Origin of the sequence: Streptomyces sp. VRA16 Mangrove soil (genome assembly GCF_017377775.1) — a bacterium.
Classification (GTDB): domain Bacteria; phylum Actinomycetota; class Actinomycetes; order Streptomycetales; family Streptomycetaceae; genus Streptomyces.
In genome coordinates, this window is record NZ_JAFVLN010000003.1 from 1 (window position 1) to 57,671 (window position 57,671).

The 57,671-nt window shown below is 71.8% G+C and carries 45 protein-coding genes, 1 rRNA gene and 1 pseudogene (1 of these 47 running past the window's edge); 21 read left to right on the forward strand and 26 right to left on the reverse strand.

Annotated features, from left to right (window positions below; all coding sequences use genetic code 11):
• Positions 1-320: ribosomal RNA gene (locus tag J3486_RS09375) — 16S ribosomal RNA — on the reverse strand; the annotation flags it as partial.
• 684 nt (positions 321-1,004) lie between these two features.
• Between J3486_RS09375 and J3486_RS09380 the strand changes: the two genes are divergently transcribed.
• Positions 1,005-1,454, forward strand: coding sequence for a PTS glucose transporter subunit IIA (locus tag J3486_RS09380; protein ID WP_207819742.1), 450 nt, complete (start codon positions 1,005-1,007; stop codon positions 1,452-1,454).
• 77 nt (positions 1,455-1,531) lie between these two features.
• Positions 1,532-3,202 (forward strand): phosphoenolpyruvate--protein phosphotransferase, encoded by a 1,671-nt coding sequence (gene ptsP / locus J3486_RS09385; RefSeq protein ID WP_207819743.1) that lies wholly within the window; start codon positions 1,532-1,534, stop codon positions 3,200-3,202.
• 71 nt (positions 3,203-3,273) lie between these two features.
• On the opposite strand, the gene J3486_RS09390 is transcribed toward ptsP, so the two are convergent.
• Together J3486_RS09390 and J3486_RS09395 are read right to left on the reverse strand one after the other, a co-directional pair.
• Positions 3,274-4,176 carry a hypothetical protein gene (locus J3486_RS09390; RefSeq protein WP_207819744.1) on the reverse strand — a complete coding sequence of 301 codons (903 nt, stop codon included), beginning with the start codon at positions 4,174-4,176 and terminating at the stop codon, positions 3,274-3,276.
• A gap of 102 nt (positions 4,177-4,278) precedes the next feature.
• On the reverse strand, positions 4,279-6,252 hold the full coding sequence (locus tag J3486_RS09395) for an acetoacetate--CoA ligase (RefSeq protein WP_207819745.1): 1,974 nt from the start codon (positions 6,250-6,252) through the stop codon (positions 4,279-4,281).
• Between the two features lie 214 nt (positions 6,253-6,466).
• Here J3486_RS09395 and J3486_RS09400 point away from each other — a divergent pair, with 214 nt between their 5' ends.
• Positions 6,467-8,818, forward strand: coding sequence for a glycoside hydrolase family 31 protein (locus J3486_RS09400; protein WP_207819746.1), 2,352 nt, complete (start codon positions 6,467-6,469; stop codon positions 8,816-8,818).
• 33 nt (positions 8,819-8,851) lie between these two features.
• Here the strand turns inward: J3486_RS09400 and J3486_RS09405 are convergent, their stop codons facing one another.
• Positions 8,852-9,367, reverse strand: a complete 516-nt coding sequence (locus J3486_RS09405) for an NUDIX domain-containing protein (protein WP_207820259.1) — start codon at positions 9,365-9,367, stop codon at positions 8,852-8,854.
• A gap of 93 nt (positions 9,368-9,460) precedes the next feature.
• On the opposite strand from J3486_RS09405, the gene J3486_RS09410 reads away from it, so the two are divergent.
• The 6 genes from J3486_RS09410 (at position 9,461) to glpK (ending at position 16,589) form a co-directional block, all read left to right on the forward strand.
• Positions 9,461-10,270 (forward strand): M15 family metallopeptidase, encoded by an 810-nt coding sequence (locus J3486_RS09410; protein WP_207819747.1) that lies wholly within the window; start codon positions 9,461-9,463, stop codon positions 10,268-10,270.
• A gap of 181 nt (positions 10,271-10,451) precedes the next feature.
• Positions 10,452-10,910 (forward strand): Zn-ribbon domain-containing OB-fold protein, encoded by a 459-nt coding sequence (locus tag J3486_RS09415; protein WP_207819748.1) that lies wholly within the window; start codon positions 10,452-10,454, stop codon positions 10,908-10,910.
• Complete coding sequence (locus tag J3486_RS09420) at positions 10,907-12,097, forward strand: lipid-transfer protein (protein ID WP_207819749.1); 1,191 nt, start codon at positions 10,907-10,909, stop codon at positions 12,095-12,097. Before J3486_RS09415 ends, J3486_RS09420 begins: the two co-directional genes overlap by 4 nt.
• A 96-nt stretch (positions 12,098-12,193) precedes the next feature.
• Entirely contained in the window at positions 12,194-13,852 is a 1,659-nt protein-coding gene (locus J3486_RS09425; protein WP_207819750.1) for a GGDEF domain-containing protein, read from the forward strand.
• Between the two features lie 374 nt (positions 13,853-14,226).
• Complete coding sequence (locus J3486_RS09430; protein WP_207819751.1) at positions 14,227-14,985, forward strand: MIP/aquaporin family protein; 759 nt, start codon at positions 14,227-14,229, stop codon at positions 14,983-14,985.
• Positions 14,986-15,071: 86 nt separating this feature from the next.
• Positions 15,072-16,589 carry a glycerol kinase GlpK gene (gene glpK / locus J3486_RS09435; RefSeq protein ID WP_207819752.1) on the forward strand — a complete coding sequence of 506 codons (1,518 nt, stop codon included), beginning with the start codon at positions 15,072-15,074 and terminating at the stop codon, positions 16,587-16,589.
• A gap of 108 nt (positions 16,590-16,697) precedes the next feature.
• Here glpK and J3486_RS09440 read toward each other — a convergent pair whose 3' ends face one another.
• The 5 genes from J3486_RS09440 to J3486_RS09460 form a co-directional block, all read right to left on the reverse strand.
• The gene (locus J3486_RS09440) at positions 16,698-17,303 is read right to left on the reverse strand and encodes an ATP/GTP-binding protein (protein ID WP_207819753.1); all 606 of its coding nucleotides are present in this window, start codon (positions 17,301-17,303) and stop codon (positions 16,698-16,700) included.
• Positions 17,284-20,991, reverse strand: coding sequence for a hydantoinase B/oxoprolinase family protein (locus J3486_RS09445; protein ID WP_207819754.1), 3,708 nt, complete (start codon positions 20,989-20,991; stop codon positions 17,284-17,286). The genes J3486_RS09440 and J3486_RS09445 overlap by 20 nt, the downstream gene beginning before the upstream one ends.
• A 69-nt stretch (positions 20,992-21,060) precedes the next feature.
• Positions 21,061-21,465 (reverse strand): DUF742 domain-containing protein, encoded by a 405-nt coding sequence (locus J3486_RS09450; protein WP_207819755.1) that lies wholly within the window; start codon positions 21,463-21,465, stop codon positions 21,061-21,063.
• Between the two features lie 9 nt (positions 21,466-21,474).
• Complete coding sequence (locus tag J3486_RS09455) at positions 21,475-21,912, reverse strand: roadblock/LC7 domain-containing protein (protein ID WP_207819756.1); 438 nt, start codon at positions 21,910-21,912, stop codon at positions 21,475-21,477.
• Positions 21,909-24,797 (reverse strand): nitrate- and nitrite sensing domain-containing protein, encoded by a 2,889-nt coding sequence (locus tag J3486_RS09460; RefSeq protein ID WP_207819757.1) that lies wholly within the window; start codon positions 24,795-24,797, stop codon positions 21,909-21,911. Before J3486_RS09460 ends, J3486_RS09455 begins: the two co-directional genes overlap by 4 nt.
• Before the next feature lie 488 nt (positions 24,798-25,285).
• Between J3486_RS09460 and J3486_RS09465 the strand changes: the two genes are divergently transcribed.
• The gene (locus tag J3486_RS09465) at positions 25,286-25,741 is read left to right on the forward strand and encodes a hypothetical protein (protein ID WP_374194709.1); all 456 of its coding nucleotides are present in this window, start codon (positions 25,286-25,288) and stop codon (positions 25,739-25,741) included.
• 192 nt (positions 25,742-25,933) lie between these two features.
• A pseudogene (locus J3486_RS09470) lies at positions 25,934-26,155 on the forward strand (Rieske 2Fe-2S domain-containing protein); the annotation flags it as partial.
• Between the two features lie 24 nt (positions 26,156-26,179).
• Here the strand turns inward: J3486_RS09470 and J3486_RS09475 are convergent.
• The 4 genes from J3486_RS09475 to J3486_RS09490 all read right to left on the reverse strand — a co-directional run bounded on the left by J3486_RS09475 (position 26,180) and on the right by J3486_RS09490 (position 34,334).
• Positions 26,180-30,844, reverse strand: coding sequence for a hypothetical protein (locus tag J3486_RS09475; RefSeq protein WP_207819759.1), 4,665 nt, complete (start codon positions 30,842-30,844; stop codon positions 26,180-26,182).
• Between the two features lie 62 nt (positions 30,845-30,906).
• Entirely contained in the window at positions 30,907-31,800 is an 894-nt protein-coding gene (locus J3486_RS09480; RefSeq protein WP_207819760.1) for a hypothetical protein, read from the reverse strand.
• Positions 31,801-31,843: 43 nt separating this feature from the next.
• Positions 31,844-33,370: a hypothetical protein gene (locus J3486_RS09485; RefSeq protein WP_207819761.1), complete on the reverse strand. Its 1,527-nt coding sequence runs from the start codon at positions 33,368-33,370 to the stop codon at positions 31,844-31,846.
• A 271-nt stretch (positions 33,371-33,641) separates the two neighbouring features.
• The gene (locus J3486_RS09490) at positions 33,642-34,334 is read right to left on the reverse strand and encodes a GntR family transcriptional regulator (protein WP_207820260.1); all 693 of its coding nucleotides are present in this window, start codon (positions 34,332-34,334) and stop codon (positions 33,642-33,644) included.
• 162 nt (positions 34,335-34,496) lie between these two features.
• On the opposite strand from J3486_RS09490, the gene J3486_RS09495 reads away from it, so the two are divergent.
• Together J3486_RS09495 and J3486_RS09500 are read left to right on the forward strand one after the other, a co-directional pair.
• Positions 34,497-35,852, forward strand: a complete 1,356-nt coding sequence (locus tag J3486_RS09495) for an MFS transporter (RefSeq protein WP_207819762.1) — start codon at positions 34,497-34,499, stop codon at positions 35,850-35,852.
• Positions 35,849-36,646, forward strand: a complete 798-nt coding sequence (locus J3486_RS09500) for a putative hydro-lyase (protein ID WP_207819763.1) — start codon at positions 35,849-35,851, stop codon at positions 36,644-36,646. Before J3486_RS09495 ends, J3486_RS09500 begins: the two co-directional genes overlap by 4 nt.
• A gap of 82 nt (positions 36,647-36,728) precedes the next feature.
• On the opposite strand, the gene J3486_RS09505 is transcribed toward J3486_RS09500, so the two are convergent.
• The 5 genes from J3486_RS09505 to J3486_RS09525 all read right to left on the reverse strand — a co-directional run bounded on the left by J3486_RS09505 (position 36,729) and on the right by J3486_RS09525 (position 42,092).
• The gene (locus J3486_RS09505) at positions 36,729-37,598 is read right to left on the reverse strand and encodes an SGNH/GDSL hydrolase family protein (RefSeq protein WP_207819764.1); all 870 of its coding nucleotides are present in this window, start codon (positions 37,596-37,598) and stop codon (positions 36,729-36,731) included.
• Positions 37,595-38,734, reverse strand: coding sequence for a glycosyltransferase (locus J3486_RS09510; RefSeq protein WP_207819765.1), 1,140 nt, complete (start codon positions 38,732-38,734; stop codon positions 37,595-37,597). The genes J3486_RS09505 and J3486_RS09510 overlap by 4 nt, the downstream gene beginning before the upstream one ends.
• On the reverse strand, positions 38,731-39,855 hold the full coding sequence (locus J3486_RS09515) for a glycosyltransferase family 1 protein (RefSeq protein WP_207819766.1): 1,125 nt from the start codon (positions 39,853-39,855) through the stop codon (positions 38,731-38,733). The genes J3486_RS09510 and J3486_RS09515 overlap by 4 nt, the downstream gene beginning before the upstream one ends.
• Positions 39,856-40,007: 152 nt before the next feature.
• Positions 40,008-41,420, reverse strand: a complete 1,413-nt coding sequence (locus J3486_RS09520) for a HEAT repeat domain-containing protein (RefSeq protein WP_207819767.1) — start codon at positions 41,418-41,420, stop codon at positions 40,008-40,010.
• A gap of 279 nt (positions 41,421-41,699) precedes the next feature.
• The gene (locus J3486_RS09525; RefSeq protein ID WP_207819768.1) at positions 41,700-42,092 is read right to left on the reverse strand and encodes an ankyrin repeat domain-containing protein; all 393 of its coding nucleotides are present in this window, start codon (positions 42,090-42,092) and stop codon (positions 41,700-41,702) included.
• A gap of 281 nt (positions 42,093-42,373) precedes the next feature.
• Here J3486_RS09525 and J3486_RS09530 point away from each other — a divergent pair, with 281 nt between their 5' ends.
• Positions 42,374-42,568 carry a hypothetical protein gene (locus J3486_RS09530; protein ID WP_018534760.1) on the forward strand — a complete coding sequence of 65 codons (195 nt, stop codon included), beginning with the start codon at positions 42,374-42,376 and terminating at the stop codon, positions 42,566-42,568.
• Between the two features lie 37 nt (positions 42,569-42,605).
• The gene (locus tag J3486_RS09535) at positions 42,606-44,186 is read left to right on the forward strand and encodes a hypothetical protein (protein ID WP_207819769.1); all 1,581 of its coding nucleotides are present in this window, start codon (positions 42,606-42,608) and stop codon (positions 44,184-44,186) included.
• Between the two features lie 126 nt (positions 44,187-44,312).
• Here J3486_RS09535 and J3486_RS09540 read toward each other — a convergent pair whose 3' ends face one another.
• A complete protein-coding gene (locus J3486_RS09540) occupies positions 44,313-45,812 on the reverse strand; it encodes a PLP-dependent aminotransferase family protein (protein ID WP_207819770.1) in 1,500 nt (499 codons plus the stop codon).
• Between the two features lie 100 nt (positions 45,813-45,912).
• Here J3486_RS09540 and J3486_RS09545 point away from each other — a divergent pair, with 100 nt between their 5' ends.
• From J3486_RS09545 to J3486_RS09560, 4 genes are all read left to right on the forward strand, one after another.
• The gene (locus J3486_RS09545; protein ID WP_207819771.1) at positions 45,913-46,593 is read left to right on the forward strand and encodes a YitT family protein; all 681 of its coding nucleotides are present in this window, start codon (positions 45,913-45,915) and stop codon (positions 46,591-46,593) included.
• Positions 46,590-47,357: a glycerophosphodiester phosphodiesterase gene (locus tag J3486_RS09550; RefSeq protein ID WP_207819772.1), complete on the forward strand. Its 768-nt coding sequence runs from the start codon at positions 46,590-46,592 to the stop codon at positions 47,355-47,357. Before J3486_RS09545 ends, J3486_RS09550 begins: the two co-directional genes overlap by 4 nt.
• A gap of 45 nt (positions 47,358-47,402) precedes the next feature.
• Positions 47,403-48,764, forward strand: coding sequence for an MFS transporter (locus J3486_RS09555; RefSeq protein WP_207819773.1), 1,362 nt, complete (start codon positions 47,403-47,405; stop codon positions 48,762-48,764).
• A 267-nt stretch (positions 48,765-49,031) separates the two neighbouring features.
• Positions 49,032-49,406, forward strand: coding sequence for an RNA polymerase-binding protein RbpA (locus J3486_RS09560; protein ID WP_003977404.1), 375 nt, complete (start codon positions 49,032-49,034; stop codon positions 49,404-49,406).
• A gap of 93 nt (positions 49,407-49,499) precedes the next feature.
• Here the strand turns inward: J3486_RS09560 and fxsA are convergent, their stop codons facing one another.
• The 4 genes from fxsA to J3486_RS09580 all read right to left on the reverse strand — a co-directional run bounded on the left by fxsA (position 49,500) and on the right by J3486_RS09580 (position 53,683).
• A complete protein-coding gene (gene fxsA, locus J3486_RS09565) occupies positions 49,500-50,078 on the reverse strand; it encodes an FxsA family membrane protein (protein WP_207819774.1) in 579 nt (192 codons plus the stop codon).
• 46 nt (positions 50,079-50,124) lie between these two features.
• Positions 50,125-50,907: a polyprenol monophosphomannose synthase gene (locus J3486_RS09570; protein WP_207819775.1), complete on the reverse strand. Its 783-nt coding sequence runs from the start codon at positions 50,905-50,907 to the stop codon at positions 50,125-50,127.
• Between the two features lie 499 nt (positions 50,908-51,406).
• Entirely contained in the window at positions 51,407-53,026 is a 1,620-nt protein-coding gene (locus J3486_RS09575) for an amidohydrolase (RefSeq protein WP_207819776.1), read from the reverse strand.
• Between the two features lie 216 nt (positions 53,027-53,242).
• Complete coding sequence (locus tag J3486_RS09580; protein WP_207819777.1) at positions 53,243-53,683, reverse strand: Lrp/AsnC family transcriptional regulator; 441 nt, start codon at positions 53,681-53,683, stop codon at positions 53,243-53,245.
• 223 nt (positions 53,684-53,906) lie between these two features.
• On the opposite strand from J3486_RS09580, the gene J3486_RS09585 reads away from it, so the two are divergent.
• Positions 53,907-54,353, forward strand: coding sequence for a hypothetical protein (locus tag J3486_RS09585; protein WP_207819778.1), 447 nt, complete (start codon positions 53,907-53,909; stop codon positions 54,351-54,353).
• 1 nt (position 54,354) lies between these two features.
• Here the strand turns inward: J3486_RS09585 and J3486_RS09590 are convergent, their stop codons facing one another.
• The gene (locus J3486_RS09590) at positions 54,355-55,458 is read right to left on the reverse strand and encodes a phosphotransferase family protein (RefSeq protein WP_207819779.1); all 1,104 of its coding nucleotides are present in this window, start codon (positions 55,456-55,458) and stop codon (positions 54,355-54,357) included.
• A gap of 28 nt (positions 55,459-55,486) precedes the next feature.
• Complete coding sequence (locus tag J3486_RS09595; protein WP_207819780.1) at positions 55,487-56,623, reverse strand: hypothetical protein; 1,137 nt, start codon at positions 56,621-56,623, stop codon at positions 55,487-55,489.
• Between the two features lie 429 nt (positions 56,624-57,052).
• Here J3486_RS09595 and J3486_RS09600 point away from each other — a divergent pair, with 429 nt between their 5' ends.
• On the forward strand, positions 57,053-57,274 hold the full coding sequence (locus J3486_RS09600; protein ID WP_374194710.1) for a hypothetical protein: 222 nt from the start codon (positions 57,053-57,055) through the stop codon (positions 57,272-57,274).
• On the opposite strand, the gene J3486_RS09605 is transcribed toward J3486_RS09600, so the two are convergent.
• Positions 57,237-57,671 carry the 3' end of an acyl-CoA dehydrogenase family protein gene (locus tag J3486_RS09605; RefSeq protein WP_207819781.1) on the reverse strand. It continues 729 nt past the right edge of the window, so 435 of the gene's 1,164 nt are visible here — the last part of the coding sequence; the start codon falls outside the window, past its right edge — the gene reads right to left on this strand; the stop codon is at positions 57,237-57,239. The genes J3486_RS09600 and J3486_RS09605 overlap by 38 nt on opposite strands.

The following is a 57,671-nucleotide window of genomic DNA, read 5'->3' on the forward strand; positions in this document are numbered from 1 at the left end:
GTCTCAGTCCCAGTGTGGCCGGTCGCCCTCTCAGGCCGGCTACCCGTCGTCGCCTTGGTGAGCCACTACCTCACCAACAAGCTGATAGGCCGCGGGCTCATCCTTCACCGCCGGAGCTTTCAACCCCTTCCCATGCGAGAAGGAGTGGTATCCGGTATTAGACCCCGTTTCCAGGGCTTGTCCCAGAGTGAAGGGCAGATTGCCCACGTGTTACTCACCCGTTCGCCACTAATCCACCCCGAAGGGCTTCATCGTTCGACTTGCATGTGTTAAGCACGCCGCCAGCGTTCGTCCTGAGCCAGGATCAAACTCTCCGTGAATGTGTACCCGTAATCGGGTGCAACACCACGAGAGCGGAACCAGAAGAGGAATAATCTCCCGGTTCACAGCGTCCTCGCTGTGCGCCTTCCCCTGGTGAAGGAGAAGGACTTTTTCAAAGGAACCTCATCCTCGACCTGATGGCCGGGGACGGGGTATCAACATATCTGGCGTTGATTTTTGGCACGCTGTTGAGTTCTCAAGGAACGGACGCTTCCTTTGTACTCACCCTCTCGGGCTTTCCTCCGGGCGCTTCCCTTCGGTCTTTCTTTCTTGCGTTTCCGACTCTATCAGACCGTTTCACCGGCCGATTTCCTCGGGGTCTTGCTCCGCTTTCCGGGAATCCACTTTCGCGGTTTCCTTTCCGGCGGCCGTAACTCTAGCAGTCTTTTCTCACCCCTCTGACCACACCTGCGAGTGCAGAGGTCTAGACCAGAGGTAGGGTTCGACTCGTTAGAGACCGCACGGGAGGCGGGCGCTCGTTGGCGCTTCGTGCTCCCTGGCGGAAGTACGACACTACATGGGGGCGCGCACGCGGTGCAAATCGTTTGCGGGGTCCCCTACGTCAGCCAACCGGTACCTCTCATGCGGAACCGGGACTTTTTATGACTTACGCTTCTGAACAGTACGTCGTCCAGGACAGGTAGTGACGACGACCATCAATCTCCACCCCTGGGAGGCTTGCCATGACCGATGTGACGTCCCCGCTTGCAGGACGCGCCATTGGGCTCTCTGCCGTTCCTGACCCGGTGTTCTCCGGTGCGATGGTCGGCCCCGGCACCGCCATCGACCCCGTGCGCGAGCCTTCCGAGGCCGTCGCTCCTGTCAACGGCATCGTCGTTTCCCTCCACCCGCACGCCTTCGTCGTGGTGGACGAGGAGGGGCACGGTGTGCTGACGCACCTCGGTATCGACACCGTCCAGCTCAATGGCGAAGGCTTTGAGCTGCTCGTCAACAAGGGCGACACCGTGACGCGCGGTCAGGCCGTGGTGCGGTGGGACCCGGCCGCGGTCGAGGCTGCCGGCAAGTCGCCGGTCTGCCCGGTCGTGGCGCTCGAGGCCACCGCCGAGTCGCTCTCCAACGTGGTCGAGGACGGCGAGCTCAAGGCGGGCGACGCACTGTTCGGCTGGAAGTGACAGCGCGCCGTCACTGACGGACCGCAGGACAACCAACGCGGCGGGGTCGCCCCGCCGCACTATCGGAGACGGGTGAGATGGAGACAACGCTGCGAGGCGTCGGCGTGAGCCACGGTGTGGCGATCGGCGAGGTTCGGCACATGGGGACGGCGGTGCTCGAGCCGCCGGCCAAGCAGATTCCGGCGGAGGAGGCGGAGCGCGAGCAGGGGCGCGCCCGTCAGGCCGTGGAAGCTGTTGCGGCCGACCTGATTGCGCGCGGCAATCTGGCCGGCGGGGAGGCCCAGGCGGTCCTCGAAGCTCAGGCCATGATCGCTCAGGACCCCGAGCTGATCGCCGACGTCGACCGCCGCATCGCTGTGGGCAGCACGGCGGAGCGCGGCATCTACGACGCCTTCTCGCACTACCGCGAGCTGCTGGCCGGTGCCGGCGAGTACATGGCCGGTCGTGTGGCGGACCTCGACGACGTGCGGAACCGTATCGTCGCGCGCCTGCTCGGTGTTCCGATGCCGGGTGTGCCCGACAGCGACGAGCCGTACGTCCTCATCGCTCGTGACCTCGCGCCTGCGGACACCGCGCTGCTGGACCCGGCGCTGGTGCTCGGCTTCGTCACCGAAGAGGGCGGTCCGACCAGCCACAGCGCCATCCTGGCGCGCGCTCTCGGAGTGCCGGCTGTCGTCGCGCTGCCGGGCGCCGGTGAGCTGGCCGAGGGCACTGTCGTCGCTGTCGACGGCAGCACGGGTGAGATCTTCGTGGAACCGAGTGCGGAGAAGCGTGCCGCGCTCGAGGCCTCTGCCGCCGAGCGCAAGGCCGCGCTGGCCGCGTCCACCGGCCCGGGTGCCACCTCGGACGGGCACAAGGTCCCCCTGCTCGCGAACGTCGGCGGTCCGGCGGACGTGCCGGCGGCCGTCGAGGCGGGGGCCGAGGGCGTCGGTCTCTTCCGCACCGAGTTCCTCTTCCTGGACGACAGCAAGAAGGCTCCGTCCGAGGAGAAGCAGGTCGAGGCGTACCGCCAGGTTCTGGAGGCGTTCCCCGAGGGGCGCGTCGTGGTGCGTGTACTGGACGCCGGTGCCGACAAGCCGCTGGACTTCCTGACGCCGGGCGACGAGCCCAACCCGGCTCTGGGCGTGCGGGGTCTGCGGTCGCTGCTCGACCACCCGGAGGTGCTGCGTACGCAGCTGACCGCGCTGGCCAAGGCGTCCGAGGGCCTGCCGGTCTACCTCGAGGTCATGGCCCCGATGGTCGCCGACCGTGCCGACGCCAAGGCGTTCGCCGACGCCTGTCGTGAGGCGGGGCTGCAGGCCAAGTTCGGCGCGATGGTGGAGATTCCGTCCGCCGCGCTGCGCGCCCGTTCCGTGCTGCAGGAGGTCGAGTTCCTGTCGCTCGGCACGAACGACCTGGCGCAGTACACCTTCGCGGCCGACCGTCAGGTCGGTGCCGTGTCGCGCCTCCAGGACCCGTGGCAGCCCGCTCTGCTCGACCTGGTCGCGATGTCGGCCGACGCCGCCAAGGCCGAGGGCAAGAGCTGCGGCGTGTGCGGTGAGGCCGCGTCCGACCCGCTGCTGGCCTGTGTGCTGACCGGTCTGGGTGTCACCTCCCTGTCCATGGGTGCCGCGTCGATCCCGTACGTGCGGGCCACGCTCGGCAAGTACACGCTGGCCCAGTGCGAGCGGGCGGCCGCCGCCGCCCGTGCCGCGGACTCCGCCGAAGAGGCACGGACCGCGGCGCAGGCCGTGCTGTCTGGCGAGTAATCGCCCGGCTGTCCTTCTGCGAAGGGTGCTCCACCGCTGGTGGGGCACCCTTCGTGCGTTTTCCGGTCAGGTCAGTGCAGGTGCTGTCCGTCCGGATCGACGGTGTTCGCGTCCGGCGCCGTGCAGTAGTCGACATCGGGCTCGGGTGCCACCAGCTCACCGGAGTACGCGTCGACGCAGTAGGCATCGAAGACCTGTGACGCAGTGAGGGGTACGAGCCCTTCGTCCTTCACCTGCCAGCCGTAGACCCGGCTCCGCTCCCCCACCCGGTTCGTCCGCAGGACGATGGCGCATGCGCTGTCGGTGGCGATGGCCAGGGCGAGGACGGTTGTCAGTTCCATGGCTGCGGTCTCGTCGAGCCGGACGGTGTCAGGTGCTTCGGTGTCGACGTGCAGGACCGCCTGGAGCGGATCGCGGCCGGTGGACGCGCTGCACACCAGATGATGGATGCCTTCACCGATGCTGTCGAGCACGCGGGCGAAGAGGTAGGAGGCGCGTGCGAACGCGATCCTGCCGATGTCCTGTCCGCATTCCCTGCAGGGCCCGATGCGGGTCAGAACGGATGAGGCGTAGGTCCAGGTCGCCTGGCGGACCGCCTCCTCGACGAGGTCGGGGACGAGGTCGGCCAGTGGTTGCCCCTCGTACGGGAGACACGGTCCGATCGAGGCGAGCTCCGCCGTGAAGCGGGTGCGGCTGATCGCGGTGTCCGGTTCGAGGCCGGATTCGGCGCAGAACTCCGCGTACTCCACCGGGTCGAAGAGAGCCACGGTGGTGTGCCCGCCCGCTGAGGCCACGGATTTGAGCAGCCCTTCGACCTGTCGCAGATACGTCTTGTGGTCCTCGAACGTGAAGCTGCGGTAGCGCCGCATCGCCGTGAAGTCCTGCTCGTCGGCCAACAGGCCGATGGTCCCCGCTACCTCGCGGCGCAGGATGTGCCGCTGGCTGGTGGTCCGGCCCTGCTGTGTGTGCGCCATGGTGTTCCCCCTGAGTGCGCTCGATCATTGCTCACTCAGAGTAATCACGGCCACTGACAGTGGCCGTGATCAGACGAATCGCGGCCGGAGCCGCCCCCTGGGTCAGGCTCGCTTGCGGGCGATGTCCTCGTAGAAACGGAGGAGTTCGAGGTTGTCGATGGAGCCCGGGTTCACGGCCTTCTCCAGCGGGGTTCCTTGCAGGAGTCGCTTCACCGGTACTTCGATGCGCTTGCCGGTGAGAGTGTGCGGGACGCCGGGGGCTTCGATGATCTCGTCGGGGACGTGGCGCGGGGAGAGCTGTTCGCGGATCACCTGCTTGATGCGGGAGCGCAGGGCATCGTCGAGGACCACGCCGGGGGCGAGGTGCACGAAGAGCGGCATCCAGTAACCGCCGTCGGGCAGCTCGAGGCCGATCACGAGTGATTCGCGGATCTCGGGAAGTCGCTCCACGGCCTCGTAGATGTCGGCCGATCCCATGCGGACGCCCTGACGGTTCAGAGTGGAGTCGGAGCGGCCGTGGATGATGACGGAGCCGCGCGAGGTGAGGGTGATCCAGTCCCCGTGGCGCCAGACGCCGGGGTACGTGTCGAAGTAGCTGTCGTGGTAGCGACTGCCGTCGGGGTCGTTCCAGAAGCGGATCGGCATGGACGGCATGGGGTTGGTGACGACGAGTTCGCCCACCTCGTCGATGAGGGGATTGCCCTGCGGGTCCCATGCCTGAAGGTCCGTGCCGAGGCTGGGGGCCTGGAGCTCCCCGATGTGGACGGGGAGAGTGGCGACGGCTCCGGCGAAGCAGGAGCAGACGTCGGTGCCGCCGCTGACGGAGGCGATCCAGAGGTCGTCGCGGACCTCGTCGTGAAGCCAGCGGAAGCCGTCGGGCGGCAGTGGCGAGCCGGTGGTCGCCACACATTTGACGCGGGAGAGGTCGTGGTCGCGGGACGGGTGGACGCCGGCCTTGCGGCACGCCATCACGTAGGCCGCGGACGTGCCGAAGAGGGTGGCCCCGGTCTTTTCGGCGACGGCCCACTGGGCGCCGGTCTCGGGGTGACCGGGACTGCCGTCGTAGAGGACGATCGTGGTGCCCGTCAGGAGCCCGGAGACGAGGAAGTTCCACATCATCCAGCCCGTCGACGTGTACCAGAAGAACCGGTCGTCGGGGCCGAGGTCGCAGTGCAGACCGAGTTGCTTGAGGTGCTCGACGAGGATGCCGCCCTGGGACTGCACGATGGCCTTGGGCAGGCCGGTCGTGCCTGAGGAGTACAGCACCCACAGCGGGTGGTCGAAGGGCACTTCTTCGTAGACGGGTGCCACGTCACCCGAAGTGAGGGCAGCCCATTCGAGGGCCCCTTCCGGGGCCTCGGTTCCGAGCAGGGGAATGTGGACCACCGCACGCAGGGAGGGCAGTTCGGAGCGGAGCTCGGCCACGGTGTCGCGGCGGTCGTGCTCCTTGCCGCCGTAGCGGTATCCGTCGACGGTGAACAGGACCACCGGTTCGACCTGCTGGAAGCGGTCGAGGACGCTGCGGGCGCCGAAGTCGGGGGCACAGGACGTCCAGACGGCGCCGACGGCGGCCGTGGCGAGGAGGGCGACGACCGCCTCGGAGATGTTGGGCAGATATCCGCTGATGCGGTCGCCCGGACGGACTCCGAGCGCGCGCAGCTCCGCCGCGAGGGAGCCGACCTGGCGGCGCAGCTCCGTCCAGGTGATGGGGCGCGGTTCCTGCCTCTCGTCGACCTGGAGGATGGCGGGGGTCTCCGCGCGCGTGGGGTCGTCCGCAGCCCGCAGGGCGTGTTCGGCGTAGTTGAGGGTGGCCCCGGGGAACCACTCGGCTCCCGGCATGGAGCGATTGCCCAGCACGCGCGCGTAGGGGTGTGTGAAGCGCACGTCGAACCAGTCGGTGACGCCCTTCCAGAACGTCTCGAGTTCGTTTACCGACCAACGGTGCAGCGCCTCGTAGCCGCCGTCCGCCGGCGCGCCGTGGTGCTCCGCCGCCCAGGCCTGGAAGCGGGTGATCTGCGCGGCGGCGATCTGATCCCGATCGGGCTGCCAGAGCGGCGAGGGGTTCGCTGTGTCCATGGGGCGGCTCCCGGAAGTACGCGGCGTGGGCGTCGTCGGCGCGCACGGGCTGGGGTGTGCGCGTGACGCGGCTGACAGGGACGATGCCATGTGATCGACTTCGGCACCAGGGTGTTCGCCACATGGTCGGTGGCGTGAAGATGTCCCGGCACCGCGAATGAACGGCAGTTGAACGCGGCACACGTGCGTGGCCGTCAGTGGCAGGGTGAGCAGCATGAACGGTCGTGACCTCGTGCGCTCGGTGAAGGCGGCTTCTCAGGTGGGTGCCGCCCTGGGGTTGCGGGCCGTGCGCGCCTCGTGGCGGCTGCGCCGGGCGGATTCGGCGGGGTTGCCGCGGCAGGGCCCCGCGCGTGCGCGCGTCCCAGGCTCTGTGGTCGGTGTGGATCCCGAGCCCGGCGGGGGCCGGGTGCGGTTCACCCGCTCGTCGCTGCGGATCATGGTCGCGGTGAACGGGGCTGTCTTCTGGGGGTGGGACGGGGCCGATCCGGAGCCCTCGTACGCCTTGGCCGGGGTGTGCCCCGAGCCCGACTCCCGCGTGACGCTGGAGCCCGACAAGGACGGCGGGTGGCGAGTGGTCGCCGAGCGGGCGACGGTCACCGTGTCGCGTCTCGGTGCGATCGAATTGTGCACGCCGGGCGGTGTGGTGCTGCGCCGAGAACTGCCGCCGCGCTGGTGGGAGGCGGAGGGCGGGGGCGAGGCGCGCTGGGCGCAGCGGTCGGAGGTGGCCGCGGACGCCCGGTTCTTCGGGCTGGGCGGGCGTTCTTCGGGGCCGCGGCTGCGTGGCGGGACGTATCGGCTGTGGAACACCGCCCCGGCCGGTTCCTTCGGTCCGGGCGACGATCCCCTGTCGGTCACGATGCCGGTGCAGATGGTCGTCGCCGACGTCGGCACGCATCTGGTCTTCCACGACACCACGTGGGACGGCACGGTCGTCCTGCGTGAGGGACGCGAGGGGGACGGTTCGGGGCATGACAGCGTCGGAGCGTCCGAACTGCGCATGGACGGCGGTCCATTGCGGTGTTGGGCCGTCGTGGGCACGCCCGCGCGCGTGCTGCACGCGTGGGTGCAGCTGACGGGTGGGGCCGCGGTTCCGCCGTCCTGGGCGCTGGGGCATCAGCACGCACGGTGGGGTGCCGGTACCACCGAGGAGGTGCGTCGCCTTGTGGCCGACTACAAGGAGCGCGCATTGCCACTGGATGCGGTGCACCTGGACGTCGGACACCACAGATCGCGGCATGTTCCGGTAGATCGTGGCGAGCTCCTCGCTTCGCTGCCCGGACTGGCGGAGGAACTACGCGCCGGCGGGGTGCGCCTCGTGTCCGTCATGGATCCGGGGGTGACGGTGGAGCGTGGCGAGGCCGTGTACGAGGGCGGGCGCACGATCGACGCCTTCGTGCGGGACACGGCGGGCAAGGCGGTGCGAGGTGTCGTACGAACCGGAGAGTCGGTGTACCCGGACTTCACGGCTGAACGGGTGCGGAAGTGGTGGGGCGGGCTGTACGAGGAGCGTCTCGACCGGGGTTTCTCGGGGTTCTGGCACGACATGAACGAGCCGGTCTCCTTCGCCGCGTTCGGGGACCGCACCCTGCCCCTGTCCGCCCGGCACGACCTCGACGGTCGTGGGGGTGACCATCGGGAAGTGCACAACGTGTACGGCCTGTGCATGACGAGGGCCGGGTACGAGGGGCTGCGTGAACTGCAGCCGCAGGAGCGGCCCTTCCTGTGCTCGCGTTCGGGCTGGGCGGGAATACAGCGCTACGGAGGCGTCGGGTCCGGTGACGTCGCCACCGACTGGCACGGCTTGCGGGCCTCGTTCTCGCTCGTCCTGGGACTCGGCCTGTGCGGGGTGCCGTATGCGGGACCTGATGTGGGCGGCCACGACGGTGAGCCCGCGCCGGAGCTCTACCTGCGCTGGTTCCAACTGGGCGCCTATATGCCGCTGTTCCGCACGCACTCGTCCCTGCGGGCCGGTCGGGGTGAACCCTGGGCCTTCGGTGACGAGGGGCTCAAGCACGCACGCGAGGCGTTGGACGAGCGTCGTCGGCTGCTGCCCTACTTCATGACGCTGGCGCATTTCGCACGCCGTACGGGTGCTCCCTACGTGCGTCCCTTGTGGTGGGGGTCGCCCGAGGACAGGGCGCTGCGTGACTGTGAGGACGCCTTCTTGTTGGGAGATTCCTTGTTGGTGGCTCCCGTGTGGGAGCCGGGGGTCAGGAGCCGGACCGTGGTGCTGCCGCGGGGGCGGTGGTACGACACGGCGAGCGGTGAGGCGTTCGACGGGCCGGGGCGCGTGACGGTGCAGGCCCCACTGTCACGGATTCCTGTCCTCGCGCGTGCGGGCGCCGTGATCCCGGTGCTGGAGGGCGGCGGGATCGCCCTGGACGTCTGGGCGCCCGCTCCCGGGCGCACGGGCCACGGCTACGTCGTCCCGGACCTGGGGGACGGCTGGGAGGATCCGCGGGTCGAGCGGTATCGCGTGCACAGGAGCGGGCAGCGTGTCGTCGTGGAGGCCGAAGGGGAGGGTGGCGGGCAGCCGCCCTATCCGGTGCGCGTACGGGGCCTCTGAGGCCGTGCGCGCGGCGTCGAGTGGTGGTGTGGGCTACATGTAGCGGCCTTCGAACCAGGCGCGGGCCGCCACCGTGTGCAGCGGGAAGGCGAGTTCGGCCGGACGCCGCAGGAGGGACCAGCCGTCCGTCTCGTCCGTCGGGGCGCTCGTGGGCAGCTGGGCGGCCGGGCGTTCGGGGAGCAGACCGAAGAGGAGGAGGTGGCCGTCCGGGGCACTCATGGCGTCCACGAGGCGTACGTCGCGGACTGCCGCGTCGATGCCCGTCTCCTCCTTGAGCTCACGGACGACAGCGTGGCGCCAGTCCTCCCGGTCGTCGACGAATCCGCCGGGGAGAGCGACCTCCCCGCGCGCGGGCGCGATGGTGCGTGTGATCACGACGAGCGCGGTGCCTGTCGTGTCGTACACGGGCTGAAGGGCGATCGCGACGGGGAGCGGGTTGCGATAGGCGACGGAGGCACAGGCCGGACAGGTGCGCGGCCAGCCGTGCACATCGGTCCCGTAGGCGGCTCCGCAACTGGAACAGTGGGAATCCGGAACGGGGTTGACCATGGCGTGGGTTGATGCGGACACGGCGCGGACTGTATCCGATCACCGGATCCCGGTCTTCCCTTTCGGTCCCGGCTCCTGGTAGACCGCTGGCCCATGACTCGAACTGCCGCCGCTCTGCGGAAACTCGCTGCCCTCACGGCCGCCGCGCTGCTCGGTGTGGCCGCCGCCCCTTCCGTCGCACAGGCGACCCCGGCCCCCAAGGCTCCCAAGGAGTTCGTGGCGCTCAGCGACGTCGACCCCACGATCATCCAGGAGATCCGCTATTACACCGTCCACGACTTCGTGGGCGAACGGATCGACGGCTACAAGAAGCCGATGTGCATCCTGACGAGACCCGCCGCAAAGGCGCTGCACAAGGCACAGACGGGGCTCCTCAAGCGGGGCTACTCGCTGAAGGTCTACGACTGCTACCGGCCGCAACGTGCCGTCGACCACTTCGTGAGGTGGGCCAAGGATCTCGACGACCAGAAGATGAAGGCGGAGTTCTATCCGCAGGTCGACAAGACGCGTCTGTTCGCGGACGGTTACATCGCCGAGAAGTCCGGCCACAGCCGCGGCTCCACCGTCGACCTGACGGTCGTGAAGCTGCCGGCCCTGCCGACCCGCCCGTACGTGCCCGGCGAGCCGCTCAAGGCGTGCTACGGCCCGCAGAAGGACCGGTTCCCCGACAACTCCGTCGACATGGGGACGGGGTTCGACTGCTTCGACACGTTGGCGCACACGGACGATCCCCGTATCCAAGGGGTGCAGCGGGCCAACCGGGACCTGCTGCGTGACGCGCTCTCGGGCGAGGGGTTCGTCAACCTGCCCGAGGAGTGGTGGCACTACACGTACAAGCCCGAACTGTTCCCCGACACCTACTTCGACTTCCCGATCTCGCGGAGGTCGCTGACCGGGCACTGAGTCCGGCGGCCCGGCGGCGTGGAGGGCGCGGGCGGCACCACCCCCGTGGATGCCGCCCACGCCCTCACGTCATACACGGACGCATGTGGTGCGCATGTGGTTCTGCGGGACCTCCTGACGCCGTGCGGTTGCCCGTGGCACACTTCTGACGTTCCGTCAGATTTGGTGTCGGGGAGGGTTCGTGACGCGTACGCGTACGCCTGTCGTGGCCGGCTGGTTCGCCGGTGAGGGGGACGACTTCCGCCTGCTGGGGACGCGCTGTTCGGCGTGCGCGTCCGTGTACTTCCCGCGGGAGGACACAGCCTGCCGCAATCCCGGGTGCTCGGGCGGCGATCTGGCCGAGGTGCCCCTGTCGCGGCGGGGGCGGATCTGGTCGTACACCGACGCCCGGTACCGGCCGCCGGAACCGTACGTCTCGGACCGGGAACTTCCCTGGCAGCCCTACACGTTGATCGCTGTGGAGCTCGCCGCTGAGCGATTGGTGGTGCTCGGGCAGGGGGTTCCAGGACTGTCCGTTACCGATCTCGAGGTCGGCATGGAGGTGGAGGTGGTACCGGGGGTCCTCGACGAGGACGGGGACGAGGCCAGCGGTACGGCCTGGACGACATGGCACTGGCGGCCGACGGGGGTGACGGCATGACGGCGGATGTGGCGGTGCTCGGCGCGGGCATGCACCCCTGGGGCAAGTGGGGCCGCAGTTTCGTCGAGTACGGGACGGCGGCCGCACGCACGGCACTCGCCGACGCGGGGGTCGAGTGGCGCGACGTGCAGTCCGTGGTCGGCGCCGACACGGTGCGCGGCGGATATCCGGGCCATGTGGCGGGTGCGACGTTCGCGAAGAAGCTGGGCTGGCAAGGGGCCCGCGTGGCGAGCGTGTACGCGGCGTGCGCCTCGGGAGCACAGGCCATCGGCACGGCTCGGGCACAGATCCTCGCGGGCCTGGCGGACGTCGTGCTCGTGGTCGGGGCCGATGCCGCGCCCAAGGGGTTCTTCCGTCCGGCCGGGGGCGACCGACCGGACGATCCGGACTGGCTGCGGTTCCGCGTGCTCGGAGCGACCAATCCGACGTACTTCGGCCTGTACGCGCGCCGGAGGATGGCCGTGCACGGGGACACGCTGGAGGACTTCGCCCAGGTCAAGGTGAAGAACGCGGCCTGTGGAGCGCTTAATCCGAATGCCCGCTACCGCAAGACCGTGTCGGCCGAGGAGGTCGCGGCCTCGGCCGTGGTCGCCGACCCGCTGCGGCTCCTGGACATCTGCGCCACGTCGGACGGGGGCGCGGCGCTGGTCCTGTCCAGCATGGAGTTCGCGCGGCGGCACGGGGCCTCGGATCCCGTGCGGATCCGGGCCGTCTCGACGGTGACGCCCACGTTCCCGAACACGGTGCTCGATCTGCCGGACATGGCCACGGACTCGGCGGCGGGAGTCGAGCCGGACGGCCCGTCGTTCCGGTCCTCGATAGCCCGAGCCGCCTACGAGGAGGCCGGTGTCGGCCCCGAGGACCTGTCGCTCGCCGAGGTTTACGACCTGTCCACCGCCCTGGAACTGCAGTGGTACGAGGACCTCGGGCTGTGCGCCGAGGGCGCGGCGGCCAAGCTGCTGGGCGAGGGTGCCACCGCGCCCGGCGGCCGCATACCCGTGAACGCCAGTGGTGGTCTCGCGTCGTTCGGGGAGGCGGTTCCGGCCCAGGCGATTGCGCAGGTGTGCGAGCTGACCTGGCAACTGCGGGGGACGGCCGGTGCGCGGCAGGTGGCCGGTGCACGGGTCGGGATCACCGCCAACCAGGGGCTGTTCGGGCACGGTTCGTCGGTCGTCGCCGTGCGATGAGCGGTCCGCTCGTACACTGAGTGATCACTCGGGAATGCTGCGTGAACAGCGTATGAACTGAGCCTGGGGGTACTCCTGAGGCGCCATCATGCTGCCGTGCGCTCCTGGACGGACAGTCTCCGCTTCGCCTTCCAGCCCGTGGTCAATCTGACCACGGGGACCGTGGCAGCTGTGGAGATACTGGCCCGCCCGGAGACCGGCGACGTGCTGGCCCGCGCCCGACGCGAGCCCGAACTCGACGGACGACTCGCAGCGTTGGCGATCCATGACGCGGCGCGCAAGGAGACGCTGCTGCCGCTGCACGTGAACGTGTTCGCGGGCACGCTCGCCGACCTCGGCGACCTCTCGGCGCTGCGCGAAGCGGTGCGCGCGGTGGGACGGCTGCCGTGGGAGGTGACCGTCGATGTGGGGCCGCCGTTCACACACGTACCCCAGCGAGCGCTCCTGGAGGGTGTGGCGGCGCTGCGCGAGGAGGGATTCCGCATCTGTGCCGACGGGGTCGGTGACGGGGACGTGCCCCTGCGGCTGCTCGACGATCTCGGTCCTGACCTGGTGAAGCTGGACGCGTCCCTGCTGGCACGCACCGCGTCGGTGCGCGCGATGCGGACGCTGTGCGAGGAGTCGGGGGCGCTCCTGGCGGTCGAGGGCGTGGAGTCGGAGCTGGGGTGCGCCGCGGCCCGGGACGCGGGGGCTCAGCTCGCGCAGGGCGATCTGTTCGCGCCGGCCGCCCGGCTGCCGTCGTCCGAGGTGTACGTGCCCCAACTCCCGACGGGGTGCGAGGCGCCGAGGCCGGCCGGGCCGTCGGTACGGGAGTTCGTACGGCCCGCGGCGCTGCTGCCCGAGTCCGCCTCCGCGGAGCAGGTGCGCAAGCTGCTGACCGGGGCGCCCGAGGTGTCCGGGGTGCTGCTCGTGGACGCGGCCGGGGTGCCGGTGCGCTCGGTGCAGCGGGACCGGTTCCTGTTGTCGTTGTCCGCCCGGTACGGGCACGCGCTGTACGCGGACCGGCCCGCGGCGCGCCTCGGCGACCGGCCGCGCACCGTGGGCGTCTCGGCGACGGCATGGGAGGTGCTCGATGTCGTCGCGGACGGCGAGCACAGCCGTACCGCGGACGACGTCGCCGTGGTCGACGACGGCGGGCGGTGTGTGGGTGTGGTGCGTCTCGCCGACCTCGTACGGGCGCTCGCGGAGAGCCGGGTGGAGGAGGCGGCCGGGCTCAATCCGCTGACCCGGCTGCCCGGTTCGGACGCGGTGACCACCGAGGTGGACCGGTGGGTGGCGCACGGGCGTGCCTTCGCGCTGAGTTGGCTGGACATCGACGGGTTCAAGCAGGTCAACGACGGGGCGGGGTTCGCCGCGGGGGACGAGTTGATCCGCGCGGTGGGGCGGGCGCTGGCGCGTACGGAGTCGGAGACCTTGCGCGTGGCGCACATCGGAGGCGACGACTTTCTGGTCCTGGCCGATCCGGAGCGGCTCGATCCGCTGGTCGCCGCGGTCCTCGACGTGCCCTGGTCGGCGGGCGGGAGCCCGGTGACGCTGTCGGTCGCCACGCTGGTGTGCCCGCCGGGGAGCGTGACGGACCACCGCGGGGCGGCCACCCGGCTCGCGCCGCTCAAGCAGGCCGCCAAGGGGCTCTCGGGGGCGAGTTGGGTGTGCGGCCTCGCGGGACGGGAGGGGTACGAGGTGCGGCGTGGGGCGGCAGTGAGGGGCGATGCATCCGCCGTGCCGGCACAGAAGGGCGCGTCGCACGCTTCGTAGGAGTGGCGGCAACAGCCGTACGGGAGGCGGCACTTGCAGGAGCGTTTGCCGCCGGTCAACCGTTGCCGTCTGCGACCTTGACGCTCCAGTACGGCCGGTGAACACTTCCGGGTGTCAGTCGGCATCGCCGCATGACGGCCCACCGGCGTCTCGGGGTCGCTCCCTGCCCCTGAGGTGCTTCCTGCCCTGTCGTGGCAGGTCAGGGCCGCTCCCCCATACGCGGTTCCGGCTGTGCGGGCACGCTCGTCACGGACGCCGGGCGGGGCACGGGATCCCCCCTGCCTTCGGCTGAAGTAGCCAGAACCAGCCAGGGGAAACGCCCCCTGCGCGGAGGACCGGGGCGCATCGTCCCGGGCGAGGGGCTAGGAGCCGTTATGCACAGCAACGGAGACATCTTCGTCGGTGAAGTCATCGGCACCGCCATTCTGATCCTGTTCGGCGCGGGCGTCTGCGCCGCCGTCACCCTCAAACATTCCAAGGCCAGAGCCTCGGGGTGGATCGTCATCGCGTTCGGCTGGGGCTTCGGCGTCCTGGCCGGCGCGTACACGGCGGCGCCCCTGTCCGGCGGCCACCTGAACCCCGCCGTCACCATCGGCATCGCGGTCGACACCGGCAAGTGGGACAAGGTCTGGGTCTATCTGTGCGGCCAGATGGTCGGCGCGATGCTCGGCGCCGTCCTCGCGTACCTGGTGTATCTCGCGCAGTTCAACGCCAATGTGAGCTCCGGCAAGGACACGGCGGAGGCCCCCGACGAGGACGGTCCGCTGCCGACGCTCGGCATCTTCTCGACCATTCCGGAGATCCGGAACCCGGTCGCGAACCTGATCACCGAGATCATCGCGACGATGGGACTCGTCCTGCCCATCCTGGCGTTCGGTCTCACCAAGGGCCTGGGCGAGTCCGGTACGACGGTCCTGATCGTGGCGCTGCTGGTCGTCGGCATCGGTCTGTCGCTCGGCGGGCCGACGGGCTACGCGATCAACCCGGCGCGTGACCTCGGTCCGCGCATCGTCCACCAGTTCCTGCCCATCCCCAACAAGGGGACGTCCGACTGGGGTTACGCCCTCGTCCCGGTCGTCGGGCCGCTGATCGGCGGCGCGCTGGCGGGGGTCATCTACAACGCAGCGTTCTGAAACGCGGCCGCGGAAGCGTTTCGGCACGCTTCCGCGGCGCTCCGACATCGACCCACGTACGACCGTCTTCTCACGAAGGGGTAGCCATGCCCGAGACTTCCGTGAAGTACGTCGCCGCAATCGATCAGGGCACCACGTCGAGCCGTTGCATCATCTTCAACCAGGACGGCGAGATCGTCGCCGTCGACCAGCGCGAGCACCGTCAGATCTTCCCCAAGCCCGGCTGGGTGGAGCACGACGCCACCGAGATCTGGTCCAAGGTGCAGGCCGTGGTGGCCGGTGCCCTCGCCAAGGCGGGGCTGCGCGCCGATCAGCTCAGCGCTCTCGGCATCACCAATCAGCGCGAGACGACGGTCCTGTGGGACCGCGCGACCGGGAAGCCGGTGCACAACGCGATCGTGTGGCAGGACACGCGGACGTCGGCCCTCTGCAACCAGCTGGGCGGCTCCGACGGCCAGGACCGGTTCCGTGAGCAGACCGGCCTGCCGCTCGCCAGCTACTTCTCCGGGCCCAAGGCGGCCTGGCTGCTCGACAACGTCCCCGGGCTGCGGGCGCGTGCCGAGCGCGGGGAGATCGCGTTCGGCACGATCGACTCGTGGCTGATCTGGAACCTCACCGGCGGCACCGACGGCGGGGTGCACGTCACGGACGTGACCAACGCCGGGCGGACCATGCTGATGAATCTGGAGACCCTCCAGTGGGACTCCTCGATCCTGTCGGCGATGAACGTCCCGGAGGCGGTCCTTCCGGAGATCCGTTCGTCGGCCGAGGTGTACGGAACAGCGGTCGGCCAGCTGTCCGGTGTTCCCGTCGCGTCCGCGCTCGGCGACCAGCAGGCGGCCGTGTTCGGGCAGGCCTGCTACGACACCGGTACCGCGAAGAACACGTACGGGACGGGCAGCTTCCTGTTGCTCAACACCGGTAACCGGCCGGTCCCCTCGAAGAGCGGGCTGCTCACCACCATGGGGTACAAGATCGGTACCGAGGCGCCCGTGTACTGCCTCGAAGGGTCGATCGCGATCACCGGTGCACTCGTGCAGTGGTTCCGCGACCAGCTCGGCATCATCAAGACCGCCGACGAGATCGAGACGCTGGCGGCGAGCGTGGAGGACAACGGCGGCGCCTACATCGTGCCCGCGTTCTCCGGCCTGTTCGCGCCGTACTGGCGCTCCGACGCACGTGGCGTGATCACCGGGCTGACCAGGTACGTCACCAAGGCACATCTCGCTCGTGCCGTCCTGGAGGCGACGAGCTGGCAGACCCGTGAGGTCGTCGACGCCATGTACCAGGACTCCGGGGTGCACATCACGACCCTCAAGGTCGACGGCGGCATGACGAAGAACAATCTGCTGATGCAGCACCAGGCGGACGTGCTCGGCGTGCCCGTGATCCGGCCCAGGGTCTCCGAGACGACGTGTCTGGGCGCGGCGTACGCGGCCGGGCTCGCGACGGGCGTGTGGAACGACCTGGACGAGCTGAAGGCGCACTGGCAACGCGACGTCGAATGGACGCCGGCGATGGACTCACAGACCAGGGACCGCGAGTACCACAACTGGCGCAAGGCCGTGGAGAAGAGCTTGGGCTGGCACGAGGACGACGTGTAGGCGCCGTCCGCACCGGCCTCCGGCCGGGCAGCGGGGCACGCGCGCGTGGTGGCGTATTCGCTGCCACGCGTGCGTGCGTACGCGTACCGGCTCTCCTCCGGGGCCGGTTCAGGTGGTGGCCGGCTCGCGGCGCCGCGCGGACACCGCGGCGGCGTGCTCGACCACGCCGATGAGGACGTCCTTCACGGAGTTCTTCTCGCGCGCGTCGCACAGCACCACGGGGACTCCCGCATCCAGGTCGAGGGCCTGGCGCACCATGTCGGTGGGGTAACGGGCCGAGCCCTCGAAGCAGTTGACGCCGACGACGAACGGGATGTCGCGCCGCTCGAAGTAGTCGACCGCCGCGAAGCAGTCCTCCAGGCGGCGGGTGTCCGCGAGGACGACGGCGCCCAGGGCGCCGGTCGCGAGCTCGTCCCACAGGAACCAGAAGCGGTCCTGGCCCGGTGTGCCGAAGAGGTACAGGACGAGGTCCTCGCGCAGCGTGATCCTGCCGAAGTCCATGGCCACAGTGGTGGTGTGCTTGCCCTCGACGCCCTGGGTGTCGTCGACGGGGCGACCTGCCTCGCTGAGCAGTTCCTCCGTGCGCAGGGGCCTGATCTCGCTGACCGCGCCGACGAGGGTCGTCTTGCCCACGCCGAATCCGCCGGCCACCAGGATCTTGAGCGTGACGGGCTCGACGGGGGCCTTGCCGCGCTCAGAACGCCCGAAGATCATGGGTTGTCTCTCCTGACTCGCTGTTCTCGCTGTGTCGTGTGGTGCTGTACGCGTTCGGGTCCGGGGCCACGTCCGGTGGGCCGTATCCCCCGCCGCCCGGTGTCCGGACGACCAGGACGTCGCCCGGGTGCACCTCGGCGGTGTCGCTGCCGGCGAGCCGGGTCACGCTGCCGTCGGTGCGCTCCACAAAGTTGGCGCCCAGGGCGCCGGGTGCGCCTCCGTTCATCCCATAGGGCGCGACTTTCCGGTGCTGGGAGAGGGTGGAGACGGTCATCGCTTCGCGGAAGCGGATGCGCCGTTCCGCGCCGTCACCGCCGCGCCACCGGCCGTCGCCGCCACTGCCGCGGCGCACGGTGAAGTCCTCCAGGAGGACGGGCAGTCGCCACTCGAGGACCTCCGGGTCGGTGAGCCGCGAGTTCGTCATGTGCGTCTGCACGACCGGCGCCCCGGGGAAGCCGTCACCCGCTCCGGAGCCGGACGCCACGGTCTCGTAGTACTGGTGGCGGGCGTTCCCGAAGGTGACGTTGTTCATCGTGCCGGATCCTTCCGCCTGGACGCCGAGCGCGCCGTAGAGGGCACCGGTGATGGCCTGCGACGTCTCCACGTTGCCCGCGACGACGGCGGCGGGCGGCCGGGGCGCGAGGAAGGACCCTTCGGGGACGACGATCGTCAACGGGCGCAGGCAGCCGTCGTTGAGCGGGATGTCGTCGTCCACGAGGGTGCGGAACACATAGAGGACGGCGGCGTTGACGACGGCGAAGGGGGCGTTGAAGTTGGTGGGGAGCTGCGGGGAGGTGCCGGTGAAGTCGATGGTCGCGGAGCGTCGGGCGCGGTCCACCGTGACGCGTACGCGGATCACGGCTCCGGCGTCGGTCTCGTACGCGAACTGCCCTTCCTCCAGGGTGTCGATGACGCGGCGCACCGCTTCCTCGGCGTTGTCCTGTACGTGCTTCATGTAGGCCTGTACGACGTCGAGGCCGAAGTTCTCGATCATCCGGGCCACTTCGTCGACGCCCTTGCGGTTGGCGGCGATCTGGGCGCGCAGGTCGGCCAGGTTCGTGCGTGGGTTGCGGGAGGGGTGGGGCGCGCGGGTGAGCAGGCGCAGCGTCTCCTGCTCGCGGAAGCGGCCTTGCTCCACCAAAAGCCAGTTGTCGAAGAGGATGCCCTCCTCGTCGATGGTGGCGCTGTTCGCGGGCATGGAGCCGGGGGCGATGCCGCCGATCTCGGCGTGGTGGCCGCGTGAGGCGACGTGGAACAGGATACGGTCGCCGGCCTCGGCGAAGACCGGGGTGATGACGGTGACGTCGGGCAGGTGGGTGCCGCCGTGGTAGGGGTCGTTGACGGCGTAGGTGTCGCCCGGCCGCATCGTGGCGCCCCGGCGGCGGATGACCTCTTTGACGCTGGTGCCCATGGAGCCCAGGTGGACCGGGATGTGCGGGGCGTTGGCGACGAGGTCGCCGTCGGGGTCGAAGAGGGCGCAGGAGAAGTCCAGGCGTTCCTTGATGTTCACGGACTGCGCGGTGGACTCCAGGCGGGCGCCCATCTGCTCGGCGATCGACATGAAGAGGTTGTTGAAGACCTCAAGCAGCACCGGGTCGACGGCGGTCCTGAACTTTTCGTCATTCTCCGTATCGATCTCGGAACTCTCCGTGACCATCGCGCGTTCCATGATCAGGTGGCCGTCGTCCGCGAGGGCCGCTCGCCAGCCGTCGTCGACGACCGTCGTGGCACCGTCCTCGGCGATGATCGCCGGGCCGGACACCGTTTCGCCGGGCGGGAGTTGAGGCCGCTGGTACAGGGGGACGTCGTGCCAGGTCCCGCCGGAGTGGAGTCGGACGGTCGTGGCAACGGCGGGGGCCGTGGCAGGGGGAGCGAGGTGGGAGAGGTCGGGGGGTTCGGTCAGTCCCGTGGCTTCTACGGAGAGTGACTCGACGACGAGCGGTCGGTCGAGGGTGAAGGAGTAGTGGGCACGATGGCGTTCTTCGAAGGCACGCGTCATGACGTCGGGGCGGTCGAGTTCCACGGTGAGCGTGGTGTCGGTGCCGTCATAACGGAGCTGGGCCCGGCGCGTGGCCCGGATGCGGTCCTGCGGGACGTCCTCCGCGAGGAGTTCGGCGCGCGCCGCGGCCTCCAGGTCGTCGGCGGTCTTGAGGACGCCCGGCATGGAGGAGTCCGCCACGGGGGCCTCCACGGACTGTTCCCGCATGGCCGTGGTGTCGGCGAGGCCGATGCCGAGGGCGGACAGGACGCCGGCCATCGGTGGCACGAGGACGGTGCGGATGCCGAGCTCGTCGGCGACCATGCACGCGTGCTGCCCTCCGGCACCGCCGAAGGTGGTGAGGGCGTAGCGGGTGATGTCGTGGCCCTTCTGGACCGAGATCCGCTTCACGGCGTTGGCGATGTTGGCGACCGCGATCCGGAGGTAGCCCTCGGCGACCTGTTCCGGGGAGCGGTCGTCGCCGGTACTGTCGCGGATCTCGGCGGCGAGGGCGGTGAAGCGGTCGCGGACGAGGGCGTCGTCGAGGGGCTGGTCGCCGCCGGGGCCGAACACCCTGGGGAAGTGGGCGGGTTGGACGCGGCCGAGGGCCACGTTGGCGTCGGTGACGGTGAGGGGGCCGCCGCCCCGGTAGCAGACCGGGCCGGGGACCGCGCCCGCCGAGTCGGGGCCCACCCGGTAGCGGCTGCCGTCGAAGTGCAGGACGGAGCCGCCGCCCGCCGCGACGGTGTGGATGTCCAGCATGGGCGCGCGCAGCCGGACGCCCGCGATCTGCGTCGTGAGGACCCGTTCGTACTCGCCGGCGAAGTGCGAGACGTCGGTGGACGTGCCGCCCATGTCGAAGCCGATGACCCGGTCGAATCCCGCGCGCTGCGACATCCGGGCCATGCCGACGATGCCGCCCGCGGGCCCGGAGAGGATGGCGTCCTTGCCGCGGAACTGGCGGGCTTCCGCGAGGCCGCCGTTGGACTGCATGAACATGAGTCGTACGTCGTGGAGTCGGTCGGCGACGTGTTGCACGTAGCGGCGCAGGACCGGCGACAAGTAGGCGTCGACGACGGTGGTGTCGCCGCGGGGGACGACCTTCATGAGCGGGCTGACCTCACTGGAGAGCGAGATCTGCGGGAAGCCGATGCGGGCGGCGAGCGCGCCGATCTCACGCTCGTGGGCCGGGTGGAGGTGGCTGTGCAGGCAGACGACGGCGAGGGCGCGGATGCCGTCGTCGTGGGCCTGCCGCAACGGCCCCTCCAAGGAGGTCAGGTCGAGGGGCGTGACGACCTCGCCGTGGGCGTCGATGCGTTCGTCGACCTCGATGACGCGTTCGTGGAGCAGTTCGGGCAGCTCGATGCGGCGGGCGAAGATGTGCGGCCGGTTCTGGTAGGCGATGCGCAGGGCGTCGCGGAAGCCGCGTGTGATGACGAGGGCGGTGCGTTCGCCCTTGCGTTCCAGGAGGGCGTTGGTGGCGACGGTGGTGCCCATCCGCACGGAGTCGATGAGCCGTCCCGGGGGCGCGTCGGGCGCCGACCCGGCGTGCTCGCGCAGGAGTTCACGGACGGCCGCGACGGCGGGGTCGGTGTAGCGCCCCGGGGTGTCCGAGAGCAGCTTGTGGGTGAGCAGCCGGCCGTCGGGGCGCAGGGCGACGACGTCCGTGAAGGTGCCGCCTCGGTCGATCCAGAACTGCCAGCCTGTCACGTGAGTCTCCTGTGGTCCGCCCCGCTCCTGTCCTGGTCGTGCCGTGCGGCCCTGCGGCCGCGGTGTCGTTCAGAGGGCTCTGAGGCCGTCGATCACGTCGCGCAGGATGCTCTCGTCGGGCAGTTCCGCGGGTGGCACCGGGCGGGTCACGTGGACCAGCTCCTCGTCGACGAGGTCACCTATGAGGACGCGGACGACGCCGATGGGGAGGTCGAACTCCGCGGCGAGTTCCGCCACCGACTGCGGCCGCTCACGGCACAGTTCGACGATGTCCACGTGTTCGGGCGACAGCGTCTGGTCGGCCATCGGGTCGCCGCCGCGGGTTTCCGCGACGACGACCGCGATCAGGTCGAGGCGATGCTGGGCCGGGCTGGTGGTGCGGCCGCGTGTCATGGCGTACGGACGCACGACGGGCCCGGCATCGTCGTCGAACCAGTGGTGCGTCTCCTGCGTCCCCTGACCGTCTGCGCTCATGCCAACCCACTACCCTCCGGCGGGCAGATCCGTGCGCGGAGCCGTCCCCAGATGTGCGCCGACCCGCTTGACCAACAGCGTCATCTCGTAGGCGACGAGGCCGACGTCGGAGTCCGCGTCCGAGAGCACGGCGAGGCAGCTGCCGTCGCCCGCGGCGGTGACGAACAGGAAGGCGTCGTCGAGCTCGACCATCGTCTGCCGTACGCCGCCCGCGTCGAAGTGCCGGCCCACTCCCTTGGCGAGGCTGTGGAATCCGGAGGCGACGGCGGCGAGGTGCTCGCTGTCCTCCCGGGTGAGGTCCTTGGAGACCCCTGTCGGCAGTCCGTCCCCGGAGAGCACGAGCGCCTTGCGGATGCTGGCGACGCGCTCCACCAGGTCGTCGAGAAGCCAGTTCAGCTCTCGCGAACCACCTTCGGTGGTGTGCGCGGTGGCCTTCGGTGCGGTCATCGACCGTCCCCCTCAGATGTCGTTCCCTGTGCTGTGCCGTCGGCGCTCTCGTCGCTTGAGGCGTTCTGGTCGCTTGTGGCGTTCTGGTCGTTTGTGGCGTTCTCCGTGCTCGTGGCCCGGTCGTCGCGCGTGGTCGTCTTGTCGCTGGTGGTGGTCTCTTCGCCCATGGCGTTCTCCACACGGCCGCGCCGCCAGCCGCTCTGCAGCGAGGCCATCCGGCTGCGCACCTCGTCGGCGTCTCGTTCGGCGGGCGGCGTCGAGGCCGGCTCGTCGCGGTCCGCGGTCCGGTCGGCGCGCAGGTCCGGTCCGTCCTTGAGCTGCGGGGCGAGGCTCGCCTGCCGCACCCGGCGGGGCAGACCTCCGGGAGCGGGGGCGGCGCCCGAGGGTCCGGCTTCGGCGAGCGGGGGCCTGGAGGGCAGCGCTGCGGGTGCGGTGCCGGTCTCGGTGGCGCGGGCGCGCCGCCTGGGCAGGTCGGCCGGTGGCGGGGGCGGGGCGGTGTCATCAGCGCCGTCCGTGGCGCGGGTACCGTCCCGGTCCTGCCGCTCACCGGATGCGGCGGCCGTACGGTCGTTCTCCCCGGGCCGGGCGTGGCCGACGGGTCGGCCGTGGGAGCTCACGAGCTTGGGCGCGCGGCGGCGCGGAAGCGGGACGAGCCCGCCGGGCGCGGTGTCGTGGTCGCCCTCGCGGTCGGGGCCGAAGACGCTGTCGCCCTCGGTCTCGTCGGCCTGCTGGTGCTGCTCCCCCGGACTCCCCGCCACCGGTCGGCGCGGGCGGAAGAGCGCTCCGCGCTCGCTGTCCTCGTCGCCGAGGGCTCCCGGGAAGGAGGTCATGTCCGAGGTGGCGAGCGGGGCTTCGAGTTCCACGGGACCGTCGAGCACGGACGCCGGCAGGCCGGGGAGGCCGTCGGACCTGCCGAGCGGGCCACGCCCGCCCATGGGGGTGCGTCGCACGGCATCGGGCCGGTCGAGGCGGAACCCGGCGCCTTCGGTGTCCGGCGCGTCGGTGAGCAGGGCGTCCGGGATGAAGACCACGGCGGTCGTGCCGCCGTAGGGGGACGGCTGGAGCGAGACCCGTACGTTCTGGCGCTGGGCGAGTCGGCTGACCACGAACAGACCGAGCCGGTCGGTGTCGGAGAGTTCGAACTCGGGGGTCTCGGCGAGCCGCAGGTTGGCGTCGAGCAGCGCGTCGGCGGCCATCCCGAGGCCCCGGTCGTGGATCTCCAGGGTGAAGCCGTTGGCGACGCTCTCGCCGAGCACCTGCACGGCGGTGTGCGGCGGTGAGAACACCGTGGCGTTCTCCAGCAGTTCGGCGACCAGGTGCGTGAGGTCGGCGACGGCGGGCCCGGTCACGGCGATCCGCGGCAGTCGGCGCACCTCGATCCGCTCGTAGTCCTCCACCTCCGCGACGGAGGCCCGCACGATGTCCATCAGCTGTACGGGTTTACGCCACTGCCGGGACGGGGCGGCGCCGGAGAGGATGACGAGGCCCTCGGCGTGCCGGCGCATGCGGGTGGTGAGGTGGTCGAGGCGGAACAGGTCGGCGAGTTCGTCGGTGTCCTCGGTCCTGCGTTCCATGGTGTCGAGCAGGGTCAGCTGCTTGTGCAGCAGGACCTGGCTGCGGCGGGCGAGGTTCACGAAGACCTCGGAGACGCCACGGCGCAACTCGGCCTGCTTCACGGCCGCTTCGACGGCGGACCGCTGCAGGGTGTTGAGCGCCTGGCCGACCTGCCCGATCTCGTCCTTGTCGTAGTCCAGGCGCGGAGCCTCGGTCTCCACGTCCACCTCTTCGCCGGACGCGAGGCGTCGCATCACGCTGGGCAGCCGGACGCCGGACGCCTCGTGGGCCTGCAGGCGCAGGCGGCGCAGGTCGCGGACGAGGCCGCGGCCGATGCGGAGCGAGAGGAAGACGGAGAACAGCAGGGCGAGCAGGCCGAGCACTCCGGCGATGCCGGCGCGGACGAAGACGTCGACGGCGATGGGACGGATCTCGTACTGGAAGTTGCTCGCGGTTTCCGTGTTGCGGTGGTCCAGTTCGTCCAGGACCTGCCCCGCCGCCTTGTCCCAGCTCCGCGCTGTGACGCCCTTCGGGGTGCCGGGCACGCCGTTCACCACGGCGTCCTCGGCGTTGCGCAGCGGGGCCGTGTCGGGGCTCTTCCAGTAGCGCTCGTAGCGGGAGCCGTCGTCCCCGGGCAGGAGCGGGAAGTTGGTGTCGTCGAGGAGGGAGCGCTGGGCCATGAGGTCGGAGACCTGGCGCAGTTCGGGCTGGGTGAGCCGGCGGGCGACGAGACCGGAGCCCACCAGCGCGTCTTCCTGGGAGAGCAGTTCGCGTGCCTGGACCAGCGCGACGACAGCCCGGCCCTCGCGCTCCGCCTTGGAGTTGTCCAGGGACACGATGTCGAGCAGGAAGTCGTGGGTGGGGGCGATGAGACGGGTGTAGAAGGTGAGGGCCTGGCCGCGGGTGACGGTGCCCTCGTCGACGTTCCGGCGCAGCGACTCGATGTCCTCGAAGCCTTCCACGGCGGTGTCCAGGGTCGCGCGCGCTTCGCCGTCCATCTCGTCACGGAGGTCGGAGTCGCGGGCCTTCTCCTTGATCTCGGCCATCGCCTCGTCGGAGGCGCTGCGCTTGGTCCGCAGGGCGGACTGCGCGTCGGACGCCCGGGGGTCGGCGAGGTAGACGAGGGTCTGGCGACGCTCGTCCTGCAGAACGCGTCCGGCCTCGGCAAGGGGATATCCGATGGAGTCGACGATCTTGCCCGCCGAGAACAGCTGCACGGCGGCGCGTCCCGTGATGACCGAGGCGAAGGCCCAGATTGCCGTCAAGGACAGCAGCGGCACCATCAACAGCGCCACGATCTTCCGGCGGATGGACTTCCCGCGAAAGCGCATGGCCTCCCCCAGATCGGCCCCCTGCGGTCAGGGGCACACATGTGCGTCAACGAGCGGCGCGAGCCTACTACTGAGACAGGAGCAACTCGAAGGCCTGTCCGGATGCTGTCCGACTCAACATCGGTTCGGACATCCCGAGTTGTCCGGGCATTGGGGGAGATTGCGGTCGGGGATTCACACATTCTCCGGCAATCACAATCGGCCTGACTCGCGGGGCAGTTGGCCTGAAATCCCCGTCGCCCTCCCCCGCGCACTCCGTCACCCTCCCCCGCGCACTCCATCGCCCTCCCCCGCGCACCGTGACAGGCGCTTCCGCCGATCATCCGCTGATCAATCGGCACCGGATCGGGAATCTTCCGGCAGCGCCGTTCGTCCTACATCACAGCAAGGGGAACAACGGGCAAGAGGGCAGGAACAGCAGAGGGACACGCAGGGCGCCGCACGGGCGGCGTGAAAGGGATCAAACCGGGCAGTCAGAGTGCAGGCCGATGTGGGGACATCGAGACCGGAGCCCGGGAGCGGCGGGGAGTGATGCGGTGATGGGTACGACGGGGCGACATGAACTGTGGGTCGAGGAGCCGGCGAAGCGACGCCGGATGCCAGATCCGGTGCGGACGGCGGCCGTACGGGCCGTGCTCATCATCGCGCTCACCCTGATCCAGGCGATGATCGCGCTGCTGTGCACGCTGGCCGACTCCTGGTTGGCGTTCCCCATGGTGCTGAGCAGCGTGGGGAGCACGGTGGTGGCGACCTGGGGCGTCCTGGACGTCTGGGTGACACGCCAGGTGTGGAACCAGCGGAACGGCGTCGTCTCGGTCCCCGCCAGCACGGCCCGGCGCCTGCGCAGAGAACGCCGCCAGGCCCGCCGCGCGGCACGAACGCGGGTACGGGCACCCGAGAACATACGGACGCAGAGCGGGACCGGACAACTGACCCACCCGTGACCGACGCCGCACGGCCAGCACGGGTCGGTCCAACACAGTCAGCCTTGCAAGTTCGCCACCCTTGAAAGTGAAGCCACCCTTGAAAGTGAGGCGACCCTTGTAAGTCGGGCAAGTTGGCGGCGATCAGCCCGGCCGAGCGACAGCCCACCAGGCGAGTCGGCGCGGCCTCGCTGACCCAGCCGACTACACCGACCCCGGACTCTCCGCACCGAGCAGGAGCGGATCTTCGAGCGCATGTGGTTCTGCGCTGTCCGCTCGGCCGATCTCGGCAGGCCCGGCGCGTTCCGCACGGTCCAGGTGGGCCGCGAGAACGTCCCCGTCACCCGCACCCGCCCCCGCACCGGCGCCCTCAAGGCGTTCCTCAACGGGTGCCGGCACCGCGGCGCCCGCCTGTGCACCGAGGCGGATCGGCGAGAAGTGCGCGGAGCTGCTGCGCTTCTAGGCGTCCTGGGGCTGGGATGGAGACTGCGTCTCAGGTTCGGGTCGCTTGAACATGCGGGTGGCCGTGATCTCTCCGTGCACCGATTCTCCGGCCCCGTCCGCGTACTGCTGCGGCAGGCCCGGACGCAGGTGCTCCTCCACGCTGATGTACTTCAGGCCCGCGCGCAGGTCCGCGTCGTTGCGCAGCCGGATCACGAGCGGGAACTCGGCGAGCGCCGTCGTGTCGAACAGGCCGGTGGTGTACAGGAGTTGGACACCGAGCGCGTCCGAGACGGCCCGCTGGAGCTCCAGCAGGTACGTGGCGTTGGCGCGCCCGATGGGGTTGTCGAGGAACAGCGTGCCCGCGTGCCGGTGCTTGTCGCGGCCCCGGTCGTTCGACCGCAGCGCGGCCATCGTGCAGTACAGCGCGATGGCCGCGGTGAGCAGCTGTCCGCCGGAGAACACGTCGCCCATCTGGCCGACGGGGACCCGCTCGGCGCGCAGCACGGCGTCGGGCTTGAGGATCTCGACGGCGACGCCCTTGGGCTGGAGCGCGGCGCTGACCCCGCGCAGCAGCAGGGACATGCCGTCGCGCCGCAGGTCGGAATTCTTCTTGACGGCCGCGCGAGTCGCCTCGTCGATGACCTCGCCGAGCCGCTCCACGAGGGTGGCCTGGTCGGGCTCCTCGAAGCGGATCCGCAGGAACTCCTGCCCGGACCACTCGCCGAGTCCCTCCGGCAGCCGGGACAACCGCTGGGCGGACCGCAGGGTGGCGAGCGACGACTCCACCAGGCCGCGCAGGCGGTCCACGATCGAGTCCCGGTTCCGCTCCAGTTGCGCCAACTCGTCGGTCAGGACCCGCAGTCGGGGCGCGAACGCCTCCGCCCACTTCTGCGCGTGCTCCGGCAGCGCGGCGGCCGGCAGCTCACGGATCTGCTGACGGGCGGGGGTGCGGACGGCCTCGTACCGCGTCGCGTTCGCATGCCGTACGAGGATGTCGCTCGCCTCACGGACGGCGGCCTCGGCGCCGGACAGGTCACCGGCGCAGCCGCGCAACGAGCGCCGTGCCTCGCCCGCGGCGGTGCGGGCCTCCTCCAGGCTGCCCGGGTACGGCTCGGGCTCCTCCTGCTCCTCGGCGTCGGCGGTGTGGTCGCGCAGCAGGTCGCGCAGGAGCGCGGCCGTCTCGTCGAAGCCCCCGGCGCCGTCCTCGGCGGCGCGGTGGGAGTCCAGCAGCTCGGCGTGCGCGGCGCGGGCGGCCGCGAGGGCCTCGGTGTGCGTGGCCAGTTCGGTGGTCGCGGTGCGCAACAGCTGCTGGGCGTGCTCGGTGTCGTTCGGTTCGAGCTCCTCGGGGAGCTCGGTGTGCGCATCGCCGTCCTCGGGCGCGTGCCGCTCGGCCTCGCCGCGCAGCCGGCCGAGCTGCTCGCTCCCGGTGGAGGCGCGGGTCTCCAGGAGCTGGACGTGCTCCTCGGCACGGGCGGCGGCGGCCAGGCGGGACGGTCCGTCGGAGCCCTCGGGGGATTCCAGGAGGGCGGCGGCGCGGGTGCGCACCTTGTTGCTGAGCCGGTCCAGCTCGGCGAGCGCGGCGGACTCGTCGCTCTCCGCGCGGGCCTGCTCGGCCCGCAGGTCGGCTCCGACACCGACCTTCTCGTACACCTGGGAGGCGGCCCGGTAGGCCTCGCGGAGCGCGGGCAGCGACGCCTGCGGCGCCACGCTTTCCGGGCCCTCGGGAACGTCGTCGGGGGCGCCGGCGATCTCGGCGCGCTCCGCGCGCAGCGTGCGGGCGGTGCGGTGGGCGTCGTCGGCGGAGCGCTGGGCGGCGCGCCGGTCCTCGTCCGCGGCGCGGGCCCGCTCCAGGCAGGTCTGGGCGCGGGCCTCGAACTCGACGGCCTCGTCGGCCAGTTCGCGGACCTTGGCCTGCCAGGCGGCGCGCTCGCGCAGCCGGAACGCGAGTCCGGCGAGGGCGTCGGCGGCGCGGCGGGCCTTCTGCGCGGCTTCCTGTCGCTCGTCGCGCACGCGAGTGGCCTCGGTGGCGACCTCGTCGGCCTCCGCGCGCGCGATGCGGGCCTCGGCCAGCTCGGCCTCGGACTCCTCGGCGAACGCACGGGCCTCGGCCGCGGCGGTGGCCAGCTCGGCGAGGCGGCCCGCGGGGCAGCCGGAGCGCCAGGAGCTCAGCCGGGCGGTCAGCTCACGGTCCTTGGCGAGGCGTCCGGCGAGGGCGCGGATGTCCTCGTCGCGCCGGGCGGCCCGCTCGCGCAGCGCTTGACGCTCCTCGTCGGCGGCGTGCTCGTCGTGCATGGCCGGGTTCGGCGGTACGAGGAAGACGGCGTCGTCGCTCGCCGCCTCGGCCGGGGTCGGGGCGAGCAGGGCGGCGGCGGTGCCGACGGCGACGGTGGAGCGGGGCAGCAGCGCGGCGCCCGCGAGGGCGTCGCGGGCCCGGAGGTGCGAGGCGGGGTCGGTGATGATGACGCCGTCGACCAGCTCGGGCCGGGCGGCGAGCACGCGCGCGTGGTCGGCCGGGTCGACGGCCTGGGCCAGGTAGCGCCAGCCGGGCAGGGCCGGGATGCCGTGCTCGCCGAGGAACTCGACGGTGGCCAGGACGTCCGGGCCCGGCGGCAGCAGTCCGCCGTCGCCGAGGGCGCCGAGGATGCGGGAGTCGTCGGCGGCGGCGGTGCGCAGGTCGAAGAGCTGCCGCTCGGCGGCGGCGACGGAGTCGTCGAGGAGGACCTTGAGGTCGTCGGCGGCCCGGTCGAGGTCCTCGGCGGTGAGCGGCGCGTCGTCGGCGACGGCGCGGGCGCGCACGGCGCCGGGGAACCCGGCGCTCTGCGGGGTCTTCGAAGGGCCGTCCACACCGAGCAGTTCGGCGAGCCGCTCCTCGCCGGCGAGCGAGGCGGCGGCCCGCTCCTCGGCCCGGTACGCGTGCTCGGCGGCGCGCGCGGCGTCGGCGGCGCGCGCGGCGGTCAGCTCGGCGCGGGCCTCGGCGGCGGCGGTCTCGCGGGCGTGCTCGGCGCCGCGGCGGGCGGCCTCGCGCGCGGTGTCCCACGCGGCGACGGTGGTCTTCTCGGCGTCGGCGGCGGCGAGCGCGGCGCGGGCCGGGTCGGCGTCGGGCGCGCTGTCGTCGAGCCATCCGGCGCGAACGGCCTCGGCGGTCTCCTGCTCGACCTCGGTGAGACGCTGGCGCAGGTGCCCGAGCTCGCTGCGGGCGCGCTGCGCGTCGGTGGCGGCGGCGGTCGCGTCGCGGTGCGCGGCCTCGCCCGCCTCCTGGAGGACGGCGGAGCGCTCCTCCTCCTCGTTCGCGTGCTGCTCGGCCTTCCCGGCGGCGCCGTGCAGGGCCCGTACGAGGTCGGACGCGGCCTTGGCGCGAGCGGCGAGCGCGGGCGCGGCGTCCCGCTCGGCCTCGCGGATGGCGACGGCCACGCGCGCGGAGCGGTCGGCGGCGGCGCGGTGACGCAGCACGGCCTCGGCGGCCTGCCAGGCGGAGTGCAGCGTACGGGCGTCGGCCAGCTCGCGCTTCTGGGCGGCGGCTGCCTTCTCGGCTCCGGCGAGGGCCAACGAGGCGTGCCGGTAGGCGAGTTCGGCCGCGATCAGCGCGCTGCGCTCCCGCGCGGTCTCGGCCTCGGTGACGGTGTGCGCGGCGGCGGTGACCTGCTGGGCGAGGTCCTGAGTGCGGCCGCGCTCGACGGCGGCGCGGGCGGACAGTCGGCGGGCCAGCGTGCGCGTGCGGCGCTCGGCGGCGGTGTGGATGTCCCGCGTGCGGGCGCGCGTCTCCGCGGCCTCGACGATCCGGTTGAGCAGATCGACGGAGCCGGCGGTGAAGTCCCGCTCGGCCATCAGCTCGGAGCGTCGTCCCAACTTGTTGCCGAATCCGCTGACGAGGTCGGCGAGGCCGTCCGTGTCCCGGGTGTCGGTGACGGCCCGCAGCAGCAGGTCGGTGAAGTCGGAGTCCTTCTTGACGGCGAAGAGGCCGGCGGCCTCGCCCTCGTCCGCGTTCATCTCCCGCTGGTAGCGAAAGAGTTCGGGGTCGAGGCCCAGGTCACCCAGGTGCTCGTTCCACCGGTCGTGGATCTCTTCCCAAGTCACCTCAAGGTGCGGATACGCCTTGCCCGCTTCCACGAGCGCGTCGCGGAAGCCCTTCATGGTGCGGCGCCGTCCCTGGGCACCGGACGCGCCCTCGGCGGCGGGACGCACGGCGTTCGACTCGGCGACGGGCAGGGCGTCGAGGCTCATCCCGGGGCCCGGCCGGAACGAGTACCAGGCCTCCGCGAACTTCTTGGGGTCGTTCGACACCTGGCGGCCGCGCCACTCGCTGACCTTGCCGACGACGACGCACTCACCAGTGAGGGTGTGCTGCCACTCCAGGGCGACGTGTCCGCAGTCGTCGGCCAGCAGGAACTTGCGCAGCACACCGGAGGAGGCACCGCCCAGCGTGTTCCGGTGGCCCGGGAGCATCACCGAGAAGATCAGCTTGAGCAGGACCGACTTGCCGCCGCCGTTCTCCAGGAAGAGCACACCGGCCGGCGCGGGGCGGCGCGGTGGGCCGACGGGCTCGTCCTCGAAGAACTCCGCCTGGGTCGGGGCGGGGTCGGGCACGGGCGCGCCGACACCCCGCAGGTCGAGCACGGTGTCGGCGTAGCGCGCACCGGCAGGCCCGATGGAGTAGAGGCGAACCCGGGACAGCTCGTACATGGCGGACTCTCGTGGTAGGTACGGAAGGTGAGGCGGTCGGTGGGAACGGCGCGGGACAGGGCCTAGGAGTGGAACGGCAGGCCGGCGTCGGCGACGAGCTCGGCCGCGTCCTCGTCCATCGGGGGCATCAGGCTCGCGGACCCGTCGGTCACGGCGACGACACCGAGGTCGAGCAGCTCGGCCATGGCGGCGGTGCCGGCCATGTCGCGGACCTGGAGCTGGTATCTGGCCGTCGTGCGGTAGGTGCCGCCGCCGTCGTCGCCGGTTCTCTGCAGGAATCCGGAGTCGGTGAGGAATGTGACGGCCTTGGCGACGATGCCGGTGGTCGACGTGGCCAGGCGGCGCGTGTCCTTGGTGGCTCCGGTGGAGCTGCGGCGGGCCCAGATCCGCCAGGCGGCCTCCAGGCCGGGGGCGTCGCTCGCCGGGTCGGTGTTCTCGCCCTGCTCCTCGGCGCGCTCCTCCAGCTTGCGGCAGGCCTGCCGGACGAACGCGTCCACCCCGTTGACACTCACGCGGCCGATGTAGCCGTCGTCGGCGAGGTCCTCGGGGCGCGGGAAGGCGAGCGCGGCGACGGCCAGGTGCGCGAGGCCGTGCAGGAAGCGGTCGGTGGAGTCGGCGGCGGTCCTGCGCGCGTAGTCGCCCATGCGCACCGCGAAGACGGAGTCCTCGGCGGCGGTCACGGCCATGCCCGCGCGCGGGGACACCTCCAGGACGACGAGTCCGAGCCCGGAGGCGACGGCGTCGGCCAGGCGCGCGAACGGCGGGTCCTCGCGGTAGCGGCGCAGCAGGTCGCCGTACTCCTGGTCGCGGGACGGCTGGAGCTTGGGCTGGAGGCCGAAGGCGACGAGCCGCGCGGCGTCGGCGGCGTCGGCCGGGGTGACGGGGGCAGCGACCTTGGCCGGGGCCGACGCCTCGGGCTCGCCCCACTCGGCGTGCTCTTCGGGGTACTCGGTCACGGGCGGTGCTCCTTGATCATTACCTGGTTCTTCTCCGGGCCCCTCACGCGGCCTCCGTCCGGTCCGCGGCCATGCCGACCGCGTCGAGCAGGGCCGTGCCGACGATGAGGTCGGCGCCGCCGAACTCCGCGTCGTCCAGCTCGGTGCCGTCGTCCACGGCGAACAGCAGCTTCTCCTCGCCCTGCCGGTAGGCGGTGCCGACCGCGGGGCTGGCCGCGTGCACGGCCAACAGGGCCACCAGGTAGGGCAGTTCGGGGTCGCGCCTGCGCGCTTCGGCGAGCAGTCCCGACAGCCGGCGCGGCGCGTCCGACGGCAGGTCGAGCAGTTCCTTGGCGCTCGCCAACTGCTCCTCGCTGAACCGGCTGTCGTCAGGGGTCTCGATGAGATCGGGCTCGGGCATCTCGGCGCCGAGGTGCTCGCGCTCCATGGGCGGGGTCAGCAGTATGTCGACCAGGTCCGTGACGCGTACGGAGACGGGCGTGCGCAGTCCGGTGCCGCGGGCGAAGAAGGCGTCGGTCACCTTGCGGGCGTCCTGCACCGGCAGCGGAAGCAATGGCGCGACGAGCTGCCCGTACAGGTCGAGGCCCGCGGTGGCGGCGGGCGTGGCGAAGGCCTGCCGGTCCTGCTCGGCGCGGAACAGCGGCCCGGCCTCCAGGAGGCGCGACTGCAGTTGTGTGTGGCGGCGGATGCAGTCCTTGACGATGTCGACGAGCTCGGCGGCGCGGCGCTTCTGCTCGGGGTCCTCGGACTCGTCGCGTGCCTTGCGGATGTTCGTCAGGATCGCGTTCTCGTGGCGGTAGCGGTCCGCCACGTGGTCGAGGGCCTCGGCGATCATGTCGGGCACGGCCTGCAGCCAGTCGACGGCGCGCACATTGCGGCGCGTGGCGTCGAGCGCCTTGCGGAGCGTCTCCGAGTACTGCACCGTCCGGTAGCGGGCCTGCTCGGCGGCGAGCTGGGCGTCCGCGAGCCGCCCGCGGCTGATCAGGACCTCCAGCTTCACCTCGGCGGCGATCTGCGCGCTGGTGACGTCGGTGTCGAGCGCCCCCACCAGCACATTGACCGCCTCGTCGGTCGTGCGCAGATAGACGCTGCCCCCGTAGCCGGGGACTTCCTCGATCAGCTTGAAGTCGTAGTCGCGCCGCACGTAGGAGCCGTCGGTCGCGAACGTGCCGTAGACGGCGCGGAAGCCGCGGTCCACGCTGCCTACGTTGATCAGGTTCTCCAGGACCCAGCGCGCCACCCGCTCGTGCTCGGCGGCCGGCCGCTGCGGGGCCTGCGCGGCGATGCGCGGCATCAGGCGAGCCACTATCTGCTCGTGGTCGGCGCCCGTGTCGAAGTCCATGTTCAGCGTGACCAGGTCGATCGCCGAGAGGGCCACCTCGGCCATTCCGTACGTCGAGTACTCGCCCGCCAGGTTCGCCTTGCGCACGTCCAGGTCGTGCAGCGGAGCGGTGCAGGCGAGCGCGCGAAGCCGCCGCGCGAGCCCCTCGTCGGCGGCCGGGCCCGGTGCGGGGCGCGGCCCCGCGCTGAGCTGGGGCGGAACGGATTCCGTGGTGGCAGGCGAAGTCACGGAGCACAGACTAGGCGCTGGGTCTGACAACGGTCGAAACGACGCAGATGCCACGGGCCCCGCGGGCCACTAGGGCGTGTTTCGAAAGTCCCGTCGTCCGCCCGAAGGGCGGGCCCCGCGGCGTCTGGTGCGTGCGATCGCAAGGCGCCGGAGCGTCCTCATAGCGGAGCTATTCGGGCGTTTCAGCAACGCCGCAGGGGGTCCCCCCGGCCGAAGGCTGGGGGAGTGCGTGCCAGGCGTCGCGGGGCAGGCGGGACTTTCGAAACACGCCCTAGTCCTCCCCCGTCACCTTCTGCCCGTACGCCTCGACGAGCCCGTCGCGGGAGTCGTCGAGGTAGTCGGCGAGCAGCGCCTCGACCTCGTCCCTGCGCCCGTCGGCGAGCGTCTCGACGATCTTCACGTTCCGGACCAGATACGGCTCGTGGAGGCGGCGCGGGTCGTCGACGACGTGGAACGCGAGCCGCAGTTCGGCGAGGACGCTGCGCATCAGCTCGTCGGTCCGCTCGCTGCCGGCGAGGGCGACGAGTTCCCGGTGGAAGTGGATGTTGGCGGTGGAGACGCCCTTCCACTCCCGCGCCTTCGCCGCCCGCTGTCCGTCCGCGACGGCGGCGGCGACGCGGTCGAGGGCGTACGGAGGGTCGCCGAGTGAGCGCACGACGGAGCACTCGATCATGCGCCGGGTCCGGTAGATGTCCTCGACGTCGTGCACGCTCAGGACGCGCACGAAGACGCCCTTGTTGAGCCGGTGCTCCAGCAGCCGCTCGTGCGTGAGCAGCCGGAACGCCTCGCGCAGGGTGTTGCGGGAGACGCCGAGCGCGCCCCCGATGCTGTCCTCCGACAGCCGGGTGCCGGGCGGGAAGAAGCCCTCCGCGATCCGGCTCCTGAGAATGTCCGCGACCCGCTCGGCCGTGCTGGTGCGCCCGAGCAGCGCGCGGTCGTCCGCGAGTGCGTTCAGTTCATCCATGGCCACGGCCGAATTCAAGCGCAGATACAAGAACGAAACAACATGGGTATTGAGGGATCGTTCAACGATCCTCTACCTTGGCGGACAGGCACGGCTCCGCACCACGCACCACCACGCACGCTCACCTCCCCGCGAGTTCCCGAGTCCCCTGCGAGGTGCCTCATGGGCACGACTCCACCGACTCCGAGCGCCACGACCCCTGCCGCTTCCTCCTCGCCCACCGATACCGAGCGCACCGATACCGAGCGCACCGACGTCGAGCGCACCGATGTCGAGCGCACCGATACCGACGGCGCCCTCGGCTGGCTGCGGGCACTCGGTCCGCGCGGCCGGCGCGCGTTCGCCGGCGCCTTCGGCGGCTACGCCCTCGACTCCTACGACTACTTCACGCTGCCGCTGAGCATGGTGGCGCTGGCCGCGTACTTCGGTCTGAACAGCGGCCAGACCGGTCTGATCACCACCGTCACCCTCGTCGTCTCCGCGGTCGGCGGCGCCGCGGCGGGCGTGATCGCCGACCGTATCGGCCGGGTCCGCGCCCTGATGATCACGGTGGCCACGTACGCCGTGTTCACCGTGGCGTGCGGCTTCGCGCCCGACTACGAGACGCTGCTGGTCTTCCGTGCCCTTCAGGGCCTGGGGTTCGGTGGCGAGTGGGCGGTCGGCGCGGTCCTGGTCGCCGAGTACGCCTCCGCGAAGCACCGGGGCCGCACGCTGGGCGCCGTGCAGAGCGCCTGGGCGGCGGGCTGGGGCCTGGCCGTGATCGTCTACACCCTGGTCTTCCAGTTCCTCGACGCCAATCTGGCCTGGCGCGTGATGTTCTGGACGGGCGCGCTGCCCGCCCTCCTCGTGGTGTGGGTGCGCCGCCGCGTGCAGGACGCCCCCAAGGCGGTGGAGAAGCTCGACACCAGCGACCGCAAAGGGTCGTTCGTCAAGATCTTCAGGCCGGGCCTGCTGCGCACGACCCTCTTCGCGGTGCTCCTGTCGACCGGAGTCCAGGGCGGCTACTACACGCTCGCCACCTGGGTGCCGACCTACCTGAAGTCGGACCGGGGCCTCACGGTGGTCAACACCGGCGCCTATCTGGCGTTCCTCATCTCCGGTGCCTTCATCGGCTACTTGACGGGCGGTCACCTCACCGACCGGCTGGGCAGGAAACGCACCATCGTGCTGTTCGCGGTGCTGTCCGCGGTGTGCATCCTCGTGTACACGCACATCCCGGACGGCGCCAACACCCTTCTCCTGGTGCTCGGTTTCCCGCTGGGCTTCTGTATGTCGGCCATCTTCAGCGGCTTCGGCTCGTTCCTGAGCGAGCTGTACCCGACCGCCGTACGCGGCACGGGGCAGGGCTTCACGTACAACACGGGCCGCGCGGTCGGCGCCGTCTTCCCGACCCTCGTCGGCTTCCTCGCGGACAGCTGGGGCGTGGGCGGCGCGCTCGTCTTCGGGGCGATCGGCTACGCCCTGGCCGTCGTGGCCCTGCTCGGCCTGCCCGAGACCCGCGGAAGGGAACTCCTGTGACCCGCACGGAAGACCGCACCGCCCACCGGAGCCCGGAGCAGACGCGGGCCCACTTCCGTGCGGGCGCGAGCGCCCCCACGGCCGGCTGGGCGCGCGGCCACACCCAGGCCAACCTGATCTCCGTACCGGCCGACTGGGCCTACGACATGCTGCTGTTCTGCCAGCGCAACCAGAAGCCGTGCCCGGTCCTCGACGTCACGGACGCCGGCGACTGGACGACCGTTCTGGCCCCGGGCGCCGATCTGCGCACCGATCTGCCGCGCTACCGGGTGTGGGAGCACGGCGAGCTGACGGCCGAGCCGACCGACGTCCTGGACCAGTGGCGCGGCGACCTGGTGTCGTTCCTGATCGGCTGCAGCTTCACGTTCGAGTGGGCGCTCGCCGCGGCCGGGGTGCCGCTGCGCCACGTCGAGCAGAACCGGAACGTGCCGATGTACGTGACCACGCGCGTGTGCCGCCCCGCGGGCCGGCTGCACGGCCCCTTGGTCGTGTCGATGCGCCCGGTGCCGCCGCAGGCCCTGGAGGCGGCGATCAGGGAGAGCTCCCTGATGCCCGCGGTGCACGGCGGCCCGGTGCACATCGGCGACCCCAGGGTCCTCGGCATCAAGGACCTCGACGCACCGGACTTCGGCGATCCGGTGGACCTGCACGACGGCGACATCCCGGTCTTCTGGGCCTGCGGGGTGACGCCCCAGGCGGCCGTGACGGCGTCCCGGCCGCCGTTCGCGATCACGCACGCGCCGGGGCACATGTTCGTCGCGGACACCCGGGACGACCAGTACCGCGTCCCCTGAGACCGGCCCGCGGCCCCTGCCCCGCCGGGGGAGGGCGGGGGCCGCGGCGCCTCGCACCCGCGGTGGTCCGCTCCGCGGTGCCCTACGCCGCTGCGCCGTCGGCGGACACCGGGCACGACACCGCCGACAACGCGGCGGCCGCACCCGCCGAGGCCCGCAGATCCAGCCGCGCGCTCGTCCCGCGCAGCCCGTGCCGCACCTCCTCCGCGGCCAGCGCGAGCAGTTGCGGCAGCAGGTCGGTGCAGCGCCGGGCGACCCAGCCGGTGCCCTCCGTGGCCAGCCACCACAGGCCGGCGGTGCGGGTCGGCGCGGGCCTGTCGGGTTCGGCGCCGGGCGGCGGGCCCAGAGCCGCTCCCCCGGCGGCCAGCAGGGCGTGGAAGCGGGCGGCGAGCAGCCGGTGCCCGCGCTCCCCCGGGTGCAGCCGGTCGGCGCTCCACAGGGCGCGGTCGGCCACCCAGTCGGCGTCGGCGGCGTGCAGATGGACGGCTCCGTGGCGTTCGGAGAGGGCGTGGACCACGGAGTTGACCGCGCGCTGGCGGCGCGCGAGAGGGCGGGCCAGAGCCCCGGGCAGGCCGAGCAGGGCGCCCGGATCGGGCAGGCAGGCCGTGAGCAGCAGCGTGCCCCGCTCGCCGAACGCGCCGTACACGCCGTCCAGCCGCGCCGCGACCCGCTGGATGTCGAAGGTGCGGCGCAGGGTGTCGTTGACGCCGACGACGACGGACGCGACATCGGGCGCGAAGGCCAGCGCGTCCGGGAGCTGGCGCTCCAGCACGTCGAGGGTCTGCGCCCCGCTGACCGCGAAGTTCCGGAACTCCACGGGCACTTCGGCGGGCGCGAGCCCTTCGGCCAGCAGCGCGGCCCAGCCCCGCCGGCGACCGTCCTCCAGGGGATCGCCGATGCCCTCGGTCAGCGAGTCGCCGAGCGCGGCGAACCGCAGCGGGCGCCCCTTCATGCCGCCACCTCCCGCACGGCCGGCGCCTCGTGCGCCGCCAGGAAGGCGTCCACCGCTGCGCCCCACCCGAAACGCTCCGCCCGCGCGCGTGCCGCCTCCCTGCGCTCTTGCGCGGGCCGCGCCAGCACCTCGCGCACGGCCTCCGCAAAGGCCGGCCCGCTGTCGCCGGCCACGGCCCCAGCGGCACCGACCACCTCGGGCAGCGCGGACGACCCGCTCACGACGACGGGCGTCCCGCAGGCCAGCGCCTCCAGCGCGGCGAGCCCGAAGGTCTCGGCGGGTCCGGGCGCCAGGCACACGTCGGCGGCGGCCTGCAGCGCGGCCAGCTCCGCCCGGTCGGCGACGTGTCCCAGAAACGTCACGGGCAGCCGCCGGGCCCGCTGTTCGAGCCGCGCCCGCAGCGGCCCCTCCCCCGCGACGACGAGCCGCACCGGAAGCCCGGCACGGCGCAGCGCCGCCACGGCCGCGATGCCCGTGCCCGGCCGCTTCTCCACCGAGAGGCGCGTACACATGACGAGCAGCACCTCGCCCCCGCGCGCGTGGCGGGCCCGCACCGCCGCGTCCCTCACCTGCGGCCGACAGCACACCAGGTCGACGCCGAGCGGGGCCCGCACCGCGTTCCGCGCGCCGATCCGCACGAACTCCCGCTCGGCCCATTCCGTCGTGCAGACCACGCGCGCGTAGGCGTGCGCCGTACGGGAGTTGAGTGCGTCGGCGGCCCGGCGCGCCGCCCGCTCGGGCACACCCCAGGTGCGCAGCACACCGTGCGCGGTCTCGTGGGACACCATGACGGCGGGGACCCGGGCCCGGCGCGCCCACTCGCCGGTCCAGCGCAGGGTCGTACGGTCCGACACCTCCAGGCGGTCGGGGCGCAGTCGCTCCAACAGCCGCTCCACGCGCCGCCGTTCGGCCAGGACGCGGTATCCGCCGGTGCCCGGCAGCGGCGCCCCCGGCAGGGTGAGGACCCGGCCCTGTGTGCTCTCCTCGTCCGAGAAGCGCTCGCCGGGCACGATCAGCACCGGCTCGTGCCCCGACGCCGCGTATCCGGTTCCCAACTCCCGCAGTGCGGTGCGCAGTCCGCCGGAGGAGGGGGCGACGAAGTTCGCGAGCCGTACGATCCGCAGCGCCCCGCTCATGCCGCCACCGCCGTCCGGGTGTGCAGCACGTCGGCGTAGTGCTCGATCAGCCGGTCCCCCACGGCCTCCCAGGTGCGTCCGGCGACGGCGGCCCGCGCGGCGGCGCCGTAGTCCGCGCGCAGCCCGGGGTCGGCGGCGAGGGACCACACGGCGTCCCGTACGGCGTCGGCGTCACCGGGCGGCACGAGCAGCCCGGTCGTGCCGTGCGCCACCAGGTCGAGGGGCCCGCCGGCCGCGGGCGCGATCACCGGCAGCCCGCTCGCCATGGCCTCCTGCACGGTCTGGCAGAACGTCTCGTAGGGGCCTGTGTGCACGAACACGTCCAACGAGGCGAAGATCCGGGCGAGTTCGTCGCCGGTGCGCCGCCCCAGGAACACGGCGCCGGGCAGCGCGCACCGCAGGGTGCCCGAGCTCGGACCGTCCCCGACGACCACGACGCGTACGCCCGGCAGGCCGCACGTGCGGGCGAGCAGTTCCACCTGTTTCTCGGGGGCGAGCCGGCCCACGTATCCGACGAGGAGTTCGCCGCGCGGCGCGAGCCCGGCCCGCAGCTGTTCGTCGCGGTGTTCGGGCCGGAACCGTACGGCGTCCACGCCCCGCGGCCACAGCCGCACCCGGGGCACCCCGTGCGCCTCCAGGTCCCGCCGGGCGGCGGTGGACGGGGCGAGGGTCCGGTCGGCGGCGGCATGCACCCCGCGGATCCGCCGCCACGCCGCGGCCTCCCCGGCCCCCATGTACGTACGGGCGTATCCGGCGAGGTCGGTCTGGTAGACGGCGACGGCGGGGATCCGCAGCCGGGCCGCGGCCGCCATGCCGCGCACGCCGAGCACGAACGGGCTGGCCAGATGGACCAGTTCGGCGCCGTGCGCGGCGACCGTCTGCGTCACGCGACGGCTCGGCAGCGCGACCCGTACCTGCGGATAGCCGGGCAGGGGCAGGGAAGGCACGCGGACGACGGGGCAGGGCGCCGCGGCGTCGGCCTCGGGCCCGGCCGCCGTGGCCGGGGCGATGACGAGGGGTTCGTGACCGCGGGCGGCGAGGTGCCGTGCGGTCTGCAGGGCGCAGTGCGCCACACCGTTGATGTCGGGCGGGAAGGACTCGGTCACGATGACGACACGCATACGGGAGTTGTCGCCGCGCCCGGCGTGCCCACGTCAACGTGGATCTTTCCCGCCGTGGAACGTCCCATGAGCGTTGCGTCACCCCGCGACACCTGGGGAAACAGCGCGAGGCGGCCTCTCACCCGAGGGGCCGCCTCCCGTCCATCAGCGCGTCACAGGGCGGTCGCGTCCGGCCCGATCCTGCTGCGTACGGCGGTCTGCACCTCGGCCTCCTCGGCCGGATCGGCGGCGAGCCTGCGCAGCTGGTCCACGACCCGGGCGTCACCCGTCTCGGCGTGCCGTGCGGCGACCTCGCGGGTGGACTCCTCGCAGTCCCACAGGCACTCGACGGCGAAGCCGGCGGCGAAGGAGGGGTCGGTGGCGGCGAGGGCGCGGGCGGCGTGCCCGCGCAGATGGGACGAGGCGGTCTCGCGGTAGACGTGCCGCAGGACGGGGGCCGCGCAGGCGATGCCGAGGCGGCCCGCTCCGTCGACGAGCGGCCAGAGGGTGGGGGCGTCGGGTCCGTCGCCGCGGACGGCCTCCCTGAGGGCGTGCAGGACGAGTTCCTGGTCCTGGGCGCCGCCCCTGCAGGCGAGCATGCGTCCGGCGGCGGCGCCGAGCACGTCGGGGCGTGGGGCCCAGCGGCGGGCGCGCTGCACGGCGGCGATCGAGCGCATCCGCTCGAAGCAGTCGACGGCGGCGTCCACGACTACCCGGGAGGGTGACTCCACGGCGGCCTCGACGAGATCGAGGACGTCGGGATCGTGCGTATCGGTGAGGTAGCGCAGGGCGGTGCAGCGCGCGCCGTCCGAGCCGTCGCGGGCGGCCCGCAGGATCTCGGCACGGTCGGCGGGCCCGGCGACGGCGCTCAGGCAGCGCGCGGCCGGCACGTACAGGGCGGCGCCGCGCTCGAAGCCCTCCTGGGCCCAGTCGAAGACGGCCTGCACGCTCCACCCGGGGCGTGGCCCCGACGGTCGCATCTGGCGCTGCCAGCGGTCGAAGGAGCCGGCTTCCTGGGCGGCACGCACGCGTGCTCCCACCTGCGGCCTCGGGTCCTCGGCCCACAGGCGCCAGGGCCTGGGCTCGAAGGCGTCCCGTACGGCGGCGACCAGGTCGGCCTCGGCGTGCGCGGGGAACCTGGCGAGGATCGGCTCGGCCAGGGCGCGCAGCCCGGCGTCGTCGTCGCGCAGCGCCAGCTCGTCCAGCGCCCACGCCCAGTTCCCGCCCAGGGCGGCGTACCTGCGCAGCAGCTCCAGGGCGTCCTGCCTGCCGTAGGAGGCGAGGTGCCCGAGCACGGACAGGGCGAGCCCGGTGCGGCACTCGTCGGTGTCGACGAGGTCGTCGGGGTCGAAGAGGTGCGCCTCGATCTCCCCGAGCTCGCCGTGGAGGTCGAGGTAGAGACGGGCGTAGTAGAGCGAGCGGTTCTCCACCTGCCAGTCGTGGCGGGGGTCGCTCAGCACACAGTGATTGAGAGCCGCGAGCGCCTCGTGGCGCGGGGCCGTCAGCGCGTGCAGGGTGCCGTCGCCGCGGCCCCGCTGCAGCAGGCCGAGCAGCGTACCGCTGGGCGCTATGACCGGTTCGAACATGGGAAACAGCCTCACATCAAGCGTCGACGCAACCGGGAACCTGCAACTACCTGGCCACGCGACAACACGTCGGAGCGCCCGCCGTTTCTTGCTTGCTGTAGACCATCTCTCTGCCTCTCGTCCAAGGCCCGGACCGGGCCGCTTACGGCCCGCGTGACTCGTGGGCAGCACCTGCCCCGCCATCGCGTCCGTAAATCACGCCGTCATCATGACCCAGCGGTTCCGCCCGCCGCGACCACATTTCCTGTACCCCCGTTTTGCCTGGTCAGCGCCGGTCGGTCAGGAGGCGCCGAAGAGCTCCAGAAGGTCTGCCTTGCCGAACATGCGCGCCGTGTCGAGCGCCGACGGCGTCCCCACGGCCGGATCCGCTCCCCCGGCGATGAGCACCTTGATGACGGCCTCCTCGCCCTTGAAGACGGCGCCCGCGAGCGGGGTCTGCCCCTTGTCGTTGGGCCGGTTGGCGTCGGCCCCGCGCTGCAGCAGCTCGGCCACGGTCTGCGCGTGCCCGTGATAGGCGGCGAGCATGACGAGCGTGTCCCCACGGTCGTTGGTCAGGTTCGCGGGCACGCCCGCGTCCACGTACCCCGTGAGGGCCTCCGTCTCGCCACGACGCGCGAGATCGAAGATCTTGGTGGCCAGCTCCACGACCTCCGGGTCGGGGGCTTCGCTCATCGACCGAACCGCCTTTCACATCCGTGCCGGTACGGCCGTGCAGCCGTACGAGTGAATCGACAGAGTACTGCCCGCTCGGGCACATGACCCGACCCCGGCGAGGCAAAGATCACCACCGGTACGGACGACCGTCCGGCGGCACGTCACAGCAGCCCACCAGCCGTCTGCCGACCGGGTGAAAACCGAGAAAAAACACCCATTTGCACCTTTTGTCGTATAGATACATGCTGTGAGCCTGGAAGAACTCATGGTGACTGTCCCCATCAACCAGGAGAACCCTCATGATCCTGTCCATCTCGGGCGTCGTGCTGCTCGGCATCATCGTCTTCCTGTTCTTCCGCAAGGACGGACTCAAGGCCTCGCACGCACTGGTCTGCGCCCTCTTCGGCTTCTACCTGGCGGGCACGGCCATCGCCCCGAGCATCAAGGCAGGCGGCGCGAGCCTCGCCAGCCTGCTCGGCGGGATCAAGTTCTGACGGCCCATCCACCCGCACACACCTTCAGGAGAATGACGTGGCCAGGCGACCGAACTCCCCGTTGCCCCGCATTCTGAGCACCGGCAGCGCCTCCATCGCCCGGAGCCGGGAAATGGCACGGACGGCCGCCGACGGCGCCACCGACGTACTCCATCCGCTCATCACGATCACGCGTGGACTGCGTCGCCTGGCTGCCGCCGGGCGACGCAAGTGGACGGACACCCCCAAGGACCGGCGCGGACCGCTGCTGTTCCTGGTGGCCGCCGTGGTCCTGGTCGTGGTGTTCATTCCCTACGGGCCGCTGCTGGCGATCATCACCGTGATGGCGGCGGCCGCGTGGAAGGGCCGTGACCCCAAGCAACCGCCGGAGCCGACGGGCCCCGACGAGTCGCAGGTCAAGCGGCTCTCCTCGCTCTACGAGGCGCTCGTGCCGTACTTCTCCGTCGCCGAGGACCCCGCCCCGCTCTACACCCACGGCGGCGAGTGGGAGAAGGCGTTCGAGACGTACGACTTCGACGGCGACGGGCGCTTCGACCGGCTCACGATCAGCTACCCCGCCTACTTCACCGACGGCGAGGCCGATGCGCGGGCCCGCATCGAGCAGCTCCTCGGCGCCAAGCTGGGCCGGGGCCGCGAGTACCACTTCGTCTGGGACGAGGAGGGCAACCACCTCACGGTGACCGTCCTCGCCCCGCTCCCCACCGACATCGCCGCCCAGCGATTCGTGACGGGTCCGGCCGAGACGGTGCTCGGCTTCACCGACGAGACCGGGGTGCAGCGCACGCTGCCGGTCTCGGACGGCGAAGAGCAGCGGGACGTGCCGCCGGTCGTCTGGCGCACCGGCGTCCGTTCCACCGAGCCGCATCTGCTGGTCGTCGGCCAGCCGGGCAGCGGCACGACCTCCCTGGTCCGCTCCATCGCGCTGCAGGCCCTCGAACACGGCGACGTGCTGATCATCGAGGGCAGCGGCACCGGCGACTACGCGTGCCTGGTGGGCCGGGACGGTGTGCTCGCCGTCGAGTGCGGCCTCGCGGGCGCGCTCGCCAGCCTCGAATGGGCCGCTCACGAGACCGAGCGGCGCCTCATCGCGGCGAATCGGGCGCGTCAGGCCGGACACCCCACTCCGGACGACATCAAGCGCCCGCTCTGGATCCTGCTCGACCGGCCCGGCGCACTCGGCCACCTCGCCGCGGCGGACGGCCGCAAGGACCCGCAGACGCTGCTGCAGGTGCCGTTGCGGCACGGCCGCGCGGCGGGCGTGACGGTCGTCGTGGCCGAGCAGTTCGACAGCCTCGACGCCCTGATCGAACCGGTGCGCCAGCACACCCGCGCGCGCGTGGTGCTCGGGCCGGCCGCTCCGGAGGAACTGGAGGACGTTCTCGGCACCCAGCCGCCGACGACTCCGACCACGGACGTCCCGCCCGGCCGCGGCTACGCACGCCTGGGCACGGGCCCGGTCCTGAGGCTCCAGGTGCCGGCCACCCCCGACCCGTACGACGACGCGACCAGCGAGGCGCACCGGCAGGCCGTGATGGCGCTGCTGCCGGAGCGGCTCACCCCCGCGGACAGCACGGTGGAATCGGTGCCCGACGAGGCCGAGGCCCTCGCCGACCGCTGACTCCTGTCCCTTCTCCGTCACGGCCGGGCGTCATACGGATGACGCCCGGCCGTGGCGCGTGCGGCGTGAGCGGCGCCGCACGCACCACGTCTCATGTCTCACGCCTCACGCCTCACGCCTCACGCCTCACGCGATCAGGGTGCGCGGCACGTCCCCGCCCGATTCCTGGCCCTCGGTGACGAGCCGGGCCGCCGCGGCGAGCCGCACCGCCGCCTCGTCGGCCACGGCCCCGCTGACGGTGAACGGCAGCCGGACGTAGCCCTCGAAGGCGCCGTCGACGCCGAACCGCGGCCCGGACGGCACCCGCACCCCGACCCGCTCCCCCACCGCGGCGAGCCGGGAACCGGAGAGGCCGCCCGCCTTCACCCACAGCGTCAGGCCGCCTTCGGGCACGTCGAACTCCCAGCCGGGCAGCTCCCGGCGCAGGGCGGTCACGAGGGCGTCCCGGTTCTCGCGTGCCTGGCCGCGGCGCAGATCCACGGCCTCCTCCCAGCCCCCGGTGTTCAACAGCCAGTTCACGGCGAGCTGTTCGAGGACCGGGGTGCCCAGGTCCGCGTACGCGCGCGCGGCGACCAGGCTGCGGATGACGTCCGGGGCCGCGCGCACCCAGCCGATCCGCATACCGGCCCAGAACGCCTTGCTGGCCGAGCCGACGGTGACGACCGTGGACCCGCCGGGGTCGAACGCGCAGACGCGGCGCGGCATCGCGCGGTCGGCGTCGAAGTGGAGCTCGGTCATCGTCTCGTCGACCACGAGGACCGTGCCCGCCGAGCGCGCGGCGTCCACCAGACAGCGGCGCTGCTCCTCGTCGGCGAGCGCGCCGGTCGGGTTGTGGAAGTCCGCGACGACGTAGGCGAGCCGGGGCGCCGCGTCCCGCAGGACCTGCCGCCAGCGGTCGAGGTCCCAGCCCGCGAGGCCGTCCGCCATGGCCACGGGCACCAGGCGCAGCCCGGCCTCCTTCATGAGCTGGAGGATGTTGGCGTAACTGGGCGACTCGACGGCCACCCGCTCGCCGTGGCCCGCGAAGAGGTGGCAGATGGCGTCGATGGCGCCCATGGCCCCGGTCGTCACCATGATCTGCTCGGGCATGGTCGGGATGCCGTGCGCGGTGTACCGCTCGGCGATCATCGTGCGCAGCGCGGGCAGCCCCGCGGGGTAGTCGCCGTGCGTGTGGGCGTACGGCGGCAGCTCTTCGAGGGCGCCCTGGACGGCGCGGGTCAGCCACGGTTCCGGGGCGGGCAGCGCGGCCGTGCCGAGGTCGATCATCGAGCCGAGGGCCTCGGGCGGCAGCGGCTCCAGGCCGCGGGCCGGAAGCGGGTTCCCGGCCGGTACGGCGGTCCAACTGCCCGCTCCCCTGCGGGACTCCAGGAACCCCTCGCCGCGCAGCGCCTCGTAGGCGGCCGCGACGGTGGTGCGGCTCACCGAGAGCGCCTGGGCCAGTTCCCGCTCGGCAGGCAGTCGTGTGGCCACCGGGACGCGGCCCTCCAGGACGAGCAGGCGGATGCCGTCGGCGAGCGCGCGATAGGCGGGCGGGCGGCGGGTGCCGGGGCCCGCCGGGCGCGGCTGCTGCGAGGTGAGCAGCCGGGCGAGCTGCACCGAGCCGATCGCCGAAGTCCACTGGGCCATACGATCCAGTCCACCTTCCCGGAATTGGCCGTGTTTGGCTTCTGTTGACAGGCCACAGAGTGTCACGGGTCAGGCCACTATCTCCACAGGGGGCACTTTCATGACCGCGACCGCCGATCCCTCTCCGGCCCGGGCCGCCGGCCCGCTCGTCCGCCGGCTCGTCCAGCTCTACGTGGGTCTCGCCCTGTACGGCGCCAGCTCGGCGCTCCTGGTGGAGGCGGATCTGGGCCTGGAGCCGTGGAACGTGCTGCACCAGGGCCTCTCCGAACTGACCGGGATCTCCATCGGCGTGATGTCGATCATCGTGGGCGCGCTCGTGCTGCTCCTGTGGATCCCGCTGCGCCAGCGGCCGGGGCTCGGCACGGTCTCGAACGTCTTCGTGGTCGGCCTCGCCATGGACGCCACCTTGTCCCTCGTCCCCGACGTGCACTCCTACGGAGTGCGGATTCCGCTGATGGTCGTCGCCATCGTGCTCAACGGCGCGGCGACCGGCCTCTACATCGCGGCCCGGTTCGGCCCCGGACCGCGCGACGGCCTGATGACGGGGCTGCACCGGCGCACCGGCCGGTCGATCCGCCTGATGCGCACGACGGTCGAGGTCGTCGTCGTGGTGACCGGCTTCCTGCTCGGCGGCACGATCGGCGTCGGCACGGTCCTCTACGCCGTGACGATCGGCCCGCTGGCCCAGTTCTTCCTGCGCTTCTTCGCCGCTCCCGCGCCGTCGGCCGGATCCACCACGGTCGCCGGGGCGTCACCGCGGCAGGCCATACTGCGACGGTGAACGCGCGCGTACGCCACCCCTATCTCGACCACCCCGGGCCGCTCGCCCTCGCCCACCGCGGCGGGGCGGCGGACGGCCTGGAGAACACGTCGGCCGCGTTCCGGCGGGCCGTGGACCTCGGCTACCGCTACATCGAGACCGATGTGCACGCGACCCGCGACGGCCGGCTCGTCGCCTTTCACGACGCCACCCTGGACCGGGTCACGGACGCGCACGGCCGCATCGCCGACCTCCCGTGGAGCGAGGTGCGGCACGCGCGCGTGGCGGGCAGCGAACCCGTCCCGCTCTTCGAGGAGCTCCTGGAGACCTTCCCCGACATCCGCTGGAACGTGGACGTGAAGGACGAGCCGGCCCTCGTCCCGCTGCTCGACCTGCTCCGCCGCACGCGCGCGTGGGACCGCGTCTGCGTCGGCTCGTTCTCGGAGGGCCGCGTCGCCCGCGCCCAGGCGCTCGCGGGACCGCGCCTCGCGACGTCGTACGGCACCAAGGGTGTGCTCGGGCTGCGCCTGCGCTCCTACGGGATACCGGCCGCCCTGCGGCGCTCGGCGGTCTGCGCCCAGGTGCCGGTGGCGCACGGCCGGGTCCGGGTCGTCGACCACCGCTTCGTCCGGGCCGCCCACGCGCGCGGGCTCCAGGTCCACGTCTGGACCGTCAACGACGAAGCGGAGATGAGACGTCTTCTCGACCTGGGGGTCGATGGCATAGTTTCCGATCACATCGAGACGCTGCGGGACGTCCTGAAGGACCGGGGAAGCTGGGTCTGACGGGCGCCGGGCGCGACCGACCACGGGGACTACAAGGGGACACGGGTGGGCACCGACACCGTGCACGAGACGGCGACGGGCGCCACCGCCCTCGCCGACCGCAGGCGGGAACAACGCGGCTGGTACTTCTACGACTGGGCGTGCTCGGTCTACTCGACGAGCGTCCTCACGGTGTTCCTGGGGCCGTATCTCACCTCGGTCGCCAAGGCCGCGGCGGACGCGGACGGCTATGTGCACCCGCTGGGCGTCCCGGTCCGCGCGGGGTCGTTCTTCGCGTACACGGTCTCCTTGTCCGTGATCGTCGCGATCTTCGTGATGCCGCTCGCGGGCGCGGCCGCCGACCGCTCGGGCCGCAAGAAGCCGCTCCTCGCGCTCGCCGCGTACATCGGCGCGGCGGCCACGACCTGCATGTTCTTCCTGGACGGCGACCGCTATCTGCTCGGCGGGCTGCTGCTGGTGGTCGCGAACGCCTCGCTGGCCGTCTCGATGGTGCTGTACAACTCCTACCTGCCGCAGATCGCGCCACCCGAGGAGCGGGACGCGGTCTCGTCGCGCGGCTGGGCCTTCGGTTACGCGTCGGGCTCGCTCGTACTCGTGGCGAACCTCGTGCTGTACATGGCGCACGACTCCTTCGGTCTCACCGAGTCGACGGCCGTACGCATCTGTCTGGCCTCCGCGGGGGTCTGGTGGGGCGCGTTCACGCTGGTGCCGCTACGCCGCCTGCGCGACCGGCGCTCGGCGCCGGCGCCGGGCGGTACCCGCACGGGGACGGGCCTGCGCCAGCTCCGCGCGACCTTCAAGGACATGCGCCGCCACCCGCTGACGCTCTCGTTCCTCCTCGCCTACCTCATCTACAACGACGGCGTGCAGACGGTCATCTCGCAGGCCTCCGTGTACGGCTCCGAGGAGCTGGGCCTCGACCAGTCGTCGCTGATCACGGCCGTGCTGCTGGTCCAGGTCCTGGCGGTGGCGGGTGCGCTCGCGATGGGCCGGCTCGCCCGCGCGTACGGCGCCAAGCGGACGATCCTCGGCTCGCTCGTGGCGTGGACCGTGACGATCGGGGCGGGCTACTTCCTCCCGAAGGGGGCCCCGGTCTGGTTCTACGCCCTGGCCGTCGGCATCGGGCTCGTCCTCGGCGGCACCCAGGCCCTGTCGCGCTCGCTGTTCTCGCACCTCGTACCGGCGGGTAAAGAAGCCGAGTACTTCTCCGCGTACGAGATGAGCGACCGGGGCATGAGCTGGGTGGGGCCCCTGGTGTTCGGGCTCGCGTACCAAATGACGGGGAGTTACCGGGACGCGATCGTGTCTTTGGTGGCATTCTTTGTGATCGGTTTTGTCCTGCTCGCGCGGGTACCTGTCCGTCAGGCGGTACGCGACGCGGGGAATCCTGTACCGACCCGGATTTAGCACCTGAAGGCAAAGGCCGGTAGTGTACGCGGTTGGCCTGCCAGGCGTACCGTTACTGCACGTCAAGAATCTGAAACGCTAGGTGACATCTGGTGTCAGATGTGACAAACCGGGCGTCGGTGGGTACAGCATGTACTGATCAGGCTGCGGCTACGACGGCGACGCATGACCCGGGGACCGGGAATCTTTACCGCCGACCGGACGTTGACCGGATGACGACGACAGCGACACCTGTCCTGTGGGCGACAAGCCCGGGAGGCACGATTCATGAGTGAGCGAGCTCTTCGCGGCACGCGCCTCGTAGTGACCAGCTACGAGACGGACCGCGGCATCGACCTGGCTCCGCGCCAGGCCGTGGAGTACGCATGCGAGAAGGGGCACCGCTTTGAGATGCCCTTCTCGGTGGAGGCCGAAATTCCGCCGGAGTGGGAGTGCAAGGTCTGCGGGGCCCAGGCACTTCTCGTCGACGGCGACGGCCCTGAGGAGAAGAAGGCCAAGCCCGCCCGTACGCATTGGGACATGCTGATGGAGCGGCGCACCCGCGAGGAGCTCGAAGAGGTCCTCGAGGAGCGTCTGGCGGTGCTGCGCTCGGGCGCGATGAACATCGCGGTGCACCCGAGGGACAGCCGCAAGTCCGCATAACCCTGCGGGGCATCGGCAAACAGCGCACAACGGCCGGGGGCCGGACCCATCCACTGGGTCCGGCCCCCGGCCGTTCGTGTGCGCGTACGCCGCTCAGGGCATGATCGGCGGGCGCGGGTCCCCGTCGTCGCGGCGCGGGCCCGGGTACTCGTCCTCCCGGACGACCTCGCCCTGGATGACGGTGCCGCCGGGCTGGTGCATGCGCGCCTGCTGGAAAGCGTCACCCAGCGAGCCCGGGGTCGCCGCGCTCATCTTCTTCTCCAGCGTCCGCTCCGTGTAGCGGCTCAGGGCCACCCGGACCGGCGGGATGAGCAGCAGGAGGCCGAAGGCGTCCGAGATCAGGCCAGGGACGATCAGGAAGAGTCCGGCGAGCAGCAGCAGCCCGTTGCCCCGCCGCTGCTCGCCCGCCTCCACGACGCCCTGCTGCCGGCGCCGGAGCGTCTCGTTCAGGTTCTGGAAGGCGCGGCGCCCGGCCGCCTTGATCACGACGGCACCGAGCACGACGCTCGCCACCATGATCAGGAACAGCGTGAACCCGCCGATCGCCTGCGCCACCACCGTCGCCAGCCAGATCTCCAGGACCACCCACGCGGCGATGCCGAGCGGGAGGAACGTACGGACCCGGGAGCGCCGGGCCGTGGCGGGCTTGCGAGGCGGAGTACCTGTGGTCATGCCTCAAGTGTGCCTGGCGGCCCGTCCAAGTGGCGTAAGGGCGGGATCAGGACCGCCGGAGGCCCGACGGGCCGCGGCCGACCATCTTGCCGACCCGCTCCCCCACGCCCCACGTGGTGACCCGCCACAGGGCCTCCACGACGATGTCCTTGCTCATCTTGGAGTCGCCCAGCTCGCGCTCGACGAAGGTGATCGGGACCTCGACCACGTGATAGCCGGTCTTCACCGCGCGACGGGCCAGGTCGACCTGGAAGCAGTAGCCCTGCGAGGCCACCTCGCCGAGGCCGAGTCCTTCGAGGGTCTCGCGGCGGAAGGCGCGGAAGCCGCCGGTGACGTCGCGGATCGGGACGTCCAGGAGGAGGCGCGAGTAGGTGGAGCCGCCGCGGGAGAGGAACTCGCGGGACTTCGGCCAGTTCACGACCCGGCCGCCCGGCACCCAGCGCGAGCCGAGCACGAGGTCGGCGCCCTTGAGCGCGGTGAGCAGCCGGGGCAGCTCCTCCGGCTGGTGCGAGCCGTCGGCGTCCATCTCGATCAGGACGCCGTAGTCGTGCTCCATGCCCCAGGCGAAGCCCGCCAGATAGGCGGCGCCCAGGCCTTCCTTGCCGGTGCGGTGCAGGACGTGGACCTGGTCGTCCGCGGCGGCCAGTTCATCGGCGAGCTTGCCGGTGCCGTCCGGGCTGTTGTCGTCGGCGACCAGGACGTGCGCCGCGGGCACGGCGGCCCGGACACGACCCACGATGGACTTGATGTTCTCCGCCTCGTTGAAGGTCGGGATGATCACCAAGGCCGTACCCAGAGGGCCGAACCTGCGCCCACCGCCGTCGTTCACAGCTTCCCCTTAAGACTTCCGTGCACAAGGGGACCACCATAGCGAGAACAGCTGATCACACCGACAAGGCTCCCTGCACAGGCGGCACGGAACTGCGGATCGGGGCCGGGCGTCCTTCGGGCCGACCAGGGGCCCGCTGGCTGCGGGTCGACCGAAAGCCGTTGTCTACTGAACACCCGGGCCCCACCCGGGTCGCACCTGGCCCGACCGGCCGGAACGTTCCAGCGCCCCGTGGCGCGGGCGCTGAGCCTGGCTCCCAGTGGCGGTGCGCCGGTGCGGCGCACCACCCCCTGACCCAGCTGCGCTCGACGACGGCGTGGACTTCCCCGGTCGTGCCTGGAAGGTGGTGGACCCGGCCGAACCTACCCGCCCCACGCCGCGTCCTGTCAACAGCCGTTTGACCTGGGCCTCTTCCTCAACTCGCCTGGTCAGCGCGGAGGATCCGCAGGTCGTGCGGGACGGCACGGGCACGGAATCCGCCCGCCGCCGCCCCGGTACATCACTCGTCCGGCCGTACGAAGACCGTCTGTCCGAACACCACGGTCCGCAGGCAGACCGGGAGCGCGGCGCCGGGCGTCAGGTCCGGCAGGCCCGGGGTGCCGGAGCGCGGGTCGGTGGACCAGCGCGCCACGCGGTCGTCGGGGGCCTGCACGATCAGTTCGTCGGTGCGCCAGACCGCGTAGTCGGCGGGGGCGCCGGGGACGAGGACGCCGGCGTCGTCGCGGCCGACCGCGCGCCAGCCGCCGCGCGTGTGGGCGGTGAAGGCGGCGCGGACGGAGACGCGGTGCTCCGGGGTCCGGTGGAACGCGGCGGCGCGGATGGTGCCCCACGGGTCGAGCGGGGTGACCGGGCTGTCCGAGCCGAAGGCGAGCGGGACGCCGGCACGCAGCAGGGCCGCGTACGGGTTGAGGGTGCGGGCCCGCTCGACGCCGAGACGGTCGGCGTACATGCCGTCCTCGCCGCCCCACAGGGCGTCGAAGGCGGGCTGCACGGACGCGGTGAGCCCGAGCTCGGCGAAGGCGGCGACGGTTTCGGGGGTGAGCATCTCGGCGTGCTCGACGCGGTGCCGGGCGGCGCGCACGCGCGCGAGGCCGACCTTCTCGGCCGCGGCGCGCATTCCGTCGACCACGGCGGTGACGGCGGCGTCGCCGATGGCGTGGAAGCCGGCCTGGAGGCCCGCCTCTGTGCAGGCGACCACGTGCGCGGCGACGTCGTCGGCCGTCAGGTACGCGGTGCCGGAGTGGGGCTCGACGGCGTCGACGTACGGCTCGTGCAGGCAGGCGGTGTGCGAGCCGAGGGCGCCGTCCACGAAGAGGTCGCCGGCCGCGCCCAGGGCGCCGAGGGCGCGGGCGCGCTCGATGTCGCGCTCCGCCCAGTAGCCGACGACGCGTGGACCCGGCTCGGAGCGGGCGAGGTCCAGCAGGCCGGTGAAGTCGTCCTCGGAGGAGATGTCGGGGCCGCCGCACTCGTGGACCGAGCCGATGCCGAGGGAGGCCGCGTGGCGCAGGGCGGCGCGCTGGGCCTCGGTGCGCTGCTGCGGGCCGATCGCGGCGAGGGCGGCGGCGCGTACGGCGTGGTGGGCGTCGCGGGTCAGGGGGCCCTCGGAGTCGTACCCGGGGCGGTCGGTGACGCCGGGGACGAGGTCGAGCAGGGCCGTGCTGACGACGGCCGAGTGCACGTCGATCCGGGACAGGTAGAGGGGGCGGCCGCCGGTGGCCGCGTCGAGTTCGGCGCGGGTGGGCGGTGTGCGGTCGGGCCAGCGCGCGGCGTCCCAGCCGTGGCCGAGCAGGACCCGGTCGGTGGGGTGTGCGGTGGCGTGGTCCCGTACGAGGGTGAGGGCTTCGGCGCGGGAGCGTGCGGCGGTGAGGTCGAGCCCGGTGAGGGCCAGGCCGGTCGACGTGGTGTGCACGTGGGCGTCGGTGAACGCCGGGGTGACCAGGGCGCCGTCGAGGTCGACGACCTCGTCGACACCGTCCGCGAACGCGTCCGCCGCGCCTTCCGAACCGACCCAGGCGACGTGGCCCGCCTCGACGACCATGGCGGTGGCGAAGGGGTCGGCGGGGCTGTGGACCTCGCCGCGGCGCAGGAGGACGGTGCGGGGGCTGGGGGGCGTGCTCATGCGTACCAGTTTCCCGTGTCGTGCGGGGTGCTCCGGTCCCGGGGGTGTTCAAGGGTGCCGCGCGCCGGGGTGCGGGGGCCCGCGCCGGGGCTCGGGCCGGGATGTGCGCTCGCCCCGCGCCGGGGTGCCGCCTTGCCCACCCTGCCGCCCATGGGCGGCAGTCTGCCCAAGGCGGGCGGGGCGGGTAGCGGCAGACCGCCCACGGCGGCGGGGCCGTCAGATGCGCGGGGGGCGGGCCTCGTACGGGGTCGAGAGGACCACCGTCGTGCGGGTCGAGACTCCGGCCAGGGAGCGGACGCGCGCCAGGAGGTTCTCCAGTTCGTGCGGGGTCTCCACGCGGACCTTGAGGATGTAGTTCTCGTCACCGGCGACGCTGTGGCACGCCTCGATCTCCGGTACGCCCGCGAGGCGTTCGGCGATGTCGTCGGGGGCGCTCGGGTCGAACGGTTTCACCGAGATGAACGCCGTCATCGGCAGCCCGACCGCCTCGGGGTCGACGACCGCCGCGTAGCCGCGGATCACTCCGCGCTGTTCGAGGCGGCGCACCCGCTGGTGCACGGCGGACGTGGACAGGCCCGTGGCCTTGCCCAGGTCGGTGTAGCTCATCCGCCCGTCCTTGACGAGCAGCTGCACAATCTGTCGGTCGAGCTCCTCCATGGCGAAGAACCTACCGGTCCCTTGATCCGCCCGGTACCGGAGAGCGCCTCTCGTTTACCGCGCTCCCGGCACCTGCAATCGGCATGTGACGAAGACCACACCCTTCGAACCGTGTCCTGGGGCATGGCGCGATTACCCCGGTCACAGGACGGGAAGTGCTTGCTGTGGTCGAGGCCGCACCCCATGGACATCAGCGGCCGGCCCACCCGAGGGGGAGAATCCCATGCAGAGTGTGAAGCGTCCCGGACGCCCTGCCGTGCGCGGCAACCGCAAGCAGGCCGTCGTCGAGCCCCAGCCGGAGGGTGTCGAACCCGACGCCTTCGACAGCGACGAGTTCGACGCGTACGACACTTTCGAGATGTACCGGGTGATCTGCCCGGACTGCGCCCAGCCCATCGCGCTCCTCGCCGACGAGGACGTACTGCCCGAGCACGCCCATGTGACCTCGCAGTGGAACCCGTTCGGGCTCTCCGTCTGCGCGGGCACCGGGCGCGCGGCCACCGAGGCCCGCCCCGCCGACGACATGACGGGCACCCAGGAGCAGGACACCGCGCTGCTGTTGACGCTCCCCCAGGGACTCGACTGGCGCACCCAGCCGTTCTCGCACGTGGGCGGCCCCGGATCGCGTCCGATCCAGGTCCCCCGTCAGGCGGGCCGCAGCGCCGCCTGAACTAGCGCACGTTCTCCCAGTAACTGCCCTGCACCATGGCGCGCAGACTGCCGTGGTGCAGGATCAGTGTGTCCGGGTCCGCGGGCACGGCGACCTCGCCGAAGTGTGCCTGGCGGTAGGCGACCCTGAGCATCACGACCGCGTGCCGCAGGGCGGCGTACAGCGTGTAGAAGTCCATGTCGCGCGGGGTGTGCCCGGTCAGCCGGGCGTACCGTTCCTCGATGCGGTCGCGGCGCAGGAAGGCGGGCAGTCCGGCCTGTCCGAAGCTCTCCGTGAGGTCCTGGAAGAAGCGGTGCAGATAGACCGTCCAGCCGAGGTCGACCTCGCGCGGTGCGAGCGCCGCCATCTCCCAGTCGAGCACGGCGGCGGGTTCGAAGCCGTCGTAGACGATGTTGCCGATCCGGGCGTCGCCCCAGTTGAGGACCGCTTCGCTCTCCTCCGCCGGCCACAGCTCCTCCAGGCGCTCGAAGGCGCTCTCGATCAGCGGTGAGCGGGCGAGTCCGGTCACCACCCAGTCGTAGTAGGCGCGTTGGGCGGTGACGTGGCGGCGCAGCGGGCTGCCCCCGCCGGGCTCGGCGAGGAACTCCGCCTCGGCCGCCGGGACCCCGTCGTGCAGCCGGGCGATGATCCGGATGCTCGCGTCCTCCAGGCGCTCGCGCTCCGCGTCGTCCGCGGCGTGCAGCCAGTTGCCCTCGTACGTGTACGGCATGACGTCGGGCGGCACCCGCCCCTCGACCCGCTCCATGACGAAGAACGGGGCGCCCAGCGGGCCCGGGTCCTCCTCCAGCCACAGCACGCGCGGCACCGGGATCCCGCTGCGCTCGGCGGCGAGGCGCATCGTGCGGTACTGCCGCGGCATGTCGTACACCGGGAAGATCGTGTACGCGGACGGGTCCGCCGCCAGCCGCAACGCGCAGGAGCGCACCGGCGGTTCGGGGTGCTCGATGTCGAAGAGCAGCGTCTCGCTGGACATGCCGTTGGACGCGGGGACGGTGACGTTCACCGCCTTGGCGCCGGGCAGCCGGCCGCCGAGCCATGCGGTCAATCGGCGGGCCAGCTCTTCGGGTTCACGGGTGGAGGTACGCGGGCGGGGCGCTGTCGCCATCGTCGAACTCCCTGTCTCCAAGGGCTGGTTACGAACGGGGTGGCGCGACCGAGTCGAAGCCCGCGAAGCCGCTCGGATCGTGCCGGCCGAAGCTGCCGTGCTCGAAGATGCCGTGGCCGACCTGCCCGTCGAGGGTGAAGCGGGCCGCGTGGTCGATCACCCCGTACCCGGCGAGCGGGTGCGCGGACGGGTCGGAGAGGTCGTAGCGACGCCGGTCGGTCCAGCCGGGGCCCTGCCAGGTGCCGTGCTGCCAGTCGTCGGCCGGCGGGTAGCCCGCGCCGATCGCGAGCGGCGACGAGGCGAGGACCTCGACGCCGAGTTCGAGGGGTTTGCGGTCGACCGGGTCGGTGAGGTGGATGACCGCGCTCTCGGGGTGGCGGGTGCCGGGCCGGTAGCTGATGTCGGCCCGGGGCCAGCCGAGTTGACGGTCCCGGTGGCCCGCGCGGACCAGGGTCGCGTCGTTGAGGGTGCGGTACCCGTCGGCGTCCTCCTGGGTGACGACCATGAGGAAGCGGTCGTCGAAGCGGACCGGGGCCCAGATCCAGTGGAAGCCCTCGGTGGGGTGCTCCTGCGCGAGCCGGCCGCCCTCCTCTCCGGGCACCGGGCGCACGCCCCAGCTGCGGTCGCGGGTGCCGGTCCAGCCTCGTACGTCGATGTCGCGGCCGCCGATCCGCAGCCGCCCGGCGACATGGCCGGCCTGCACGAACCGCTTGCCCTCCAAGGTCAGCCGACCGCCCCTTCGTTGGGTGTGGTGCGGCTCCCAGAGGGCGGGGAAGTCGGCCTGCCAGTTCATCTCGTACGAGAGCCCGTCGGGGTCGTCGCGGTCGGCGGCGCAGGACAGGACGAAGTCGCGCAGCGGGCGCTCGACCAGGATGCGCAGCGGGCCGACCTCCATCCGCATCCGCTGGTCGTCGGCGAGGGCGTCCGAGGCGCGGACCGCGTACAGGGTGTCGCCCGTGCGGAGCGTGGCGTAGGCGTCGATGACGCCGAGGTTCGGGTAGACGCCGAGGCCCAGGATGAGCAGGAAGCGGCCCGTGGGGTCGACGAGGTGGAAGATGCAGCGGTCGTAGGCGTTGCGGTCACCGGTCGCCACATGCTTCATCGACAGCGGCACCTGGTGGATCGGGTACTCGTCGAGCGCTACCGGGCGTTCGTCGTCCGTCACGGCGTCCCTCCCTGTTCAGGCCCTGCCCGGAAGGGAATTGACGGTACGTCAGATGGCGATGCTTGACCAGCCGTTCGACCCGGGCCGGCCCGAGGTACGGTTATGTCGTGAACTGACGCTCGAATGCGTCAACACGTGACCTGAGCGGTCCCCGAACGTTGAGCTGGCATGACCCCGACGGAGACCCCGGCCTCTGCGCCCACCGGCCGACGCAGGCGCATTCTCGTCCCTGTTACCGCAGAATCGGTTCATCATCAGCAGCAGCAGACGCATCAGGCACACCAGGCTCAGCAGACGCATCAGCAGCAACAGACGCATCAGCCGCAGCACTCTCAGCAATCGCTTCAGCCACATCAGTCGCCGCAGATGCACCAGGCGGCACAGATGTACCAGGCTTCACAGATGCAGCCAGTGCCTCAAGCGCACCCGGTGCATCAGCTGACGCCGCCGCCGCGCGTCCACACCTCGACGTCCGCGCACCACCCGGACCCGCCCATCTACCGTGCGCTGATCGCGAGTTGGGCCGACCGCGGCAAGACGCTGCCCGGCCGGCACGACCCCGAGTGGGTGCGACTCGTGGCGCCCACCGTGCGCACCGGCCAGTTCAGCATGCTCAGCGGGACTCAGGTCCCGCGAGGTGACGGGCGATGACCATGCGCTGGATCTGATTGGTGCCCTCGACGATCTGCAGCACCTTCGCCTCGCGCATCAGGCGCTCGGCCGGGAAGTCGGCCGTGTAGCCGTACCCGCCGAGGATCTGGACCGCGTCCGTGGTGACCTTCATCGCGGCGTCGGTGCACAGCAGCTTCGCCATGGCCGCCTGCTTGGAGAACGGCCGGCCGGCGTCCCGCAGCCGGGCCGCCGAGAGGTACAGGGCGCGGCCCGCCTCTATCTGCGTCGCCATGTCCGCGAGCATGAAGCGCAGCCCCTGGAAGTCAGCGATGGGGCGGCCGAACTGCGAACGGCCCTTCGCGTACGACACCGCCTCGTCGAGGGCGGCCTGGGCCACGCCGACCGCGCAGGCCGCGATGCCGAGCCGGCCGGAGTC

What these genes read in the sequence shown, in the direction of transcription:
- J3486_RS09420 (WP_207819749.1), top strand. Translation starts at nt 10,907, where the DNA reads ATGACGGCGGATGTGGCGGTGCTCGGCGCGGGCATGCACCCCTGGGGC.
- J3486_RS09515 (WP_207819766.1), bottom strand. Translation starts at nt 39,855, where the DNA reads ATGCGTGTCGTCATCGTGACCGAGTCCTTCCCGCCCGACATCAACGGT.
- J3486_RS09395 (WP_207819745.1), bottom strand. Translation starts at nt 6,252, where the DNA reads ATGGACACAGCGAACCCCTCGCCGCTCTGGCAGCCCGATCGGGATCAG.
- J3486_RS09490 (WP_207820260.1), bottom strand. Translation starts at nt 34,334, where the DNA reads ATGGATGAACTGAACGCACTCGCGGACGACCGCGCGCTGCTCGGGCGC.
- glpK (WP_207819752.1), top strand. Translation starts at nt 15,072, where the DNA reads ATGCCCGAGACTTCCGTGAAGTACGTCGCCGCAATCGATCAGGGCACC.
- J3486_RS09585 (WP_207819778.1), top strand. Translation starts at nt 53,907, where the DNA reads ATGCAGAGTGTGAAGCGTCCCGGACGCCCTGCCGTGCGCGGCAACCGC.
- J3486_RS09465 (WP_374194709.1), top strand. Translation starts at nt 25,286, where the DNA reads ATGTGGGGACATCGAGACCGGAGCCCGGGAGCGGCGGGGAGTGATGCG.
- J3486_RS09580 (WP_207819777.1), bottom strand. Translation starts at nt 53,683, where the DNA reads ATGGAGGAGCTCGACCGACAGATTGTGCAGCTGCTCGTCAAGGACGGG.
- J3486_RS09380 (WP_207819742.1), top strand. Translation starts at nt 1,005, where the DNA reads ATGACCGATGTGACGTCCCCGCTTGCAGGACGCGCCATTGGGCTCTCT.
- J3486_RS09450 (WP_207819755.1), bottom strand. Translation starts at nt 21,465, where the DNA reads ATGAGCGCAGACGGTCAGGGGACGCAGGAGACGCACCACTGGTTCGAC.
- fxsA (WP_207819774.1), bottom strand. Translation starts at nt 50,078, where the DNA reads ATGACCACAGGTACTCCGCCTCGCAAGCCCGCCACGGCCCGGCGCTCC.
- J3486_RS09495 (WP_207819762.1), top strand. Translation starts at nt 34,497, where the DNA reads ATGGGCACGACTCCACCGACTCCGAGCGCCACGACCCCTGCCGCTTCC.
- J3486_RS09590 (WP_207819779.1), bottom strand. Translation starts at nt 55,458, where the DNA reads ATGGCGACAGCGCCCCGCCCGCGTACCTCCACCCGTGAACCCGAAGAG.
- J3486_RS09460 (WP_207819757.1), bottom strand. Translation starts at nt 24,797, where the DNA reads ATGCGCTTTCGCGGGAAGTCCATCCGCCGGAAGATCGTGGCGCTGTTG.
- J3486_RS09505 (WP_207819764.1), bottom strand. Translation starts at nt 37,598, where the DNA reads ATGAAGGGGCGCCCGCTGCGGTTCGCCGCGCTCGGCGACTCGCTGACC.
- J3486_RS09510 (WP_207819765.1), bottom strand. Translation starts at nt 38,734, where the DNA reads ATGAGCGGGGCGCTGCGGATCGTACGGCTCGCGAACTTCGTCGCCCCC.
- J3486_RS09560 (WP_003977404.1), top strand. Translation starts at nt 49,032, where the DNA reads ATGAGTGAGCGAGCTCTTCGCGGCACGCGCCTCGTAGTGACCAGCTAC.
- ptsP (WP_207819743.1), top strand. Translation starts at nt 1,532, where the DNA reads ATGGAGACAACGCTGCGAGGCGTCGGCGTGAGCCACGGTGTGGCGATC.
- J3486_RS09455 (WP_207819756.1), bottom strand. Translation starts at nt 21,912, where the DNA reads ATGACCGCACCGAAGGCCACCGCGCACACCACCGAAGGTGGTTCGCGA.
- J3486_RS09475 (WP_207819759.1), bottom strand. Translation starts at nt 30,844, where the DNA reads ATGTACGAGCTGTCCCGGGTTCGCCTCTACTCCATCGGGCCTGCCGGT.
- J3486_RS09410 (WP_207819747.1), top strand. Translation starts at nt 9,461, where the DNA reads ATGACTCGAACTGCCGCCGCTCTGCGGAAACTCGCTGCCCTCACGGCC.
- J3486_RS09440 (WP_207819753.1), bottom strand. Translation starts at nt 17,303, where the DNA reads ATGATCTTCGGGCGTTCTGAGCGCGGCAAGGCCCCCGTCGAGCCCGTC.
- J3486_RS09545 (WP_207819771.1), top strand. Translation starts at nt 45,913, where the DNA reads ATGACCGCGACCGCCGATCCCTCTCCGGCCCGGGCCGCCGGCCCGCTC.
- J3486_RS09400 (WP_207819746.1), top strand. Translation starts at nt 6,467, where the DNA reads ATGAACGGTCGTGACCTCGTGCGCTCGGTGAAGGCGGCTTCTCAGGTG.
- J3486_RS09575 (WP_207819776.1), bottom strand. Translation starts at nt 53,026, where the DNA reads ATGAGCACGCCCCCCAGCCCCCGCACCGTCCTCCTGCGCCGCGGCGAG.
- J3486_RS09520 (WP_207819767.1), bottom strand. Translation starts at nt 41,420, where the DNA reads ATGTTCGAACCGGTCATAGCGCCCAGCGGTACGCTGCTCGGCCTGCTG.
- J3486_RS09390 (WP_207819744.1), bottom strand. Translation starts at nt 4,176, where the DNA reads ATGGCGCACACACAGCAGGGCCGGACCACCAGCCAGCGGCACATCCTG.
- J3486_RS09525 (WP_207819768.1), bottom strand. Translation starts at nt 42,092, where the DNA reads ATGAGCGAAGCCCCCGACCCGGAGGTCGTGGAGCTGGCCACCAAGATC.
- J3486_RS09540 (WP_207819770.1), bottom strand. Translation starts at nt 45,812, where the DNA reads ATGGCCCAGTGGACTTCGGCGATCGGCTCGGTGCAGCTCGCCCGGCTG.
- J3486_RS09430 (WP_207819751.1), top strand. Translation starts at nt 14,227, where the DNA reads ATGCACAGCAACGGAGACATCTTCGTCGGTGAAGTCATCGGCACCGCC.
- J3486_RS09530 (WP_018534760.1), top strand. Translation starts at nt 42,374, where the DNA reads ATGATCCTGTCCATCTCGGGCGTCGTGCTGCTCGGCATCATCGTCTTC.
- J3486_RS09405 (WP_207820259.1), bottom strand. Translation starts at nt 9,367, where the DNA reads ATGGTCAACCCCGTTCCGGATTCCCACTGTTCCAGTTGCGGAGCCGCC.